Origin of the sequence: Chromobacterium sp. IRSSSOUMB001, from assembly GCF_023507765.1 — a bacterium.
Lineage (GTDB): Bacteria > Pseudomonadota > Gammaproteobacteria > Burkholderiales > Chromobacteriaceae > Chromobacterium > Chromobacterium haemolyticum.
In genome coordinates this window covers 1-57,671 of record NZ_JALCYU010000014.1, presented here as the reverse complement: position 1 = coordinate 57,671, position 57,671 = coordinate 1, and the positions used below count along the sequence as shown (strand labels likewise).

General features: G+C 62.3%; 43 protein-coding genes and 1 pseudogene (1 of these 44 running past the window's edge). 15 read left to right on the top strand and 29 right to left on the bottom strand.

Annotated elements, in window-relative coordinates; all coding sequences use genetic code 11:
- On the top strand, nt 1-477 hold the final stretch of the coding sequence (locus MOV80_RS17940) for an alkene reductase (protein WP_118268539.1). The gene continues 639 nt to the left of window position 1, outside the view; the window shows 477 of its 1,116 coding nt (coding positions 640-1,116); the start codon falls outside the window, past its left edge; the stop codon is at nt 475-477.
- 56 nt (nt 478-533) lie between these two features.
- Here MOV80_RS17940 and MOV80_RS17935 read toward each other — a convergent pair whose 3' ends face one another.
- From MOV80_RS17935 to MOV80_RS17910, 6 genes are all read right to left on the bottom strand, one after another.
- Nucleotides 534-1,652, bottom strand: coding sequence for a fimbrial protein (locus MOV80_RS17935; protein WP_249605351.1), 1,119 nt, complete (start codon nt 1,650-1,652; stop codon nt 534-536).
- 108 nt (nt 1,653-1,760) lie between these two features.
- Entirely contained in the window at nt 1,761-4,823 is a 3,063-nt protein-coding gene (locus tag MOV80_RS17930) for a GLUG motif-containing protein (RefSeq protein ID WP_118268541.1), read from the bottom strand.
- 71 nt (nt 4,824-4,894) lie between these two features.
- Nucleotides 4,895-6,592, bottom strand: coding sequence for a ShlB/FhaC/HecB family hemolysin secretion/activation protein (locus MOV80_RS17925; protein ID WP_118268542.1), 1,698 nt, complete (start codon nt 6,590-6,592; stop codon nt 4,895-4,897).
- 10 nt (nt 6,593-6,602) lie between these two features.
- Nucleotides 6,603-9,323 (bottom strand): fimbria/pilus outer membrane usher protein, encoded by a 2,721-nt coding sequence (locus tag MOV80_RS17920; protein WP_118268543.1) that lies wholly within the window; start codon nt 9,321-9,323, stop codon nt 6,603-6,605.
- A 91-nt stretch (nt 9,324-9,414) separates the two neighbouring features.
- Nucleotides 9,415-10,125 carry a fimbria/pilus periplasmic chaperone gene (locus MOV80_RS17915; protein WP_039755824.1) on the bottom strand — a complete coding sequence of 237 codons (711 nt, stop codon included), beginning with the start codon at nt 10,123-10,125 and terminating at the stop codon, nt 9,415-9,417.
- A gap of 70 nt (nt 10,126-10,195) precedes the next feature.
- Nucleotides 10,196-10,780 (bottom strand): fimbrial protein, encoded by a 585-nt coding sequence (locus MOV80_RS17910; RefSeq protein WP_019103038.1) that lies wholly within the window; start codon nt 10,778-10,780, stop codon nt 10,196-10,198.
- Between the two features lie 336 nt (nt 10,781-11,116).
- On the opposite strand from MOV80_RS17910, the pseudogene MOV80_RS17905 reads away from it, so the two are divergent.
- The 6 genes and pseudogenes from MOV80_RS17905 to MOV80_RS17880 all read left to right on the top strand — a co-directional run.
- Nucleotides 11,117-11,697 (top strand): annotated as a pseudogene (locus MOV80_RS17905) (IS5 family transposase); the annotation flags it as partial.
- 656 nt (nt 11,698-12,353) lie between these two features.
- Nucleotides 12,354-13,082, top strand: a complete 729-nt coding sequence (locus MOV80_RS17900) for a DUF1120 domain-containing protein (protein ID WP_162897162.1) — start codon at nt 12,354-12,356, stop codon at nt 13,080-13,082.
- Between the two features lie 135 nt (nt 13,083-13,217).
- Nucleotides 13,218-13,946 carry a fimbria/pilus chaperone family protein gene (locus tag MOV80_RS17895; RefSeq protein WP_205422969.1) on the top strand — a complete coding sequence of 243 codons (729 nt, stop codon included), beginning with the start codon at nt 13,218-13,220 and terminating at the stop codon, nt 13,944-13,946.
- 16 nt (nt 13,947-13,962) lie between these two features.
- Nucleotides 13,963-14,655 carry a DUF1120 domain-containing protein gene (locus MOV80_RS17890; protein ID WP_118268546.1) on the top strand — a complete coding sequence of 231 codons (693 nt, stop codon included), beginning with the start codon at nt 13,963-13,965 and terminating at the stop codon, nt 14,653-14,655.
- Nucleotides 14,656-14,690: 35 nt separating this feature from the next.
- Nucleotides 14,691-17,159, top strand: a complete 2,469-nt coding sequence (locus tag MOV80_RS17885; RefSeq protein ID WP_118268547.1) for a fimbria/pilus outer membrane usher protein — start codon at nt 14,691-14,693, stop codon at nt 17,157-17,159.
- 170 nt (nt 17,160-17,329) lie between these two features.
- Nucleotides 17,330-17,884 (top strand): hypothetical protein, encoded by a 555-nt coding sequence (locus tag MOV80_RS17880; RefSeq protein WP_043593347.1) that lies wholly within the window; start codon nt 17,330-17,332, stop codon nt 17,882-17,884.
- 142 nt (nt 17,885-18,026) lie between these two features.
- Here the strand turns inward: MOV80_RS17880 and MOV80_RS17875 are convergent, their stop codons facing one another.
- The 4 genes from MOV80_RS17875 to MOV80_RS17860 form a co-directional block, all read right to left on the bottom strand.
- Complete coding sequence (locus MOV80_RS17875; RefSeq protein ID WP_043593345.1) at nt 18,027-18,680, bottom strand: response regulator; 654 nt, start codon at nt 18,678-18,680, stop codon at nt 18,027-18,029.
- Nucleotides 18,681-18,754: 74 nt separating this feature from the next.
- Nucleotides 18,755-21,982, bottom strand: coding sequence for a hybrid sensor histidine kinase/response regulator (locus tag MOV80_RS17870; protein WP_249605350.1), 3,228 nt, complete (start codon nt 21,980-21,982; stop codon nt 18,755-18,757).
- 133 nt (nt 21,983-22,115) lie between these two features.
- On the bottom strand, nt 22,116-24,926 hold the full coding sequence (locus tag MOV80_RS17865; RefSeq protein WP_081576100.1) for an ATP-binding protein: 2,811 nt from the start codon (nt 24,924-24,926) through the stop codon (nt 22,116-22,118).
- 670 nt (nt 24,927-25,596) lie between these two features.
- Nucleotides 25,597-26,388, bottom strand: a complete 792-nt coding sequence (locus tag MOV80_RS17860; protein ID WP_232060460.1) for a helix-turn-helix transcriptional regulator — start codon at nt 26,386-26,388, stop codon at nt 25,597-25,599.
- A gap of 169 nt (nt 26,389-26,557) precedes the next feature.
- Between MOV80_RS17860 and MOV80_RS17855 the strand changes: the two genes are divergently transcribed.
- Entirely contained in the window at nt 26,558-27,760 is a 1,203-nt protein-coding gene (locus MOV80_RS17855; RefSeq protein ID WP_043593340.1) for an NAD(P)/FAD-dependent oxidoreductase, read from the top strand.
- 36 nt (nt 27,761-27,796) lie between these two features.
- Here the strand turns inward: MOV80_RS17855 and MOV80_RS17850 are convergent, their stop codons facing one another.
- From MOV80_RS17850 to MOV80_RS17835, 4 genes are all read right to left on the bottom strand, one after another.
- Complete coding sequence (locus MOV80_RS17850) at nt 27,797-29,470, bottom strand: GMC oxidoreductase (protein WP_249605349.1); 1,674 nt, start codon at nt 29,468-29,470, stop codon at nt 27,797-27,799.
- A gap of 351 nt (nt 29,471-29,821) precedes the next feature.
- Entirely contained in the window at nt 29,822-30,328 is a 507-nt protein-coding gene (locus MOV80_RS17845; protein WP_039753119.1) for an N-acetyltransferase, read from the bottom strand.
- Between the two features lie 68 nt (nt 30,329-30,396).
- The gene (locus MOV80_RS17840) at nt 30,397-30,654 is read right to left on the bottom strand and encodes a YjhX family toxin (RefSeq protein ID WP_019099904.1); all 258 of its coding nucleotides are present in this window, start codon (nt 30,652-30,654) and stop codon (nt 30,397-30,399) included.
- A 203-nt stretch (nt 30,655-30,857) separates the two neighbouring features.
- Nucleotides 30,858-31,427 (bottom strand): GNAT family N-acetyltransferase, encoded by a 570-nt coding sequence (locus tag MOV80_RS17835; protein ID WP_043593337.1) that lies wholly within the window; start codon nt 31,425-31,427, stop codon nt 30,858-30,860.
- 632 nt (nt 31,428-32,059) lie between these two features.
- On the opposite strand from MOV80_RS17835, the gene MOV80_RS17830 reads away from it, so the two are divergent.
- Both MOV80_RS17830 and MOV80_RS17825 read left to right on the top strand, forming a co-directional pair.
- A complete protein-coding gene (locus MOV80_RS17830; RefSeq protein WP_019103120.1) occupies nt 32,060-33,676 on the top strand; it encodes a YadA family autotransporter adhesin in 1,617 nt (538 codons plus the stop codon).
- A gap of 43 nt (nt 33,677-33,719) precedes the next feature.
- Nucleotides 33,720-34,154: an outer membrane protein assembly factor BamE gene (locus MOV80_RS17825; RefSeq protein ID WP_019103121.1), complete on the top strand. Its 435-nt coding sequence runs from the start codon at nt 33,720-33,722 to the stop codon at nt 34,152-34,154.
- 146 nt (nt 34,155-34,300) lie between these two features.
- Here MOV80_RS17825 and katG read toward each other — a convergent pair whose 3' ends face one another.
- The 5 genes from katG to MOV80_RS17800 form a co-directional block, all read right to left on the bottom strand.
- Nucleotides 34,301-36,511 carry a catalase/peroxidase HPI gene (gene katG, locus MOV80_RS17820; protein ID WP_019103122.1) on the bottom strand — a complete coding sequence of 737 codons (2,211 nt, stop codon included), beginning with the start codon at nt 36,509-36,511 and terminating at the stop codon, nt 34,301-34,303.
- Between the two features lie 222 nt (nt 36,512-36,733).
- A complete protein-coding gene (locus MOV80_RS17815) occupies nt 36,734-37,315 on the bottom strand; it encodes a methylated-DNA--[protein]-cysteine S-methyltransferase (RefSeq protein WP_249605348.1) in 582 nt (193 codons plus the stop codon).
- A gap of 12 nt (nt 37,316-37,327) precedes the next feature.
- Nucleotides 37,328-37,561, bottom strand: coding sequence for a helix-turn-helix transcriptional regulator (locus MOV80_RS17810; protein ID WP_019100941.1), 234 nt, complete (start codon nt 37,559-37,561; stop codon nt 37,328-37,330).
- 9 nt (nt 37,562-37,570) lie between these two features.
- Entirely contained in the window at nt 37,571-38,131 is a 561-nt protein-coding gene (locus MOV80_RS17805) for a DUF2975 domain-containing protein (RefSeq protein WP_043593326.1), read from the bottom strand.
- Nucleotides 38,132-38,730: 599 nt separating this feature from the next.
- On the bottom strand, nt 38,731-39,156 hold the full coding sequence (locus tag MOV80_RS17800; protein ID WP_019103998.1) for an Lrp/AsnC family transcriptional regulator: 426 nt from the start codon (nt 39,154-39,156) through the stop codon (nt 38,731-38,733).
- Between the two features lie 149 nt (nt 39,157-39,305).
- On the opposite strand from MOV80_RS17800, the gene MOV80_RS17795 reads away from it, so the two are divergent.
- A complete protein-coding gene (locus MOV80_RS17795; RefSeq protein WP_019103999.1) occupies nt 39,306-40,907 on the top strand; it encodes an NAD(P)/FAD-dependent oxidoreductase in 1,602 nt (533 codons plus the stop codon).
- An 84-nt stretch (nt 40,908-40,991) separates the two neighbouring features.
- Here the strand turns inward: MOV80_RS17795 and MOV80_RS17790 are convergent, their stop codons facing one another.
- Nucleotides 40,992-41,237: a hypothetical protein gene (locus tag MOV80_RS17790; protein WP_161524515.1), complete on the bottom strand. Its 246-nt coding sequence runs from the start codon at nt 41,235-41,237 to the stop codon at nt 40,992-40,994.
- Between the two features lie 133 nt (nt 41,238-41,370).
- On the opposite strand from MOV80_RS17790, the gene entS reads away from it, so the two are divergent.
- Together entS and MOV80_RS17780 are read left to right on the top strand one after the other, a co-directional pair.
- A complete protein-coding gene (entS, locus tag MOV80_RS17785) occupies nt 41,371-42,651 on the top strand; it encodes an enterobactin transporter EntS (RefSeq protein WP_019104001.1) in 1,281 nt (426 codons plus the stop codon).
- A 1,037-nt stretch (nt 42,652-43,688) separates the two neighbouring features.
- Entirely contained in the window at nt 43,689-44,138 is a 450-nt protein-coding gene (locus MOV80_RS17780) for a hypothetical protein (protein ID WP_081576107.1), read from the top strand.
- A 132-nt stretch (nt 44,139-44,270) separates the two neighbouring features.
- On the opposite strand, the gene MOV80_RS23480 is transcribed toward MOV80_RS17780, so the two are convergent.
- From MOV80_RS23480 to MOV80_RS17740, 8 genes are all read right to left on the bottom strand, one after another.
- Entirely contained in the window at nt 44,271-45,707 is a 1,437-nt protein-coding gene (locus MOV80_RS23480; RefSeq protein ID WP_019102316.1) for a methyl-accepting chemotaxis protein, read from the bottom strand.
- Nucleotides 45,704-46,261 (bottom strand): PAS domain-containing protein, encoded by a 558-nt coding sequence (locus MOV80_RS17770; protein ID WP_019102317.1) that lies wholly within the window; start codon nt 46,259-46,261, stop codon nt 45,704-45,706. Before MOV80_RS17770 ends, MOV80_RS23480 begins: the two co-directional genes overlap by 4 nt.
- A gap of 210 nt (nt 46,262-46,471) precedes the next feature.
- Nucleotides 46,472-48,313: a DUF3857 domain-containing transglutaminase family protein gene (locus tag MOV80_RS17765; RefSeq protein ID WP_162897164.1), complete on the bottom strand. Its 1,842-nt coding sequence runs from the start codon at nt 48,311-48,313 to the stop codon at nt 46,472-46,474.
- A gap of 212 nt (nt 48,314-48,525) precedes the next feature.
- Nucleotides 48,526-49,206, bottom strand: coding sequence for a Fe2+-dependent dioxygenase (locus MOV80_RS17760; protein WP_043593317.1), 681 nt, complete (start codon nt 49,204-49,206; stop codon nt 48,526-48,528).
- A 201-nt stretch (nt 49,207-49,407) separates the two neighbouring features.
- Nucleotides 49,408-51,663 (bottom strand): TonB-dependent siderophore receptor, encoded by a 2,256-nt coding sequence (locus MOV80_RS17755; RefSeq protein WP_107731415.1) that lies wholly within the window; start codon nt 51,661-51,663, stop codon nt 49,408-49,410.
- Nucleotides 51,664-52,004: 341 nt separating this feature from the next.
- Nucleotides 52,005-52,415 (bottom strand): biopolymer transporter ExbD, encoded by a 411-nt coding sequence (locus MOV80_RS17750; RefSeq protein ID WP_107731416.1) that lies wholly within the window; start codon nt 52,413-52,415, stop codon nt 52,005-52,007.
- Nucleotides 52,402-53,079, bottom strand: a complete 678-nt coding sequence (locus MOV80_RS17745; protein WP_039755192.1) for a MotA/TolQ/ExbB proton channel family protein — start codon at nt 53,077-53,079, stop codon at nt 52,402-52,404. Before MOV80_RS17745 ends, MOV80_RS17750 begins: the two co-directional genes overlap by 14 nt.
- Nucleotides 53,076-53,783 carry an energy transducer TonB gene (locus MOV80_RS17740; protein ID WP_019101954.1) on the bottom strand — a complete coding sequence of 236 codons (708 nt, stop codon included), beginning with the start codon at nt 53,781-53,783 and terminating at the stop codon, nt 53,076-53,078. Before MOV80_RS17740 ends, MOV80_RS17745 begins: the two co-directional genes overlap by 4 nt.
- A 225-nt stretch (nt 53,784-54,008) precedes the next feature.
- Between MOV80_RS17740 and hslV the strand changes: the two genes are divergently transcribed.
- Both hslV and hslU read left to right on the top strand, forming a co-directional pair.
- On the top strand, nt 54,009-54,584 hold the full coding sequence (gene hslV / locus MOV80_RS17735) for an ATP-dependent protease subunit HslV (protein WP_019101953.1): 576 nt from the start codon (nt 54,009-54,011) through the stop codon (nt 54,582-54,584).
- Between the two features lie 53 nt (nt 54,585-54,637).
- Nucleotides 54,638-55,981, top strand: coding sequence for an ATP-dependent protease ATPase subunit HslU (gene hslU / locus MOV80_RS17730; protein ID WP_043593309.1), 1,344 nt, complete (start codon nt 54,638-54,640; stop codon nt 55,979-55,981).
- Between the two features lie 60 nt (nt 55,982-56,041).
- On the opposite strand, the gene MOV80_RS17725 is transcribed toward hslU, so the two are convergent.
- On the bottom strand, nt 56,042-57,364 hold the full coding sequence (locus tag MOV80_RS17725) for an MFS transporter (RefSeq protein WP_043593307.1): 1,323 nt from the start codon (nt 57,362-57,364) through the stop codon (nt 56,042-56,044).
- Nucleotides 57,365-57,671 lie beyond the last annotated feature (307 nt).

Here is a 57,671-nt window from a genome sequence, read left to right as displayed (position 1 = left end):
CGTTTTCTCGGTGAAGTCGCTCGGGCCTTGATAGACGGCTGCGGCGACGCGTCGCGCGTCGGCGTCCGCCTGGCGCCGCTGACCACCTTGAACGGCTGCGTCGACGACGATCCGGAAACCACCTACTTGGCCGCGGCCAAGCTGCTGGGCGAGTTGGGCGTCGGCTATCTGCATATCGCGGAAGCGGACTGGGACGACGCGCCGCTGATGCCGCTGGCTTTCAAGCAAGAGCTGCGCGCGGCTTTTCCCGGCGTGCTGATCTACGCGGGCAAGTACACCGCGGAGCGGGCGCGCGAGGCGATTGCCGCCGGCTGGGCCGATCTGATCGCCTTCGGCCGGCCCTTCGTCGCCAACCCGGATCTGCCTGAGCGCTTGCGCACCGGCGCGCCGTTGGCGACGCATGATCGCGCAACCTTGTTTGGCGGCGGCGCGCATGGGCTGACAGACTACCCGGCGCTGGCCGAGTCGTTGGCTTGAGCCCGCCGTCCGCGAGGACGGCGCTGACTGGCTGTTCCGTGCTCCATGGGGCGGGCTCAGGGGTAGGTGATGATGAAGACGGCTTTGGCATTGGCGTGGCCGGCGGTGACATTGCCGGTGCGCACATAGTGGGCGAACAGCGGCATGCTGACCATTCCGTCCAGGGGTGAATCCATGTCGAAGCTGGGCGTGCCGGCATCGTTTTCCGGCCCAAACGTGATGATGTCGCTTTCCGCGCCGGCCAGACTCCGGCTCAGTTGCAGCCCCAGGCCTTGGGCCGCGGCGACGCCTCCTTCGGGGTTGGCGTTGATGCTGAGTAGCCGGCTGATATTGCCGGGCTGGTTGGCGTCGCTGAATTGAATCTTGGGCCGGGCTTGCGCCGCGCATTTGCTGAGCTGCAGCGAGAATTGCTGGGGCGCTTGGGTGGATGGCTGGCCCAAGGCGGGGAAGTCCGCCGGGGTGTACTGGCCCATTGGGACGGTGATGTTGGCGGTCTGCAGTTCGCAGGTGTTGGCTACGGACACGTTGATGTCCAACAGCTCGCCAAAAGAGGCCTGCTGGTGACAGTCTCTTGTTACATTGCCGTTGCGGGTGGCGTCAATGTAGAAGGAGGCGCCGGCGCCGGGCACGTTCCCCACGGTGCCGCCGGGCGTGGGACCGGTCAAGATCAGTTCCTGATACAGCTGCAAGATTAGGGTGTCGGATGCTCCGCCATTCGTGCGTTCGGCGGGCTTCGAGGTCAACACGCGTTCTATAGTGGGGTCGTACGGCAGAGAGGGCTTCCCGTTCCCTGCCTGGTAGCTCCAGCGCAAACCGATGCCGGCGATATTGGTGGGAATGGTTTCATGTGGCCCAAGCTGGCCGCCGTTGCCGTGGGTCCAGGCGCCGTGGATGCGCACGATGTCCGGGCCGCCAACCTGACCTTGATATTCGCCGCGCACGGCAATGCCGCGCTTGACCAGCACGGTGCCGGGCTTGGTGTTGGCGGTAATGGTGATGGTGTTGCTGCTCAGGTCAACCCAGGGGCCGGGCTTGGTGTTGGCGAGAGTGCAGTTGCGCGCCGCCGCCGCCGCGTGGGCTGTGACGCCATGGCTAAGCAAAAGGGCGGTCAGGCAGGCCGCGCATGCGCGCCGGATAAGCCGCGCTTGTGGAGTGGAGCGGATTGCGTGGGCCATTTTTCCTTCCTTGGGAACCGATGACGGTCCGCGCCGCTCCAGCGGAGGCGGCGCGAACCGGATTACAGCCTGGTCAGGCCGCCGGATAGACGGACGGCCGGGCGGGGCTTAGAAGTAGTAGTAAGACGAGATGGTGCCCTGGTTGACGCCGTACAGCGGCACCAGCAGCGCATTGCCCATCACTTCATTGGCGCGCATCAGGCCGTAGTTCCAACCCACCAGGCCGCCATAGGTCTGGCGCCAGCCATTGACGAAGTTGACCTTGCTGCTGGCGGTGGAGTAGTCGACGGTGCCGCCATCTTCGTTCATGCCCACCAGGCCGCCCAGGATGCTTTCCACGCCGCCGCTGACCGTGCCGCTGGCCACGGAGCTCTGGATTTCGCTTTGGTTGAGGCCTACCAGGCCGCCGACGATGCTGCGGTATTCCCCGCGCACATTGCCGGTGGCTTGGGCGGTGGTGATGCGGCCGGCGTTTTCGCTATTGCTGTTGACGCCCACCAGGCCGCCGACGCGGCTGGTGTTGCCGCCGTAAACATCGCCGGAGGCATCCACGGATTCCAGGTTGCCGCCGTTATAGCCCACTAGGCCGCCCACTTGGCTATTGGTCCAGCCGCTGACTTTGCCGCTGGCGCGCGCATAGCTGACATTGCCGCTGTTGTTGCTGCCTATCAGGCCGCCCACGCGGCTGTTATGGCCGCCGGTCACCGCGCCGTGCGCTGCCGCCGTATGGATATTGCCGCCGTTGTTGGTGCCGATCAGGCCGCCCAGGCTGGCGCCGGAGGTATCGTATACCGCGCCGGTGGCGCTGACTTTTTTCAATTCTCCGCGCTGGTTGAGGCCCACCAGGCCGCCAATGGCGGAGCTGCCCACGCCGGTGATCTTGCCGCTGGCGCTGGACTCTTCGATCTGGCCGCCTTCGTTGTGGCCCACCAGGCCGCCGATGCGGCTGTCGTAGGTGGCGTATACGCTGTTGCTGGCTTGGGAGCCGCTAATCAGGCCGCCTTTGGCGTAGCCCACCAGGCCGCCGACATTGACACCGGCACGGGCGTCGATAGCCCCGGCGGCGCTGGAGCCGGTGATTGTGCCGCCGTTGTTGAGGCCCACCAGGCCGCCCACGCCGCCGCTGCCGATTTCATTGCGCGGCATGTAGTAGGCGTACACGCGGGCATTGGTTTGGGAGGCGTTAATGAGGCCGCGGTTTTCGCCCACCAGGCCGCCCAGCACTTGGGTGTAGCCGTTGCCGTAGACGTTGCCGGTATAGGCGGAGTTGAACACGTCGCCGGTATTGGCGCCGATCAGGCCGCCGACGATGTTCATCGGGCTGCCGTAGGCGTTGACGGTGGCGTTGCTGGTGGCGTTGTGGACGGTGCCGGTGTTGCGGCCCACCAGGCTGCCGATTTCGACGCGGCCGGTGTAGTTGGCGTAGCCGGTTACGGAGCTGTTGATCAGGTTGACGTTGCCGATGACGCCGGCGTTGTTGGCGAACAAGCCCAGCGCCGGGCCGGCGTTCTGGATGTTCAGGCGGGTGATGTTGTTGCCCAGGCCGTCGAACACGCCGGAGAACGCCGCGCCGCCGTTGCCGCCTATGGAGTTGAACACGCGCCCGTAGCCGTCGATGGCGTTGCCCAGCACATAGAGGCCGTTCAGATTGGTGTTGACGGCTTGTAGTTGGGCCACGTCCTGGATCACGGTGTAACGCTTGCCGTTGGATTCGAAGCCGGCGCCCTTGCCGGACAGGGTGACGCGCTTGCCTGCGGCGACCACGCGGCCTTGGCCAGTGGTGTCTTCGTGGTTGAGCGCCAGCGAGGCGCCGGCTCCGCTCAGGCTGAGGTTGGCGTTGAGCATGACCTGCTTTTGGGCGGTCAACTCCGCCGCGGCGCCTGCGCCGCTGGCGTTGAGATCGGCATTCAGGTTGACGTTTTGCCGGTCTGCGCGCAGCGTCAGTTTGTTGCCGCTGGACCAATTGATCTTGCCGTTGGCGTTGAGGTCGCCCTGAGTGCTGACCAGCTCGATATTGGTGTTGGCCAGGTTGCGCGAGACGGTGTCGCTGTAGAGGCCGCTGGACACCGGAGTAGAGGCGGAGGGGCTGAGGTCCAGTTGCTCGGCGCTGACTTTCCATGTGCCGGTGCGGCCGTTGCTGGCCGCGGTGGTCACGTTGGTGGCCAGCGCAACGGTCACGGCCTTGCCTTTGACTTCGATCTGGCCGCCGTCGCCCAGGAAGCTGCCTTGAGCGCTGGCGTTAAGCGTGCCGGCCACGTTGACGCGCTGATTGTCGCCGGCGTCCAGCACGATCTTGCCGGCGCGGTTTTGCAGGGTGCGGGCTTCGATCACGCCGGTATTGTTGACGACGTCGCGCAGAAGGTTGTTGCTGGCGCGGGCGGTCATCAGCACCTCTCCGCCGTCGGCGCGCAACAGGTTGCCGTTGCGCACTTCGGCGTTGATCGCCGCTTCATCCACTTGCAGGTTCACGAGGCCGGAGCCGTCGAAGTTCAAGGTGAAGGCCTTGCCGCCGGCCAGGGCCACTTTGCCCAGGTTGGCCTGGATCACGCCGGTATTGCTGACGCGCGCCCCTAGCAGCGCCACGGCGCCGCCATTTTGGGCTATGAGGGTGCCCTGGTTGGAGACTTCCGCCGCGGAGTTGCCTTCAAAACGGTAGTTGCCGGCCATGAAGCGTTCAACAGAGAGGTCCTGAGTGGAGGCGACCAGGCCGCCCACGTTGACTTGCGCGGTTTTGCCGAACAGCACGCCGTTGGGGTTGACCAGGAATACGCGGCCGTTGGCGTTCAACTGCCCCATGATGTTGCTGCCATCCACGCCCACCACGCGGTTGAGGGCGATGGAGGCGCTGTTGGGCTGGTTGAAGGTGACTTTATGGCCGTTGCCGATATTGAAGCTGTTCCAGTCGATCGCCAGTTTGTCGCTGGATTGATTGATGGACATTTGCTTGCCGTTGTCGAACACCTGGATGTCGCCGCTGCCGGCCTTGATGCTGCCGCCCTCCGGCAAGTTGGCCGCCTGGACGTGAGCGGTCAGCAGCAGGGCCAGGGCCGGCAGACTGCGCGCCAGCAGGCGGCTGCCGCTGCCCGGCTTGCCGCGAGCGCGGCTGAGTTCGCTGCCAACGCTCCAGCACTGGCGCAGGGAATTCCAAATCAGAGCGTAATTCTTATTCATGACAACTCCATCTTGTTGATAAGCGAAATGCAGGCTCCCGTGTGAGGGAGGCGGTATCCAGCGCGGCGACGTCACAGTTGCCAGGTCGCCTGCGCCCAGATAGCGGGGTTGCGCGTGTTCTGGCCGCCGTCGTTGCCGACGCGCCAGGCCGCGCTCACATTCAGTCTCAGGCTGTCGCGCAGCCAGTTCAGGCCCAGCCCCGCCGCGGCGCGGCTCAGGACGGGGTTGCTACCGCCCCAATCGCGCTTGTTGGCGCGGGTTAGGCCATAGTCGTAAAACAAGCTGGTTTCCACGCCGGGCCAGGCGGCGTAGCGCAGCTCCAGGTTGCCTATCCAGCCTTGGTCGCCGCTGGCGTCGCCAGCCGGATAAGCGCGCACCGCGTACGGGCCGCCCAAGCTGATTTTTTCCGAGGAATCCAGATTGCGGTCCGTCCACTGGCCGTTGAATTGGGTGTAGAGGCTGAAGCGTTGGCTGAGCCGTTGCAGGCGGACGGCGCTGAGGCTGAGCTTGCTGAAATGGCCTTGGGTATCGGCGGTCCGCCGGTCGGCCCTCCGCGCTATCGGGTCGTCGATGCCGAGCTGGCCGTAACCGTAGGCCAGCGAAGCCTGGCTGATGCCGCCGCCGCCCCAGCCGTCCTGACCGTTGGCGCTGAGCATGGCGGTCCATAGGCGCACGCGTTTGACGCCGCGGCTGTCAATCACGTCGATATCGTCTTTGAGCCGCTTGTCGTCATACATCAGTTGGGCGTAGACGCTGGCGTTCCGGCCGCGCCACAGCGGCTGGGAGAGAAATCCGCTTTGGATGCGGGCGTTGCCGTGGGCTTCCAGATCGGTGAAGTCCCGTCCCAGCCGGTATTCCATATTGGAGTAAGCGGCGCCCACCCGCGTCAGCCAGGGGCCGACCGGCAGTTGATAGGACAGGCGCTGGTATTGCTGGCGGCCGTCGCTGCCCATTGCCCGCAGGCTGAGCTGATCGCCTAGCGCCAGAGGGTTGTTGAAGTTGAGGTTGCCGCCCAGCCGGTATTCGCCGGTGTATTTGCTGCCGTAGTTGTCGAGTTCGACACCGCCGCTCAACCGGTCTCCAGGCAGGGCCTGCACCAGCAGATCGGAGCTGCCGGCCTGGCTGCCGGGCCGCAGAGTGGAGCGCACTTTGACGCCGGGCAGGTCGTTCAAGCGCAACAGGGCGCTGTCCAGCGCGTCGCGCTCCACCAGCTGGCCCGCCAAAGGGCGCAGCGGCGCCTGCAACACCTCGTTGCGCACGGCGGAGGCGTTGTCCAGCGTCACCTGGTCGTAACGGCCTTCCTGGATGTCGATGCGCACCCAGCCGTCTTCGATGTCCTGAGGCGGCAGATAGGCTTGGGCCAGCAGATAACCATGTTGCTGATAGAAGCGCGTGATGCCGTTGGCCGCTGCGTGTAGTTCGGCCAGGCTGAGTTCCTGACCGGCCAAGGCTTGCAGTTGCCGGGCCAGCGTGTCTTGAGCGAATACGCTGTTGCCGCTGAAGCCGAAACCGGTCACCAGCAGGCGCGGGCCGGCGTCCTCGGCGGCTGGGGATTCGGCGGCCGGCGGCGTCAGCTCCAGCTGCGGCGCCGGGGTAGGCAGCAACTGCGGCCGCGCCGACTCAATGTCTCGCAAGGACTGGCCGGCGTCCGGCCGTTGCGCCAGGCCGGGCGCGCTCCAAACCAGGGCCAGGCCGGCCGCTAACAGCAGGCTATGGGCGCGGCGGTTCAAGATGGGCGCGCGGGACGGGAGGTGGGATCGGTTCTTCATCGGTTTATCGTTATGGCGAAGGCTGAGGTGTGGGCGCCGCCGCCTGCGCCTGCGGCAGGCAGGGGGCGACGAGCATGTCGTAGCGTTGTTGGCGACCGGCGCGTTTTTCCGGCAATTGATAGTCGATGCGGCATTGCTGCTCCGGCGCGCCGCCCCATTCGACGATGAGCCAGCCGTTGGGCTCCAAGCCTTTGGCGAAGAGACGGCCGCCTTGTCCGACCACGCCGACGTTGTCGCCCCGGGCGTTGCGCGCGGCGGCGCCGAAGGGCAGCGGCTTGTCGTCCGGCATCCGGCTGTCGATCAGGGTGGCGCGCGCCACTTCGGTGGCGTAGGACAGCATCACCACGGAACCCGCGCGCGGGGCCAGGCCTTTGCCGGCGGACTGTTTCAGCTCCACGTCCAGCGGCATGCCCTTGGGATTCACTTCTATGGTGTTGAGGTGATAAGGCGTCAGGCTGGGCACCACGGCGTAGCCGCGGGCGTCCACCCGGGCCCGGGTGGCTCCGACCAAGGCGCCTTCCGCGTCCGGCACTCGCACCACGGCCAGGGTTTCCCCCAGTGTCTGCGCCAGGGTCACGCCGCCGGGGTGCGCCACCAGGGCGCCGGCGGCGCTGGCGGAATACTGGTTGTAGCCTCGGCCCGCGCTGACGCTGGCGTTCAACTGCGTGTAAGGCAGCTGATACCCCAGGCCGGCGCTGCCGCCTCCGCCGCCGCGTTCGGAATGGCTGGCGGAGACGGAGTAACTGCCGCGGTTGTCGTCGCCCAGCGTGCCGGCCAGGCTGGTGGTGGTTTGCAAGCCGCTTTCGGAGTCATGGGAAAGGAATCCGCTGAGCGTGGGCAAACGCCGGCTGTCGCCCAGGGGAAGGCTCAAATTGAGCGCATAGGTGGTCCGGTTGCGTTCCTGGGTGGTCGGGCCTTGAGCCAGATTGCGCGAACGTTGGGCGGAGAGGGTGTAGCTGACGGAGCCCACGCTGCCGCCGTAACCCACCGAGAAGTTGACCTCCTTGCTGTCGCTGCCCCAAAACTGTTGCATGGAGCCATTGGCGTACAAGGAGCCGCCGCCCAGTTGCTGGCTGATGTTGACGTCGAAGCGGTGACGCTGGCGCACGATCGCGTCCAGCGTCCGCCGGCGCTGGTATTGATCTTCCGCGACGATGCGCTCGATCAGGCTCAGATAGCCGGAGGTGGAGTAGCGATAGGCCAGCAGAGAGAAGTTGGTGCCGGTGCGGCTCAGCTTCTTGCTGTACGACAACCGCAGGCTGTTGCCCTGGATGCGGCGGTCGCCGGACAAGCGGCTTTCGGCTCGGGTCAGGTCAGCGGCGAAAGCGCCGACGCTGGTATTGGCCGCCACGCCAAACAGCCCCGAGGCGTACCCCTGGGAGGCCACCGCGCCGGCGTAAGCCGTCCACATGCCGTCCAGGCCGCGTTGGTAAATGGCTTGGGCGAACAGCGGGTCGTCTGTCAGGCCTGGCTGTTTGACCTGGCCGGCGATCAGGCTGTAACGCTGGACTCCGCCGCGCAAGAGCTGCGGCGTCGCCGCATAAGGCACCACGCTGGTGTATTCCTGGCCGTCGGCCTCGGTGACTTTGACTAGCAGGTCGCCGCCTTCGCCGCTGGCCTGCAGGTCGCTGATGGTGAAGGCGCCGGGCGCCACGGTGGTTTCATAGATCAGATAGCCGCGCTGGCTTACGCTGACTTTGGCGTTGGTCCGGGCCGTGCCGTGAATCGCCGGCGCGTAATTGCGCTGGGTGTCCGGCATCATGCGTTCGTCGCTGCTGAGCTGGACGCCGCGGAAGGACAGGCTGTCGAACAGCTCGCCGTTGCTGGCGGTTTCGCCCAGCACCAGCTGCGAACGCCAAGCCGGCACATCGGTTTGCAGATAGACCGAGCCGCTTTGATAGCGGGCGGCGCGCCCTGTCCCCCAAGACAAGGCACCGTTGTGACGCAGCCGCCACGCGCCCAGGTTCAGGCCGCCGTTGAGGCCCAGGTAGCCGCTGTTGGAGCGCTTGCCCAGGCTTTCGCTGCTGTACAGGTTGGCGTTGTAGTTGAGCAGGCCGGCGGTGACGCCGCTTTCCCATTTTTCCGGACCAACATAGGTGCTGGCGGAGGCGAAATGCACGAAGATGGCCGGCACTTGCAAGGACAGTTTTTGCTCGGCCATGTCGGCATTGACGCTGGCGCCTGGAACGTACTGCCCCAGATCGCCGCAGAACAAGGCATCCGGCATGGGGTTGAGCTCGTCTGACCCGCTTTGGCCTCGCGCGGCCTTGTCCATATCGATGCCCAGCCGCTCCAACTGCTCCCTGCGGAAGCAGGGGCGCGCCCCCGTCCCGGATGTCGTTTCAGCGAAGTCGATGTCTTCCATGCCCTGCCAGCGGCCATTGACGCTGATTTCCAGACGGTAGGTCCCCGGCGGGGTTTTTCCTTCCTGTTCAAAACGGCTGAGGTCCAGCGGCGGCCCGCCCGCCCCGGTAAACAGATAGGCGGAGTCGAACACCAGGCCTCGCGCATTGCCCGAGGCGGGGGTTGCGGGCGGCCGGATAGCGGTCAGCGCGGCGCCGTGGGCTTCCGCGGAGTCGGGCAAATCGGCCGTACCCGTATTGCCGGACGCGCCAACGGCGGGCGCCGCGCCGGCCAGCACGCCGCCAAACACACCCACTGCCCACCAAGCCAGAGGCTTGGTTTTGGGCGCACGCGCCCGGGCTTTGTCGCTTACGCTCAAGCCGATCATGAATTGCCTCGTATTGCGCTGTGCCGCCGCGGCAGGGGCAAGCCCTTGTCGGCGGTTGGGGATGGAAATCTTGGGAACGGGCGCGTCGGACTTATTGCAGCCGTGCCTCCGCGTCTATGGTTCCGCCAAAGTCGCTGACGGCCTGAAATTGCAACAAGGCCCCGGTCTTGAAGGCCTGAGCTTGCCGCTTGATCAAAAACCGCTCGGAGGAGAAAGGCTTCACCATGTCAACCGCCACCTCGACCGGTTTGGCGCCGTCAGCGGCCAGCTTGGCCTGGAACAGAGAGACGAAGAACGGCGTGGGATTCCGGGCCTCCAGATAACGCTGCCCGTTTTCCGTCACCACTCGCCATTGCATTTTTTTCGGCGCCAGCGCGGGCTCGCCCGTCAAGGCCTGGGGCCGGAAAAACACTTTCAGCCGAGTGCGGTAGGTAAATTGCAGGTAGTTGTCCCCCGCCGCCTTGGGCGGAACTTCCAGAAAGTTGATCCAGAACACCGATTCGCGGTCTGGCGGCAAAACGTCCCCGCTGTACACCATGCGCACCACTTGTCGTTTGTCGCCGTCCAGGCGGACAATCGGCGGCGATAGGGTGAAGGGCACTTGAATATCGCTGGGCGCGACGGTAGCGTCGCCCAAATCCAGCCAGGACTGAACCAGGATCGGGTCCTTGCCCTTGTTCTCAAGCTGGATGCTCACTTCCCGTTCCTGCGCGGGATAAATAATCCGCGTCCCCCGGATCACGAGCGCCGCTTCCGCGACGCTCGTCCAGCAAAAAGCCGCCACAGCACACACAGCCGCCATTCCCGCATACTTGCGCGCCATCCATGCCATGGCCGCTCCTCCCTAGCTGACAGTCAGATAAATGCGCCGATTATTGGTAAGCCAGCACATAGTCGATCTGGCTGAATACCGCGCCGCTGCCCGGCACGGTGCCGGAGTTGACGCGCTGGAGCTTGGCCGACAGCGGGATGTTGGCGGAGCGCGGCACGGCGGGACCCGTTGTCGGAACATCGGGCGACAAGGCAGCACTCGGCATGTCCGCGCTATTGGTGGAGCCCAGCGGAATCTTGACCGCGCTGCCGCCGGAGCCTTTGTACAGTTCGATTTCCAGGTTGGACGCTGCGCTCGGTCCGCTCAGCTTCAGGCGGCCGGTTTCTTTGTTCACGTTCTGGTTATTGGGGTTGAAGGCGATCTGCACGCGGGAGGCGTTGCACACATCGGATTGGCCGGAAACGGTCAGGCTGAACGGGACTTCAGCGCTGCCGGCGGTAGGGATTTGATCAGGCGTCAGGTTGTTGAAGTCTACCACTTTGTAGCCGTCTTCCTGACCATCGATCAGGCAAGTGCTGGTGGCTACGCTACCCTTGAATACGATCTCGCCGCGGTTGGCGGCAAACGTCTGGGAGGCCATGCCCACGCCCAAGGCCAGCGAAACAATGATTGCCAGTTTATTCATAAAACACTCCACACTTAATTAAGTTGAACCGCAGCCGTGACCATGTTTCCCGACCACCGCCCGCTAGGCAGGCTGTCGCCTGAAATTGCCACAGTCTGCCGCCAATGACCGACATAGTCGTCAATCGGCAGGCACATTATCAGTAGCTGTTCTTAATAATTGAATAAGGCATTTCTTAAAACCCGGTCTTGGGCCGCAGATTAAGGAATTACTTAATGGAATAAATAATTGCGTGATTAAGCGAGGTCGTCACTGTGGATGCTGTGTAATACCCCGCACTCTTACTGAGGCGTGCTGCAGGTGCGCATCCTGATACGGAAAAAGCAGGGCTGTCAGCATCTTCTGGTGGATAGCACCGGCATCAAGATGATGGGCGAAGGTGAGTGGAAGGTGAAAAAGCATGGTGCTGACTACCTCCGGCAATGGCGCAAGCTGCATCTGGGAATGGATGCACACACGCTGGAAATCCGGGTAATGAAAGTGATCGACAATCTCACCGGCGAGGCCACGACGCTACCTGAGCTGCTATCGCAAATTCGGGCGGCACAGGGACTGGTGACGGTGACAACGGATGAGGTGTACGACACTCGTCTATGTCACGCAGTAATTGCGGAGCGCGGAGCTGCCATTACTCCCCCGCGACGAAATGGCCAATTCTGGAAAGGGAATTCACAAAGTAACCAGGCGCGCAATGAGTTGCTGCGCTCAGTGAAGTATCTGGGGCGAATGCTCTGTAAAAAGTGGAGTGGCTACCATCGCCGCAACTTGGTTGAAACGAGGATGCACTGCTTCAAATTACTGGCAGACCGGGTCAAGTCGGGGGACTTTGACCGGCAGGTGGCGAGCTTCAAATTTGTGCAGCGATTCTGAATCGCTTCACAGTGCTAGGTACGCCGCAAACGGTACGTGCGGGATAAGTCCGTTTGTTGATAGCCCAACCTTTAACTGATTTGTGCAACAAAGCCTGTCAAATCGCCACGCTTCACCACCAATGGCAGAAAAATATGTCAACCCGAGCCGATATTATCGAAGGGCATTTCGGTTGCTTGAATAAGTGGCTTCTTAAAATAAGATGTTTAATCTTAAGGCGATATATTTCACAATAAATAAAATGGCGATTGTGGTGCATTAATTGTTCTGTTTTTTGACTTAGCTGCTGGTGGCAATAGGTATCAGCGTTCTACTCGTTGAGTATGGCCGGTAAGAAGAGGCTGTAGTTTGCCTCTGACGTTGATTCTAGTGATCAATAGAAGTCTCATGGAAATATTATGTCAATTGTTTTTTTGATGCCTAATGTAAGTCGTTTGTATTATATTTCAGTGATTGGAATAAGTAGACTACTTAACTTGCACGGGACAGATAGGTAATAGCGAGTGGAGAGTGTTATTTGGGCAATAAAGTTATCGATTTAAGGAAATCCTTATAGGCCTGGTTGTTGTTAGATATGTATTCTCTGCACTGCTTGCTGCAGTAGTGATGTGGGTTTTGCTGCTGGTGACAGCAAGCTTTTGCAATAACAAAGCATCACCTGAGGTGGGCTGAATATTGCCAATTTTTTATATGGAGGTTTTCTGTGAAAAAGAAAAGCTTGCTTTTAGCATTGGGAATTATGTTTTCTGGGGCGTCGCAATTGGCGGCGGCAAACAGTGCAGACCTTTTTATTAAAGGAAGATTAGTTCCACCGGCGTGCACACCGGCTTTGGATGGCGGTGCGACTATCGATTATGGCGATATCCCGGTATCCAATCTGAAAAATAACGCCGCGTACACGCTGGAAGATCACAACGTCAGTCTGACGGTGACCTGCGAGAAAGATACCGCCCTTGGTATCCGCATCACTGATGCCCGCTCGGAGAGCAAACCCACCTTACTTACTGAAATTCCTATGCCGGCCATACATTCCAGTGGCCATGCGGTTGCTACCGCTGATACTCAAACCATGGGTTTGGGTAGCGATGGGGCGAAAGGTAAGCTTGGCGTATGGTGGATGAGTATGGAGTTCGACAAGCTGAATGCTACCAATAGCGAGGGCATTAAAGTGAATGATAAGGCTTTATTGTTCTCGGCGGATAATGGCCAAAATTGGGCTAACACGACTACTACCCCGATGGCTCCGCATTTTGGTGGTGCCAATTTGACCACCTTCGCAATCAAAGCAACATCGGGTTTCACCCCTGCGGTAGCCACCGTACATACCTTCCCGTTGGTAGTGGGGGCGGCATTGAATACCAAAGGAGGGTTGAGCGTGAAGGACGACACCAAATTGGACGGCAAGGGTACTTTCACTATTTATTACCAGTGATTCGGTTAACTGAATCGGCGCTGAATAAGTCTTGAGTCAGCGAGCTTGAATACGGGCCGGCGGCATGCTTGCCGGCCCGGTTGATACGGTTTGGCGCGGTGAATAAACGCCGTCCTTGATGGAAAAGAGTTTCATATGATGCATGCGCAGAATGTGTTCGCCGTCGCGGTCCGCGGCGGCGCTATGGCCGGCGCCTTGGTGCTGGCCCTGCTGCCCGCGGCGGCCTGGTCCGCCGGCGTGGTGCCGGAAACCTCGCTGGTGGTGGTGGAGGAAGGCGACGGCGAGGGCGTGATCAACGTCAAGAATACCGACGCCCACGTTAGCCTGATGTATGTCCGGCTGGAAAACCTGCCCGAGGACCCAGAGCAGCTATTACTGGCGACGCCGCCAATTTCCAGGGTGGAAGGCGGGGAGAAACAACTGGTTCGCTTTTTGTTGAAATCGCCGCAGCCGCTGCGGACGGAACGGCTGATGCGGGCGTCTTTCGAGGGGATTCCCGCAGTGTCCGCCGATAAGGGACATCGCATTCAGATGACCTTCAATCAGAACCTGCCCGTGCTGATCCGCCCCAAGGGGCTGCCACGTGAAAGAGAGCCATGGACCAAGTTGCGATGGAGCCTGGCGGAAGATGGTCGGGTGGAAGTCAAAAACGACAGTCCTTACGTGGTGCGCCTGTCCACACACAAGGTGGAGTTACAGCCTGGCAAGCAAGCGCTGGAGCTGCCCAAAGCCTATATCTTGCCCGGCGAGCGCTTGCAGCTGGCGTCGGCCGGCCAGACGCCCTTGGACGGCACTCACGTCAAGCTGTGGCCGGCGACCAGTTACGGCTATGCGGTGGACTCATTCACGGCGTCCTTGAACTGAACGGTGAAGCCCGGTCATGAACATTAGCCAAGTGATTGCCGCTGCGATTCGCGTTTCCATGCTGGCCGGGCTGCCGTGCGCACCGGCCCTGGCGGTGAGCGCGCCGTTCGCGGTGACGGCCGAAGTGGTGCCACCCAGCTGCACGCCCAGTTTTTCTAATAACGGTGTAGTCGATTACGGCCTCATCCCCTGGTCGGCCTTGAATCCAGGCGCGACGCTGCTGGGCGAGCGAGAGATCAGCTTGCATGTGCAGTGCGATCAGCCGGCGCTGGTGGGTTTGAGCATACGGGACAACCGCGGCGACAGCCGCGCCGGCATCGCCGTCATGGCCGGGCTTCAGACGACGGGGGCCGCATCGCCGTCGCTGCCGGCGGAGGAGGAACAGACTCTGGGCCTGGGCCGGGACAGCCGCAAGCAAGCGCTGGGCTATTGGTGGCTGAGTCCGATCGAGGTCCGAACAGACGAGCGTCCAGCAACGCTGATGCGCAGTGCCGACCGGCAGGAAGGCTGGTCGCCGGCCGGCGCCGAACCGCTAAATCTGCGTTACGGCTATGCATTGGGCTCGCCGCAGCGTCAGGCGCTGCAGCCGGCCAGCACCCATGCGTTCAAGCTGCGCGTCGGCGCGGCGCTCAGGGGGCGGCAGGCGCTCAGCGCGCGCGAACCGGTACACTTCGACGGCCACGCCACCGTCACGGTCTTCTATCCCTGATTTCCCTATCCATCCAAATTCTTTGGTCCTGCTAGATGACGTGTTCAATTGAATGGCTGCTCCGGCCCATTCCGCTATTGCTGTGGTTGGTCGGGCTGGCTCCGGTGTTTTCCGTTGAAGCGGCGGCGCGCGACGCGTCCGGCGAGGGCGTGCAGTTTGACCTGGGCGTGTTGAAGGCGAGCGGCATCGATCCCGGCGTGGCGGATTACTTCAGCCTGGGCGCGCGCTTTGCGCCGGGCAGGAATCGGGTGTCTTTATTCGTCAACGGCGTCGGTCGCGGCGGCGCCGAGGTGAGCATAGACGAGGGTGGCCGCCTGTGCGTCGACGACGGATTCTGGACGGCGGCCGGCTTGCTGCCCACGGACGGCCAACCGCCGGCAGAGGCCGGCTGCCGGGAGTTGACGGCCTTTTATCCGCAGGCGGTGGTCAAGCTGCGGCCAGAGCTGGCACGGGTGGACATCCTTGTGCCCAGCGGCGCCTTGCGGCGCAAGCAGGAGCAACTGGGCGCTCACGATAGCGGCGGCACGGCCGGCCTGTTCAATTATGAGGTGTTGGCCATGCGCAGCAGCGGAGGCGGGCGGAGCCAGCAGTATCTGCAAGGTTTTACCGAAATCGGCTTCAACTGGCGGGACTGGATGGTGCGCAGCCGGCAAAGCTTCGCGCGCAACGGGGCGAGCAATCGTTTCCAGTATCTCTACAGCTATGCGCAGAAGACCCTAGTGAATAGCAAGGCTATCCTGCAAGTGGGCGAGTTATCGCTGAACAACCCCTTGTTTGCCGGCGTGAACTTCTCCGGCGCGCAGTGGCTGCCGCAAGGGGCCTTGCTGCCGCGCGGCAATCTGCCGCAGGTCAGGGGCATCGCCCAGAGCGAGGCCCGGGTGGAGGTGAGGCAGGCCGGTGCTTTGGTGTACAGCACGCTGGTACCGCCCGGCGCTTTCGAACTGAATGATGTGCCCATCCTGTCGGCGGGCTTCGACCTGAATGTCACCGTTACCGAAAGTGATGGCGGCCAGCACGCCTTCACTGTGCCGGCGGCGGCGTTTTTTGCCAGCCCGGGCGGCGATGTCGAGGGCTTCAATATGGCGGCGGGCAAAATGCGTCAGTTCAGCGGCCAGGGTGGAGATACGCCCTGGTTGTTCTCCGGCAGCCGCAGCTGGCGACTGGGCCGGGAACTGGATCTCAGTTTGGGGGGCATGTGGTCCGAACGCTTTCATTCCGTCGGCGGAGCCTTGTCTTATTTGTTGAGCCCCGGGCTTGTGGCCGGCATGCGCGCGGTGGCTTCCCACGACGGCGAGGCGGGGCGGAGCGGCGCGCAATACAGCGCGTCCTTGAGCGCGAGCTGGGGCGAGCGCCTGTCCGGCGCGCTGAACCTGAGCCGGCAGAGTGTCCACTTTCGCACGCTGTCGGATTACGCGGCTCGTCAACAAGAGGCGTCGACCGCGCTGACGCAGTACGGCCTGTCCCTGTCCTACCACCATGAACTCATGGGCGCGTTCAGCCTGGGCGCGACCCGCTCGCATAACGGCGGCGACGCCTCGCAGCGCTTGAACGGCGGCTGGTCGCGGCGGATGTGGGGCGCCAATGTCTCTTTGAACGTGGGCCGAGATCTGAGTCGGGGCGCGGGCGCGCATCGCAATCAGTTTTACTTGAACGTGGATCTGCCGCTGGAGCGCGCCAGCTTGAGCGCGTATCTGCAACGCTATGGCCAAAGCCAAACCTTGGGGACTAGCTACCGCGAAATCGTCAGCGACAGCTTGAATTACGGCGTGGCGGTGGATCGCGACGCCGACCAGAACAGCACCGGCTTCAGCGGCAATTTGCACTGGATTCCGCGTTACGCCCAGTTGGGCCTGGGCGTGAGCCAGCGCGGGGGCGCCCAGTCGTACAACGCCAGCCTGCGTGGCGGCGCGCTGCTGCATGAGCGCGGACTGACCTTCTCGCCCTATCCGCTGCGCGACAGCGTCGGGGTGCTGTCGGTGGGCGGCTTGCCCGGTGTGAAGTTCAGCACACCCAGCGGCCCGGTATGGAGCGATGGCGATGGCCACGCGGTATTGGCCAATCTGAACGCTTACGCCGATACCCGAGTGGAGTTGCAGACGCCTAGCCTGCCGCGCAATGCGGACGTGGCGAATGGCTTGAAAGTGGTGCGCGCCGGGCATGGCTCGGTCAGCCGGGTGGACTTCTCGGTGCTCAAGACCCAGCGTTTACTGATCCAGATCGTGACAGAGGACGGCGAGGCCTTGGCATCCGGCCTGAGCGTGGTGGATGAGGCCGGGCGCTTCATCACGATAACCGGGAATGGGGGCGAGGTGTTCCTGGATCAGGCGATGGCGCAGGGTGGATTGTATGTCGAGTATCTGCCAAGGCAGCGCTGCCGCTTGGACTACGTCTTGCCGGACGAGGATGCCGCCGCTTTGTACCAGACGGTCAAGGCGAGCTGCACGCAGGGGTTCCCGGGCGCTCAGTTGAAAGCGGATGCGTCGGAGCGCCGGCCCGCCGTCTGAGCCGCTGTTCAGTGTTTGCGATACGTTGCTGGTCTCGACACGGCGGGCACGCATTTCCGAATGCTCATGTAGCGCATGAGCGTTCTGTTTTTCCGCGGTTCCCGGCTGGCCCCGCCTTTGCGCGCGAGATTTTGAGCCGACTCAGGGCGATGAGGAGTGAGGAAATGAGAATGAGCAAGTGGAGTGTGATTGCGCTGGCGTTGCTGAGCGCCGGCGCCGCGGCCGAGGAGGCACCGTGCTCCTTGACCTTGAGCGCGTCGAATCTGGATTACGGCGTGGTGCCGCTGGCCGCCTTGCGCGAAGATGTCAACAGGAGCGTGTCGGGGGCTGGCCTGGAAGCGCGGGTATTGCGTTTGCAGGCCATGTGCGAGCAGCCCCGAGCGCTGGCCCTGCGTTTCAACGGCCCGGTGGCGGATGCGGCAGCGTTCCGTTTCGGGCCCCTGGGCCTGGTGCGGCTGGTATTGCGTTCGGCCACGCTGGATGGTCGCGACGCCTACTTCCGCGTGGAGGGGGAGAACGACGGCGAGCGGCGACGCTCGACCCCGCTGCGTCCTGGCCAGTTGGTATGGGTGTACCTGGACGGCGGCGTCGGGGCGGGCCAGGCATTGCAGGTGGAATTGGAGGTCCAGCCGGCATTGCCGGCCGGTGCCGCACATTCCCGGGAGCGGGAGCGCTGGCGGATGGACGGGGTCTTCGAGTTGCAGGCCACTGTCCCCGGCGTTTGACGCGTCAGATTTCGTCCTCCGTTTGGCGGCCGGAACCGTAGGTGCATGACGGCATGCTTGGCGGCGCCCATTGGGCAGAGTCCGGCTCAAAGGCTCGCGAGATGGTGCGAGACTTTGAACCGGTGCGCGGACCATAGCGATTTCAGCGGAATAATCCAGTCTCCAGGCAGAGAGTTATCAACTCCTGATCACTGCGTGCCCCCAGTTTGCGCATGCCGGAAACTTTTTGAGCGCTGATGGTTTTTTCGCTTCGGCTTAGCATTTTTGCTATTTGGTTTAGCGTCATGCCTGCCACGAAGTGACGTAAAACCTCAAACTCCCTGGCGGATAATTTTTCCACCTTGTTGCCTATTGTATCCTCGGCGATATTTCCCCTATTGGGAGGGGGAATAGCCGACCCTCTATTCACCACTTGCTCCAGCGTGCGTCGTAGCTCAGACAGGGGTTGGCTTTTCAGAACCACCGCCGTCACGCCCAGATTCTGCAGACTTGAAACGATCAAGTGGTTGGAAACCATTGTATAAATGATAAGCCGTACATTGGAGAAATGGCGCAGTAGATATTCTATCAGCTTCATGCCGTCCCCATAGTTGGTGTCGCCGGGCATGCTGTAATCGGCGATGACGATATGAGGCAGTTCATTTTGTTGCCGCAAGTTAATCAGTGTTTCAACTAATTCAGTGGAGTTGTGCGCCTCTCCCACCACTTCCAACAGTGTATTGCGCTCCACTTCTTCACGAATGCCCATCAGAACGATAGGATGATCATCGGCTATCAATACTTTTATTTTGCTCATGGTGTTTCCAGTGAATTTGATTCCAATGCCTATCTCTTAATCAATAAGCTGGGCCTTCAAATCATCTCTGTTGTTTAAGAGGCCGCAAGTCGTTGCAAAGCAGCCTCCAAACGGTTTTGAAACTGCTCCAGATTAGCGATGTTCTCGTCATTTAATTCATACAACTCCGTGAGTTGTGCTTCCAATGCTTGGCCTGCGCTCATTAGCGTTTGCGCGTTGACTACCGCCAGAGCGCCATTAATACGATGCAAAATGGAGGCTACTTTATGTGGTTTTCTGGCCATCGAAACCGTGTATAGCACGTCTAGGTCCGTGCGCATGGTGCGCAAAAATAGCTCGCGCATGGCCATTGGCACTATCAAACCATCTGGGATGGGGATGGCTTGCGCAGAGTGGGTGGCTGACTTGTCTAAAGCTTTTTGGCTTAGCCGCGTTAATGCGGTGCGCAAGCCGTGCAAATTGATGGGCTTAACCAACCAGGCATCCATGCCCGCGCGCAGACAGGCTTCCTCCTCAACCCGCATGGCATTCGCGGTGACGCCGACTATGGGAATGTCCACGCCTTGGCCCCGGAGGGCTATGGCTAGCTCGTACCCATTCATCAGCGGCATGTTGACATCGGTCATCACTAGATCATACGGACGCATATTCCAGTGTTTCAAGGCTTCCTGGCCATTGCCTACTACATCGGCGCGGCAACCCAGCAACTCCAGCTGTTCTTTCAAGATGTGTTGATTGATTGGGTTGTCCTCGGCGACCAAGACGTTCAATCCTAGAGCGGCAGTATCGCTGACCGATTCCGGCAGGGCCTCGCCGGGCAGGCCGTGTTTTGCCAGCCATACCGCTTGTAGGATGCCTTTGAGGTGATGAATGTTCACCAACCAACTATCACTTTGCAGTTGCGCCTGAAGCGGTCCTTCCGGAGTGGCGATGACGCGCGTGCTCAGTGGGTTGCGAGGCCATTCATCCGCGGGGTCCAGATCCAATAAAATCAATCCGGAATCTTCCGGCACAGGCTCCATCGGATCCAACCAGCGAGTGTTGGCGCCCTGCCGGGTCAGCCAGCGTATCAGGCTTTCTCCCTGCTCTTTCAGATGAGCGCGCAGCAACACGGTTGTTTGGCTCAGGGGGTAGTCCGTTAGCGTGGGGGCCGCCGCTTGTTGCTCCAGCTCCAAGGACAGGGTGAAGCTACTGCCCAGCCCAAGATCGCTGACGACTCGAAGAGAGCCTCCCATCAATTGACTGAGTTGTCGGCAGATCGATAAGCCTAGTCCTGTTCCCGCAATCAAACCAGGCAGGGCTTGAGCCTGATAGAAGGGTTCAAACAGCCGGGTTTGCTGTTCCTGAGTGATGCCTATGCCGGTGTCGGTCACTTGCCAGGCTAAATTGACGCGGCCGCTTGGCAAGGCGGTGGCTTTCAGGCGCAATACAATCCAGCCGGATTCGGTGAACTTGATGCTGTTGCTGAGCAGGTTATTTAAAATCTGGCGAATGCGTGTGGCGTCTCCCAATACTAGCTCCGGGGCATTCTCATCAAGATTGGCGTACAAGCGTAGTCTTTTGTTTTTAGCCATGGCGGAAAAAGCGCGCACAACTTCCTCGGAAAGGCTAAGCGGGGAGAATGATTGCGACTCCAGCGCCATTTGCCCGGACTCAATCTTGGAAACATCCAATACATTGCTGATCAATTGCAACAACAGAGAAGACGAGTCTTGCATGGTGCTCAAATAAGCGCGCTGACGCGGGCTTAGCGGGGTCATGTCAAGGATTTCTATCGTGCCCAGCAGGCCGTAAAGCGGGGTGCGAATTTCATGACTGATGGTAGTCAGAAAATGGGTTTTGGCTTCATTCGCACTATCCGACGCCCGCTTTGCCGCCTCTAGCGCCATTGAGCTTGCTTTGTAATGAGAAATATCGCTAAAGGAGCATAATATGGCGTTCTTGCCGCGGTGACGGGCTGGAGCAAAGCTGGCCTGCAGATAGCGTTCTCCAATGCGCAGACAAGCTGTGCGGTTGGAGATATCTTTCCCGTCTATTATTTCGCCCCAGAATGCTATTAGCTGCGGGTAGTCTCGTTCTCGGTCGAACCACTCCAACGCTAGTGGATTGACCACCAAGGGTTGGAGGAGAGGCAATTCCAGAACAAACAAGGCGGTTGGCGCGGTTTGCGTTATCACGCGATTGAAGGCTTCGCTTTCCAGCACGGCTTGGTGCGAGGCTTGTGCCGGCGCCAATACTCGAAGCCGATACCAGCGTACCGCCAGAACGCCGCTCAAAGCCAGCAATAGCACGCTGATCATAAAGACTTGGGCATGCCAGTTTGCCAGAGCGAGCAAACGGTTGTATTGCACTCGATAGACCGCGGCCCAATTCGTCTTGGCTTTGGCGGGCAAATAAAGCAGCAGGCCATCTTGGCTAAAATTCAGTCCCGCTTTTAACGTCGACAATGAGTAGGTTTCGCCCAGTAGTACCCGTCCATCCGGCGTTATCAGACTGATGTCGTCAAAAACCCGGCGCTTGCTGGTGCCGGCCCAGCAAACATTTCGGATCTCCAGCATTGAAACCGCCATAATTTGGGAGCGGCTGTCTTTTTTCCAAAACTTTTCGCTGATATAGGCCGGGATATAGGCAAGAAGAGTATTTGGATCAAGGCCTTGGGCGCTTTTCCCGCTTGCCCACTTGACCTTGGTGGTGTCATGCCGCTGTTGCAGTAAAAACTGGCGGATGGCGGAGGTGATTGTTGGAAAATTGGTGTGCGTCAGCTCCATTTCGGTTGCGGTATTGTCCACCGTCGGCACCGCCAGGCTGGTTGCTTCATCCAAGGCCAATAGAAAGCTTTGGGGAGCGTCGGTTTTGGCCAGAGACCAGTAAGTGCTGTAGTAATCCGCGCTTAAGGCTCCTAAGGCGTACAGGCCCTCTGGAGGCTCTGGCCACTGATCTACACGGTAGCCCAGAGTAAACGGCATTGAATACGGGGAGCTGCGCCCCTCCACCATCAGGTAATCGCCAGCCTGCGCAATAGGAGTGCGTGTTGTATCCAGCAGTTTACCCAGCCGTTTGCCCATGATGTCGGAGTTGCGCCGCGCGCCGCGGCTAAGAAAGGCTTCATGCTCTCGAATGCCGTTGGCAACGCATGCGAAGTGCACCTGGGCCATATTCTGTTTTTCATCTAGCAGTAAGGTGGCGGCCCAGTAGCTGGCGGTTAAAGCGAGTAGAACCAAGGATAGGACCAAAATCAGGCTCACATTGAGCCGTAAGGATGTTCTGATCAACTTACCGATGGATTGCGTATTATTTTCCATGACTCCGTTTCATTGACACATCTTGCGCGGGTCTATGCTTGAATTGGCTTGCAAGTGCTGGCGGCGTCGTTTCGTAAAACAGCCTATGGCCGCTTTATGGTTTGAAGCGTTATCGCGCTGGTGGAGCCGGTGCTCAGACAACGCCATTGGAAGAGAGATAGCCTGGGGAGGAAAGTTCGCGGTACTCCCTTCTTTGCTTCAATGAGTTTAAGCATCGAAACAGATTGGACAGACTGACTGGCTTGATGATCACCGCGGCCATCCCAGCCTCGCGCGCAAGTTGGGCCTCTTCTTTTAAGATGCTGGCCGTCGTTCCCACGACCAAAAAGCCCGGAGCTTGCAGGTGGATTCTGCGCGCCAACTCCCGGCCGTCCATCCGCGGCATGCTGATGTCCGTCAGTACCAGGTCAAATTCGTGGACATTCCATCGCTGTAGCGCTTCCTGGCCATTGGCGGCCAACTGCACGCGACAGCCCAAGGTTTCCAGTTGTTCCTTTAAAACCATGCGATTAATGTCGTTGTCTTCCACCGCCAATACTCTGAGATTCAAGTTGCCCGGTGTTGAGGCGCCTGCCCCTGCCGCAGTGACGGGGGCGAGGCCCTGCGTGGAAAGCATGGTGTCCAGGATCACCGTCGGAGCGTATAAGGAGACCCATTCGGCGCTAGAGCGTGCCGATTCGTCGCCATGCCATATACGCACGCCGGGCCAGTTGGCTCGCCGGTGCGGATCGATGTCCAAGCGCACTTCCAAGCACAGTTTGTCACGCGGCAAGTTTTCCCTGGCGCAGGCCAGCGCTCTGCCGCCGAGGAAGTTCAGCCAGTCGCACAGGCTATCGGCGAGTTCTCGCACCGGCGCGCTGACGTAGATGGCTTGCTGAGTCAGAGGCCGTTGTCGTGGAGGGCTGTCCGCTAGCGCTTTCAGCGGCAGCCACAGAGTGAAACTGCTGCCCAGGCCCGGTTCGCTCACTACGGTGATGTCCCCTCCCATCAGGGTGGCGAGTTGCTGGCAGATCGGCAGGCCCAGACCGGTGCCGCTTGCCCTGCGGCGACCCTCGCCTACCTGGAAAAACAGCTTGAACAAAGAAGCCTGATCCTCGGCGGCAATGCCGATGCCGGTATCCGCGATCTGGATGGAGGCCCGGATACTGCCGTTGTTTCCATTGACCAAGCCGCAGCGCATGACGATACGGCCATTGTCGGTGAACTTCACCGCATTGCTGAGGAGATTGCTCAGAATCTGTCGTACTTTGCCCGGGTCGCCCCGCAGGGGCAGGCTCAAGCGCGGGTCGATGCAAGCGTAGATCAATACGCCCTTGTTCAGGGCGGAGGCGGCGTAGCCGTGCACCACCTCATGCGCCAGCTCAAACAGATTGAATGTTTCCATCTCCAGCCGCAATTGACCCGCTTCTATCCTGGAAAGGTCCAGAACGTCATTGATGAGTCCCAGCAGCATGGTGGAGGAGCTTTGGATCGCCTGCACATAGCCTTGCTGTTGCGGATCCAGGCGGGTGTGTTTGAAGAGCTCCAGGTTGCCGAACACGCCGTATAGAGGGGTGCGGATTTCGTGACTCATGGTGGCGATGAACGCGGTCTTGGCTGCATTGGCGGCATCGGCTAATTGCTTGGCGTGCTCTAGCGCCAGTTCGGCCTGCTTGCGCAAGCTGATATCGCTCAGCGCGCACAGCAGCACTTCTTCTCCTCGGTAGCGAGTGGGCACGAGGCTGGCGAACAAATGGCGGCCATCGAGAGTGGCCAGCTCTTCGCTGACAACGCCGACTTGCTGCAAGCGAGCCCGCAGAAAGACGCGCTCCACCCACTCCGTCGACCTCCAATCCGGATCAATCGCGGGCAGCCAGTCGCGAGCTAACTGGTTTTCCAGGACGGCCTGACCATTGCGCCTTCTCAGCGCGCAAAGCGCCACAGGAGCCGCGTTGAATACCGAACGCAGAAAAGCCTCCGCTTCCGCATGCTGTTGCAGCCGCTGCAACGCGGGCCGCACAAACCTGTTCAGCACGCATAGGCTGCCCAGGGCAAGCCCGGCGATAACGCAGCTTAAGATGGCCAGGCACTTTAAGAAGGCATGGCGCATATCGTTGAGGAGAGCCGATTCCGGATAGCGATAGGCCAACATCCAGTCAGGCCCAAGCGGGAAACGGGTTTGAACGCTGGGCACAATAGGCAATGCGTTGGACAGCCGTTGCCACATGTCCTGCGTCCGCCCTGAAGAGGCGGCGGCCGTAGCGGCCACCTCATGTTCATTGGCATCCAGCAAGGCGAACTCATAGCCAGCAAAGGGCTGCTGGCTGGCTAGCACGTCTCGTCCCAGGAACTCCAAAACAAGCCAGGCTTGCTCTCCGCCGTCCAGCGAAGAGGGAGAGATGAAAGGCCGCGCCATGTAAATGCGGCGCTGAGGATCTTTGGGATCGAACAGCCACACCGTCGCGCTTTGGTACAGCGGCGTTGGATTATCGCTCAACTGTCGAAGCACGTTGTCCGGCGTTTCTTCCGCGATCGGAAAGCCGCTTTCCAGCCTGCGCACGGTCAATTGATCCTTGCCTTGCAATAACAATAAGAGGTTGACGCCCAAGTTGGCCGCTTGGAGCTGATCGTTTAAGGGCAAGGTCAAGCCGGTTGGAGGCAGTGGTTCGCCTATCCGGTTGAGGTGACTCAATGAACCTGAACGCCGGTCTGAGCCAGCTGCGACGGGTTTGTCCAGGTTTTTTAGGAACTCCACGCGGCGATTGAAAAAAGCCTTTGCGGCGTAAGCCGCTTCATTCATGGATAGACGTTGGACCGCGACATGGCTATTCAGTTGTATATTCAAGTAAATAACCAAAATGCATACAGCGCATAAAAGCAGCGCCCCAGCCAATAGCCACACAATACTGGCGGCCGCAGATAGCCGCAATGGCCAGGGTTTAAGCACTAAGCACTTGATATCCATCGGAATATCGTAATTGCGTATGCTGCCGGGGAATATAAGTCATTTCTGAAAGCAATAATGTTTTTCAAGCACGAAACTTCAATAGTCTGGCCTACAAGGCGGATGTCATTTTTTGCATGGTTTCATAATGAAATTTATATTGCCTTGCCAGTGAGCTCATTTGTCGGCCCCCTAGTGGAAAATTGTTGTCCAGTTGGGTTGGCCTGATTGTTACGCCCCGACTTTCCTATATAAGCTAGGTTTTGATTGCTTCTGGATTTCGCCTGTTGACTTAGAGAGCTTGTTTTAAGCGATTAGCGCGCGATATCGGGGTGAAAATAGATAGGGAGTTTCGATAGAAGCGGGTCAAGGCTGGCCGAGTATGTGCTCTTGCTTAATCAAAAAGGACTTAGAGCTTGTTCAAAGTCTGCTGCGCTTCGGCGATACGGCGTTAAAAACAAGCTCAAAATGCTCATGTACCACTCGACCATTCCGTTTTTCGCTCGTTTTCGCCTTGTCTCGCCCTTGCTCGCGAGACTTTGAACAGGCTCTTAACGCCAGCGCGTCTGGATAAATTTAAACTATAAAGCAATGTGGCAAGCGGCGACAGGATCGCCATGGCGCAAAAGCGGGCGAGAGATTGAATGGGTTCTCACCGGCCCTCGGCCCGCTAATCTTCGCCGACACTCCGTCAGGCTGGCTCTTGCCGCGCGAAAAAGCGCGCCGGTGAATCGCCCAAGGCGCGCCGGAACATCGCGATGAAGTTGCTGGGGGAGGCGTAACCCAACTCGTCCGACACCGCTGCCACGGCAACGCCGCGCGCCAACATTTCCATGCCGCGGATCAGCAGCGCTTGTTGCCGCCACTGTCCAAAGCTCATGCCGGTATGCGCCAGGATGTGGCGGCGCAGGGTGCGCGGCGACATCGCCGCCGCGTCCGCGCAGTCGGCCAGCGCGTGTTTGCCGGGCGGCTCGGTTAGCAGACGGAGGGCCAGCTCCGCGATGCGCGGATGCTCCGGTATCGGCAGGCAGAGCGCCTGCTGTGGCGCTTGCCGCAATTCGTCCAGCAGCACCGCGGCGATGCGCTCCTGCTCCGGCCGCCATGACGAATAATCCGTCCACGTCACCGCGCGGCGCACCGCGGCGCGCATCAGTTCGGTGATCGCCAGCACCTGTGGCTGCGGGCTCAGCGTCCGGCTCCAGTCCGGGCTTAGCAGCAGGCTCCAGCCGGTCAGCGCGCCGCTGACGCGCACCTGGTGCGGCACGCCGGGCGGAATCCAGCCGGCGCGGTGCGGCGGCAGGACCCAGGCGCCGCGTGGGGTCCGGATCTGGATCAGGCCGGTTTCCACGCATAGCAGTTGCCCGCGCGCATGGCTGTGCCATGCGTATTCGCGGCTGCCCAGCCGGTAGTCGCTGCCTTCTCTATCGTTGCCGGGCACGGCGATCAGCGGGGGACCGCCTATCCATTCGCTAAGGTCCGGCATGTCCGTTCGTGGGCTGGTGTCGATATTGGCCATTTTTCACCATTTATTGGCAAAAAAGCGTTATAGCAGCTTTGGCGGCGGCGCGCACAATCGTCGGCAAGGGCTTGGGCGACCGCCATTGCGGTGGCGCCACAGGCCGGATTTCCCCATGACGAACCAAGGACAAGTTATGCCATCTCTACGCATTGGCATCGTCGGCGCTGGCCTGGGCGGGTTGTGCCTGGCCCAGGGCCTGGCGCGCGCCGGCATCGCCGCCACACTGTTTGAACGCGACCATGCGGCCGACAGCCGCTGGCAGGGTTATCGGCTGCGCATCGACGGCGACGGCCAGCAGGCACTGCGGCAGGCCTTGACGCCGCGGCAGTTCGAGCTGTTCCGGCAAAGCTGCTCGCTGGGCGGCGACGATTGTTTCGTCGATCCGCAGCTGCGCGCCTGGTCGGAACGCAAACCGGCGCATTGGCGGCCATCGGCGCAGGACGGCGACGCGGCGGAGCGCGACCTCAGCGCCAACCGCCAGACGTTGCGGGAAATCCTGGCCAGCGGTTTGAAAGACCAGATCCGCTGGGGCCACGCGCTGCGCGGCGTCAGGGAAACGCCCAGCGGTGTGTTGCTGGACTTCGAGGGTCAGCCCGAGTTCGAGGTGGATGTGCTGATCGCCGCGGACGGGGTGGCCTCCACGGTGCGCCGGCAATTGGTTCCGGGTGGGGAGCCGGAGGACGAGGGCGCCGTGGTGCTCTACGGCGTCACGCCTCGGGACGCCTTGCCGGCCGAGGCGTCGACGCCGGAGCTGGGCCAGGGCGTTTGCGTGGTGTTCGGCGACGGACTGACGGCGGTGATCGAGGCGATGCGCTTCCGCGCGCCCTTGCCGGAACTGGCTCGGCGGATGGCGCCGGAAGTGAAGCTGAGCGCGATGCCGGATTACTGGTATTGGGCCTGCGTGGCGAGGGCCGAGGACTTGGGCGGGGTCTTGCCGGATGAGCGCCTGAGCGGCGCGGCGTTGCGGGCGCGGATCCAACAGGCGACGCGCGGCTGGCATCCACGTTTGCAGGCTGTTTTCGCGCATGGCGATCCACAGTGTCTGGGCGCGCGTCCGATCCGGATGGCCGCTGAGGTGCCGGCCTGGCGCTGCGAGCGGGTAGCCCTGTTGGGTGACGCGGCGCATGCGATGAGCCCGGCGGGCGGGCTGGGCGCCAATACCGCGCTCTGGGACGGCGCGGAACTGGCGCGGGTTTTGGCGCCGGCGGGCACAACGGCCGAGGCGGTGGCGGCGCTGCGCGTCTGGGAACGGGACATGCGGCGGCGCGCCGAGCACGCCTTGCGGCTATCGCGCGCGGGCAGCGCCCGCTTGCTGCAACGGTCTGGCTTAGCGTGAGGCTCGGCCGCCGCCATGGCTTGGCGGCGGCGGGCCTTACTTTCCGTTTTTGATGATGTGCTCGATGTTGCGCTCGGCTAGCGCGGTGATGGTCAACGAGGGGTTGGCCGCGCCGGCGCTGCCGGGAAGCAAGGCGCCGTCCATCACGTACAGGCCGGGATGGCCGATGACGCGGCCCCAGGCATCGGTGGCCTTGCCTATCACCGCGCCGCCCAGCGGATGCGCGGTCCAGTTCAGTCCGGTGACGCCGGCTATGATCCCCGGGAAACCCGGGACGGTGCCTGTGGCCGCGGCTATTTTGTCGTTCACCGTCTTGGCGGCGGCAACGCTGTCGCGGTTGCCGTTCTGCGGCCAGTTCAGCACCACGCGGTCCGTGGCCGGGTTATAGCTGAAATGCCCGCGATTGCTTTGATCGAAGGCCATGCCCAGCGAACCGATCACCGTGCTCAGGTCCAGCGGCAGGCCCGGTACGTACCAGTTTTCCAGGGTGAGCGGCTGCCCGCTGTTTGGATCGTGGATGCGGGAGGCGCTGGGGGTGCCCTGGGTGGCCAGCGACAGCGTGCTGAAGCTGCGCGTGACGATGGTGTCGCCGTTGCTGCCCCAGCCTTGGCCGATGTGCTCGTTGAGATTGCGCAACGTACCTTGCGCCCGAGCCTTGACCAGCAGTTCCGAGCTGCCGATGGAGCCGGCGGCGAGAAAGAGCCGGTCGCAGTTGAGGCGGTAGCGGTCCAGTTGCCGGCCGTCGGGCGCGCGTTTGACGACGTCAACCTCGTAGCGGCTGCCGTCCCAGGCGATGCTGAGCACCTCATGACCGGGGTAGATGGCGGCGCGGCCTGTGGCTTGCGCCTGGGCCAGGTAGTTCTGGTTGAGGTCGAACTTGGCGCCGTTGGAGTTGCCGTGGTTGGACAAGCCCGCGGTGGCGGAGGGCGTGGATTGCCAGCGCAGCTCCTGGCGAATCACGTCCCAGTTGAAAATGGAATCATTAGCTGTGGTGGCGTAGCCAGCCTTGCGCACCTGGGCGTCCCAGACGCGGGAATGGTGGAAGGGCTTGCTGTTGTAGATGTCCGTCGGCATGGTGTCCAGGCGCAGCATTTGCCGAACCCTGGGGTAGTAGGTCTTGTTCATTTCCTCATAGCCGACCCAGTTGCCGAACAGGGCTTCGAAATAGCGTTGTTCCGGCTGAATCATCACCCCGGTGAACACCACCGAGCCGCCGCCGACGCAGGCGCCGCGCCAGACATTCATATTTGGGTAGTCGGTTGAGTCCAGCACGCCGCCGAAGGAGTCGAAATGCGTGGTCACGCCTATCAGCATCTTGGCCTGGCGTCGGTGCCAGAACGCGCGTCCGTCCGGCAGGGTGTCGTTGGAGAAGATGTCGCGCCGAGGCCCATTGGGCCAGCGATGGCCGCGTTCCAGCACCGTGACCTGCTGGCCGGCCTGTGCCAGGCGCAGCGCGGAGACGGCGCCGCCAAAGCCGGAGCCTATCACCAGATTAGGGGTGTAGGCGGGCGGACGCGGCACGGCTTGGAATAGTTCGGGAGTCAGACGCTGGTACTTGGCCAGCTGGAGCGCGTCCGTACCGATGAAGGCTGATGAGGACGCCGGCAGCATCAGGCCGGCGGCGCCGGCACCCGCGCCCAGCAAGAGCTGACGGCGGTTCAGCTGCGCGGTGAGCGGAGAAGCTTGGTCATTGTCAGGGGGGTAAGCCATGGGATCGCCCTTTCATGTTTAAGAGCCCGTGCAAGGTCTGCGGCGTTGAAATCCCCCTTCGAAATGCTCATGTGGCACTTGGCCATTCCGCTTTCTCTGGGGGGCCTTGTCTCTCCCTTGCTCGCGAGGTTTTGGACAGACTCAAGGAGGCCATTGCGGCCAAAAAGTTTGCTTATTAAGTAAGCGGGTAGATTCTTGTCTGGTTGCTCGGAGGGGCGATACTGTCATTTGTGACAGATATTTAATTGACATTAAATTATTATTTGAAATGATTTGGCTGTTAATAATGTGGTGGTTGCCGTTCAAGCCAGCCCGGCCGCCGCGGCGGCGCGGGCCGGCTCGCTCAACCGCTTAGGCGGTGGCTTCGAACGCCGGGTGGTAGCTGACGCTGCCGACGGGCAGCGGCGCGCCGAAGCTTTGCGCCATGAAGTATTCAGCTGGCACGCCCGGCAAAATCAGACCCGGACGCGCTTGGAAGCCGAAGCGCGTGTAGTAGCCGGGGTCGCCCAGCACCACGCAGCCTTGCGCGCCCAGTTCACGCAGCGCGGCCAGCGCCTGGCGCATCAACAGGCTGCCTATGCCCTGGCCCTGTCGTTCCGGATGCACGGACACCGGGCCGATGCCGTGCCAGCCGGCGGCGCCGGAGGTGATCAGCACCGGCGAGGCGGCGATGTGGCCCAATAGCCGTTCGCCGTCCAGCGCCACGATGGACAGCGTGAGCTGGCCGCCGCGGCGCAGCGCGTTGACGATGAATTGCTCGGTATGGCTGGAGTGCTCTTCGGCGAGGAAAGCGGCCCGGGTTAGTTCGAAGATGGCGTCGATGTCGCGGTCTTGTTCGTTTCTCAGCATGAGTGTCATAGCGTTTTCCTTGGAATGGAACGCGCCAGCGCCGCCGCCTTGCGCGTTCGGCAGCGCGGCGGCGGTGGTCATTGGTTGTCGAGTTGGCCGCGCACGGCGCGCAGGCCGGCCTTATTGATTTGGTATGGCTGGCCGTTCTTGGAGCTGATCAGGCGCTTGGCCCTGAGCTTCTGGAACACGAGCAGGCTGCAATCGGACAGCAGATACCCTTCTCGGGTATAGCATTCAACAGTGGAGATACGGCCCGCGTCGTCGCGCAGGTGCGCGATGCGGCCGCCTTTGGCTAGGACGTGCAAAGTCCTTTGCTCCGGCTTGGAGATATTCATATTGGATGATCGTTCGGCAATCAAATGCGAAAACGGGCAGCCGCCGCGATGCGAGCGCTACCAGCTAAGGGGCATTTTGATAACGGCCAGCCGGAAAAACGGGCGGCGTTATCGGATTGCTGCAATCTCCAACATGCAAAGCCTTTTGCGAGGAAAAGAAGGACGCTCAATCAAATGAGCAAGCCCAAATTCTATGCGGATAGCTAAATAAAATCAACAGACTGCGCGAACAGAGCCAGTTCCAGCTGGCAGTCGAAAGGCTCCAGCGCCAGTTGCGGCGCGTGCAGCCAGCGGGCGGGCGCGCAGCCGCAGGCCTCGTAGAAGGCGACGGTTTCAACGGCGGAGTGCGAGGAGATGTAGAGCGTGTCCGCGCCCAGTTCGCGGCCGGCTGCGGCGCTGGCGGCCAGCAGCGCGCGCCCCAGGCCCCGGCCTCGCCAGCGGCGGTCCACTTGCAGCTCTTTCAGTTGCCGGTAGCCGCCGTCCGGGCCCAAGGCCTGCGCGTCTACGGCGGCGAAACCAGCGAGATCCCCTTCGATTTCCAGCGCCAGCACCGCGCCGTCGGCGGCGATGCGCGCCATCTCCCGCGCCAGTTCGCGCCGTTCCGCCGGCGACCAGTCGTCGATGAAGGGCTCAGCCACGCATTGCCGGCCAGCGGGGCCGGCGCGATAGACCAGGCGGACCTCCTGACGGCGCTGAAAGGCATCCAGCCAATTGGCGGGGATGTCGTGTGGGCTCAGCCGGCGAATAGACAAGGGGGATAGTTTGTGGGACATGGCGTGGATGACGGAAGCAAGAACGACATTATCTCAGAACCTGTTGACGACCTGCTACGCGGCGGCGATACGGCGTTGAAACCCACTTCGAAATGCTCATGTACCGTCTGTACATTCCGCTTTCTCAGCAGTTTTTGTCTTGTCTCGCTCTTGCTCGCGAGATCGTAAACACGTTTTCAGGAGGGAACGGCGCGCGGCCGTCGGATATTCTGTTTGAATTTTATTATTGATCAAGAAGATTGATAGCTAAAACGAATTAATTGATTCAATTATTTCAATTTTCACAGATATTAACAAAATGTTAGGATTCTTAAAAATCAAAGGCATAGCGTGATTCTGGCCGCGCCGAAGAGGGAGTTTCAAGTACTCGTCCTTCTCGAGCGCGGTTTGTTGTGAACGGAGTGCCTGGATGCAGAGACAAGTCAGCGCCGCCGGCGGAGCCGCGCCGCGCCCCTGGACCGAACCGCGGTCGGCCATGGGTTTCAGGCTGGGATGCGCGTATTGGCGCCTATCCCGCCGGAAACCTGGAGCTGGCGGCGCGCTTGCCTGCAAAGACTTGCCTTAGGTGAATTCCATCAATCTTGAAGAATGTGGTCTGTGAAATGAGTAACAAAGTATCTGCAGCAAAAAGTTTGTCCTTGCCTTCCCTGGCGTTGAGCGCGATTGGCTTGGCCGTGGCCTGTTCCTGGTCCGCCTTGGCGAGCGCCGACACGATCTCCGGCGTGGGCAGCAATAATGTCTACGGCGCGGGTTCGGTGGATCCGGGAGTGGCGACCAATAGCAATAACTCGATTTATGGCGTGGGCGCCGGCAGTAATATGACCGGCACCAACAACTCGGCGTTCGGCGCCGCCGCTGGCGTGAATGTGAACGGCGGCTACAACACCTCGATCGGCCAGAACGCGGGTACCAATGTGCAGGGCAACAATAACGCCTTCATGGGCAACGACTCCGGCTACAACGTGACCGGCGACGCCAACGTCGGCGCCGGCATCAACACCATCCGCAACGTGACCGGCACCGGCAACACCGGCAGCGGGGCCAATTCGGCTCAGGATATTCAGGGCGATTTCAACTCCGGCTTGGGCAACAACTCCAATCGCAATGTGACCGGCAGCTACAACACCAGCAGCGGCACTTTCTCCGGCTGGGATATCAAGGGCAGCAACAATACCGCCAACGGCGCGAACGCCGGCAGAAATGTCACGGGCGACAACAATACCGCGGTGGGCACCTACGCCGGCCAGAACGTGTCCGGCAGCAATAATGTGGCCATCGGCAATAATGCGGGCGCCAACATCAACGCCAGCAATGCGGTGGCGGTGGGCAACAACGCCGCGGCCACCGCCAACAATGCGTTGGCGATAGGCAGCAACGCTCAGGCCAGCAACGCCAACGACGTAGCCTTGGGCGCCAATAGCCGTACCGCGGCGGCCAACCCCACCGCCAGCGGCGTGGTGAACGGCGTGACCTACAACTATGCCGGCGCGGCCCCTTCCAGCGTGGTGAGCGTGGGCAGCGCGGGCAATGAGCGTCAAATCAGCAATGTCGCCGCCGGCAGGGTGAGCGGAACCAGCACGGACGCGGTGAACGGCAGCCAGCTGAACGCGACCAATCAGGCGGTGCAGCGCGTGAGCGACAAGGTGGACAATGTCGGCGCCGGCACCGCGGCGGCCTTGGGCGGCGGCGCGTCCTACAACGCTCAGACCGGCGCGGTGAACCGTCCGAACTACACCGTTTACGGCAATACCGTGAACAATGTCGGCGATGCGATTGACCGGCTCCAGAAAAGCGGGCCGGTGCAGTATTCCGATCCCAGCGGCCGGACGACGACGACAAACGCCGGCAACGACGTCACCCTGGTGGGTGGGGACGGCGGCAGGCCGGTGACCATCCACAATGTGGCGGCGGGCGCGCAGGGCACGGACGCGGTGAACGTGGACCAGCTGAATGCGGCCAACTTCAACAATCAGCAGCAATTCAAGCAGCTCAGGTCCGATCTGTCCGATACGCGCCGCGACGCGTTCGGCGCCGCCGCCGGCGCGATGGCCATGGCCGGTCTGCCGCAGGCTTTCCTGCCCGGCAAGAACATGTTGGCCGTGGCCACGGCAACCACCGGCGGCGAGTCCGCCATCGCGGTGGGGCTGTCCTCGCTGTCGGACAACGGCCGCTGGGTGGTGAAGTTCTCCGGTTCCACCAATACCCGTGGTCAAGGCGGCGCCAGCCTGGGCGCGGGCTTCCAGTGGTAAGCGGCAAACAAGATCAATCAGCTGATATTGAATGAGATAGATGATGAAAAAACCGGTATTCGGCGGCTCTCTCCGCTACCTGTTGCTGGCGGCCGCCGGCGCGGCCTTGATGGGCTGCGGCACTAGCCGCCTGAGCAAGATCACTGACGACGGCCATCTGGCCGAGCAGGCTAGCCCGACATGGCCCAGCATTGAACACAATGGTTGGCAGCCGGAAGGCAGCGTGCCCAATCTCGAAAATTTGGCCAAGGTTCAGCCGGGCCTAAGCAAGGAACAGGTTTACGGCCTGATTGGCCGCCCGCACTTCGCGGAGGGCATGGTTGGCGTGCGCGAGTGGGATTACGTATTGAATCTGAGCCCCAAGGGGGGTGAGCAAGCCCGGGTTTGCCAGTACAAGTTGTTGTTCGACAAGCGGATGAAGGTGGCATCGGTGATCTGGCGGCAGGAGTCCTGCGCCGAGATCGCCGCCGCGGTCTGAATCTAGCGCGACGCCCGGAGCCGAGCGAAATGAAACGAACCGCCTTGACCGGCGGTTCGTTTTTTCATGCGCGCAGCAGCGGGGCCAGGCCCCAAAAAAGCGCGGTCCAGATGGACCGCGCTTTGTTTGCCGACTGTGAACCGCGCTTATTTCAGATCGAAACGGTCCAGGTTCATCACCTTGTTCCAAGCGGCGACAAAGTCGCGGACAAACTTGGGCTGTGCGTCGTTTTGCGCATAGACCTCGGCCAGCGCCCGCAACTGCGAGTTGGAGCCGAACACCAAGTCAACGCGGCTGCCGGTCCACTTGAGCTGGCCGGTTTTGCGATCACGGCCTTCGTACAACTCGCCGGCGCTGGAGGTGGGCTGCCAGGCCACGCCCATATCCAGCAGGTTGACGAAGAAGTCGTTGCTCAATACACCCGGACGGGTAGTAAACACGCCGTGAGGCGCATTGTCGACGTTGGCGCCCAGCACGCGCAGGCCGCCCACCAGCACCGTCATTTCCGGCGCGCTCAGCGTCAGCAGCTGCGCCTTATCCACCAGCAGCGCTTCCGCCGGCAAAGAGTAGGCTTGCTTCTGGTAGTTGCGGAAACCGTCCGCCTGTGGCTCCAGCACGCTGAAGGATTCCACATCGGTCTGTTCCTGGCTGGCGTCGGTGCGGCCCGGCGCAAACGGCACGCTGATGTTGTGGCCGCCGGCCTTGGCGGCGGCTTCCACCGCTGCGCCGCCGGCCAGCACGATCAGGTCGGCCAGCGACACTTGCTTGCCGTCGCTCTGAGCGGCGTTGAAGTCCTGACGAATGGCCTCCAGCGTTTTTAGCACGCGGGCCAGTTGCGCCGGCTGGTTGACCGCCCAGTCTTTTTGCGGGGCCAGACGGATGCGGGCGCCGTTGGCGCCGCCGCGCTTGTCCGATCCACGGAAGCTGGAGGCGGAGGCCCAGGCGGTGGACACCAGTTCGCTGACGGACAGGCCGGAGGCTAGTGCTTTGGCCTTGAGCGCGGCGATGTCGGCGTCGTTGATCTGCGGTTGACAGGCCGCCGGCACCGGGTCTTGCCAGATCAGATCCTCGGCCGGCACTTCCGGGCCCAGGTAACGGGTCTTGGGGCCCATGTCGCGGTGAGTCAGCTTGAACCAGGCGCGGGCGAAGGCGTCGGCGAAAGCGGCCGGGTTTTGATGGAAGCGGCGGGCGATCGGCTCGTAGATCGGGTCGAAGCGTAGCGACAGATCGGCGGTGGTCATCATCGGCGGGTGTTTTTTCGCCGGGTTGTGAGCGTCCGGGATCAGGTGTTCCGGCTTGACGTTCTTGGCCACCCACTGGTGGGCGCCGGCCGGGCTCTTGGTCAGTTCCCAGTCGTAGCCGAACAGCATGTCGAAATAGCCGTTGTCCCATTGCGTCGGGTTGGGTTTCCACGCGCCCTCGATGCCGCTGGTGGTAGTGTATTCGCCCTTGCCGTCGCCAAAGCGGTTGATCCAGCCCAGGCCTTGCGCCTCCAGCGGCGCGGCTTCCGGTTCCGGGCCCACCAGAGCCGGATCGCCGGCGCCGTGGGCCTTGCCGAAGGTATGTCCGCCGGCCACCAGGGCCACGGTTTCTTCATCGTTCATCGCCATGCGGGCGAAGGTTTCACGCACGTCGCGGCCGGACGCCAGCGGGTCCGGGTTGCCGTCCGGGCCTTCCGGGTTTACGTAGATCAGACCCATCTGCACCGCGGCCAGCGGATTGTCCAACTGGCGGTCGCCGGAGTAGCGGCTGTTGGCTTCGGTGCTGGTGGCCAGCCATTTGGTTTCCGCGCCCCAGTAGACGTCTTCTTCCGGCTGCCAGATGTCCTGACGTCCGCCGCCGAAACCAAAGGTTTTAAAGCCCATGGACTCCAGCGCCACGTTGCCGGCCAGGATCATCAGGTCGGCCCAGGAGATCTGGTTGCCGTACTTTTGCTTGATCGGCCACAGCAGACGGCGCGCTTTATCCAGGTTGCCGTTGTCCGGCCAGCTGTTGAGCGGAGCGAAGCGCTGGTTGCCGGTGCCCGCGCCGCCGCGGCCGTCGGCGGTGCGATAGGTGCCGGCGTCATGCCAGGCCATGCGGATGAACAGGCCGCCGTAATGGCCCCAGTCCGCTGGCCACCAGTCCTGAGAGGTGGTCATCAGCGCTTTAAGGTCGCTTTTCAGCGCGGCGTAGTCCAGCTGTTGGAAGGCGGCGGGGTAATCGAAGCCAGGCTCCAGCGGATTGGAGGCCGGCGCGTGTTGATGCAGGATGTTGAGATTGAGCTGGTTGGGCCACCAGTCGCGGTTGGATTGGGCGTTCACGACAGCCGGGTTGCCGGCGGTTTGGTGGAATGGGCACTTGGACGCGCTACTCATGACAGACTCCTTAGGTCAAGGTGTTCAATGACTTGCTGGGATCAGCTTAGTGAAGCTTGCCGTTGGAAGCCATTGAGCAATTTCAATCAGTCCTATGGCTTCCGTCAATCAATCATGCTTTGGCGATAGTTAGTTCATTAGGCGCGCCGCATAGTTCCTGGCTTTGGCAATAAGACGCCGTTCAAGACTGAAGCGGCGGGGCGGATTCAGAAAGGCGGCGCTCTACAAGGCGCGGTGGATTGCGGGCGTCTCCGGCTGGGGAACGTGTTCGCGCTCATGCGCCAGGAGCCAGGCCTTGCGCTCCAGCCCGCCGCCGTAGCCGGTGAGCGCGCCGTCTTTGCCCAGCACGCGGTGGCAGGGAACGATGACGGAGAGGCGGTTGGCGCCGTTGGCGGCGGCCACGGCGCGGACGGACTGCGGACGGCCCAGTCTCGCCGCCTGTTCCTGGTCGCTGCGGGTGAGGCCGTAGGGCACGCTCAGCAGTAGTTGCCAGACCGCCTGCTGGAAGGCGGTGCCGGGCAGATGCAGCGCCACTTCGAAATGGCGGCGCGAGCCGGCGAAGTATTCGCCGATCTCGCGTTCGGCCTGGCGCAGCACCGGGCTGTCGCCCTCTGCGATTTCGGCGGACAGCTGGCGGCGCAGCGCCGCCAGTTCCGTGTTCACGATGGGCCGGTCGGTGAATTCCAGCAGGCACAGTCCCTGCTCGCTGGCGCAGGCCACCATGGCGCCGAGCGGGGTGTCGAAGCGGCGCAAGAGCAACGGCCTGGCCTGGCGGGGAGCATCGGTGTGAACTGCTTGGGACATGGTTAAGCCGGCTTACTCGCCGTCGTCGACCGCGTCCGGCTCAGCCGGCACCAGTTGCAGCAAGTCGCCCGGCTGGCAGTCCAGATACAGGCAGATCGCCTCCAGGGTGGAGAGTCGGAAGCCCTTGACCTTGCCTTGTTTCAACAGCGACAGGTTTTGTTCTGTGATGCCGATGGCCTGGGCCAGATCCTTGGATTTGACCTTGCGCTGGACGAGCAGCATGTCCAGATGGATTTTGATGGGCATGTGTCGCTTTCAGATGAATTGCTTATTCTCGCACGCCAGCGTAATGCCTTCTCGCTGAATGCGCGCAATGATCATGACCACGGCGGCGATGAACAGGCTTTCCAGGTTTTCAGTGTGGAAGCTGACGGCGATCAGCCGCTGCCCCTCCGGCCGCATCATGGTCAGCCAGGCGCTGATCAGCGGCTGGGAGACGAGGTCCGCCAACACCCAAAGCGCGACTCTGGAACCCACTTTGGACAACAGCGCGGCGGAGCGCTCCGTGAAATATTCCGCTTGAGCATAAAGCTTGAACAGGCGGCGCAGGGCGTTCAGGCCTTGGGCCAGGATCAGCAGGGAGACGCAGGAAAGGACCGCGCCGCCGGCGCGTTGCCACAGCGGCAGGTTCGGGAGATCAAATTCGCTTGAGCCGTAAAACCCTCTGACGGTGTCCACGGAGATGGTCAAGCCGGCGTCGATAATGGACTTGGGAAAGAGCCAGAACAGGATGTTGAGCAGCAGCATGGCGCCTATGCCCAAGACGGTGATGTAGGCCATGGCGGCGCAATAGCGGCTCAATCGTGTGGAGTTCATGGGAGATCCTTAGCGGTTGGTTGGAAAGGCGATGAGAAATGGCGTTGGCGAAGTATCGCTAAACAATTATTTGTTATTGTAAAACGATAATTTTTTACTGTGCAAGTTTGATTTTCTCTGCGTTGCGGCTAGCACACACCTTGGGCATGTCGCTGCGTGGGGGCTTCGTGAGCCGTCGGCCCTGGCTGGGCGCGGCTTTTAGACGGATTGGAGACGCGTTGCGCAATGACTACATGATCAACAACAATTTATTATCGTTTAACAGTAATTAATTTATGTAATACAGTCATCAACTTTCACGTGAAGGCGGGATTACCTTCGCGTGCTCTCCGCGATGCCCGGCGTGTTTGCGCGCCGGATGAACGAAAGAGGTTTGATGATGAGCGATGCAAATCAAACAAGCGGCAGGCTGGCGCCTCAGCCTGGACCGGCGGCCGAATGTCCGGCGCCGGCGCATGCTTAAGACTCTGGGTTACAGCCGGCGCGCGCGCTTGCTGTGCGTTTTGCTGGCATGGGGATTGGCGGCGTGCAGGGGAGACGGCGCTGGATTGAGAACGGCGATGTCGAGGCCGTTTCACGCCTTGACCGCGCTGGTCGGTTCAGCGGTCTATGCGCGTGGTCATCAGGATGGCGGTGCTGGTGCGCTCCACGCCGTCCAGCGCGCCGATGCGGTCTATCAAGCCGTCCAGCTCGGCCACGCCGGCGGCTTCCACACCGGCGATGAAATCGTGGACGCCGCTGACCGAATGCAAGGTGCGGACCTGGGGCAGCCGGCGCAAGGCGCTTTCTATCGACGGGCTCAACCGCGGCGCGGCGCTGATCATCACCAGCGCGCGTACTTGGGCGGCGTCGTGGGCGGCGCTGGTGCGCACGCTGTAGCCCAAAATCACGCCGCCGCGTTCCAGCCGTTCTATGCGGCTTTGCACCGTGGTGCGGGACAGGCCCAGCCGGCGCGCCAGTTCCGCTGTGGGGGCGCGGGCGTTTTCGCGCAGCAGCGCGAGCAATTGCTGATCGGTGGCGTCCATGGCGGCTCTCTGCGTGGGTGGCGGTGTGGCGCTGTGCCGGACTTTTCGTCAATACGATCAATAATATCCGACAGTTCGTCGCTCTGCGCACTGCAATTTGCCGAACTTGACCCGAGAATGAGGCTTCCCCTGAGACAAGGAGCGAAGCGATGCGGGATGCGATCATCGTGGGCGGCGGCCACAACGGCCTGGTGTGCGCCCACTACCTGGCGCGGGCCGGGCTGAAGGTGACGGTGCTGGAACGGCGCGGCGTGGTGGGCGGCGCGGCGGTGACCGAGGAGTTCCACCCCGGCTTCCGCAACTCGGTGGCCGCCTATACCGTGTCGCTGCTCAACCCCAAGGTGAGCCGCGACATGGAGCTGGCGCGTCACGGCCTGAAAGTGGTGGAGCGGCCCTTGTCCAACTTTCTGCCGCTGGACGACGGCGGCTATCTGAAAGTGGGGCCGGGCCGCACCGCCGCCGAAGTGGCGCGCTTCTCGCGCCGCGACGCCGACAGGCTGGACGATTACGCGCGGCACCTGGACGCCGCCGCCGAACTGCTGCGCGAGCTGGTGTTGCAAACGCCGCCCAACGCGGTGGCGGGCGGCTGGCTGAACGCCTTGCCGGAGCTGCTCAAGGCCGGCCGACTGGGGCGGAGGCTGGGCAAGCTGGAACTGGCGCAGCAACGCGAGTTGCTGGACCTGTTCACCAAGTCCGCCGGCGATTATCTGGACGGCTGGTTCGACAGCGATCCAATCAAGGCGGTTTACGGCTTCGACAGCGTGGTGGGCAACTACGCCAGCCCGTACGCGCCGGGCTCGGCCTATGTCTTGCTGCACCATGTGTTCGGCGAGGTCAACGGCCGCAAGGGCGCCTGGGGCCACGCGCTGGGCGGCATGGGCGCCATCACCCAGGCCATGGCGCGCTCGGCGCGCGAGCGCGGCGCGGAGATCCTCACCGACAGCGCGGTGGGCGAGGTGTTGCTGGAGAAGGGCAGGGCGGTGGGCGTGGTGACGGAGCGCGGCGAGCGGCTGGATGCGCGGGTGGTGGTGTCCAATCTCAATCCGCGGCTGCTTTACACCCAGTTGCTGGACCCGGCGGCGCTGCCGGCGGACTTTCTGCGCCGGATGCAAAGCTGGCGCTGCGGCTCCGGCACTTTCCGCATGAACGTGGCCCTATCCGAGCTACCGGATTTCAGCTGCCTGCCGGGCAAGACGCAGGCGGAACATCACGGCAGCGGCATCATTATCGCGCCCAGCCTGGCTTATATGGAGCGCGCTTATCACGACGCGCGCGAGCGCGGCTGGTCCGGCCGGCCCATAGTGGAAGTGCTGATTCCGTCGACGCTGGACCCGTCGCTGGCGCCGCCGGGCCAGCATGTGGCCAGCCTGTTTTGCCAGCACGTGGCGCCGCAATTGCCGGACGGCGCCAGCTGGGACGATCACCGCGAGGAAGTGGCGGACCTGATGATAGACACCGTCAACCGCTACGCGCCCAACTTCAAGGCCGCGGTGCTGGGGCGGCAGATCATGAGCCCGCTGGACCTGGAGCGCACCTTCGGCCTGGTGGGCGGCGACATCTTCCACGGCGCTCTGGGCTTGGATCAGCTGTTCTCGGCACGGCCGATGCTGGGCCACGCCGATTACCGCGGCCCCATTCCCGGCCTGTACACCTGCGGCGCCGGCGCACACCCCGGCGGCGGCGTCACCGGCGCGCCGGGCCACAACGCAGCGCGCGAGGTGCTGCGCGACCTGGGGCGCCGCATGGTTTGAGCCGCCCGTGCAAGATCTTGCGGGAACGGCCCCGCGCGCCAGGCGAAAAAAGCCCGCGTCGGGGCCGACGGGCGAAAAGGGCAATCAAGAGGGAATCAGTAGGCGGTAATCCACGGTCAGGCCGACGGTGCGCGGCAAACGGCCTTGCTGCACGATCACGCTGTCCGGGTCGCCGCCTTCATGCGGCAGGTTGCCCCTGACGACGGCGGCGGGAATCGATTTGGTAAGCATGACGATGAGGGCCAGCGCGGCCAGGCAGCACAGCAGCAGGGTCAGGCGACGGCCGGCCGCAGAGGGCGCGGGCTGGACCGGGGCGAGGCTGATTGACATGATCAAATGCAAATGATTCCTAATACAGACTGCTGATGTTACCATGCGGCATCCATAACGGCACACCCTCTTGCCGGCCGCGCCAGCGCATGCTGCGCGGCCTCCACCCCTGTCGAGATCAAAAAAACCTGTCATGAAAAAGTCGCCCATCTTCGTCGATTTCAGCCTGCTCAGGCTCAACCCGCATTTCCGCTCCATCTTCATCGCCCGCATGATCTCGGTGTTCGCCTTCGGCATCCTGATGGTGGCGGTGCCGGTGCAAATCCATCAACTCACCGGCTCCACTCTGCAAGTGGGCGCGGCGATGGCGCTGGACGGCGTCGGCATGTTCGCCGGCCTGATGTGCGGCGGCGTGCTGGCGGACCGCATGGACCGCCGCCGGCTGATTCTGCTGGGCCGCTCGCTGTGCGGCCTGGGCTTCCTGGCGCTGGCGCTCAACGGCTTCATGACCCATCCCTCGGTGCTGGCGCTCTACGTGGTGTCGGCCTGGGACGGTTTTTTCAGCGGCATCGGCATCACCTCGCTGATGGCGTCCATCCCGGTGCTGGTTGGCCGTGAAAACCTGCCGGCCGCCGGTGCGCTGAGCATGTTGACCATGCGCATCGGCGGCGTGCTGTCGCCCTTGCTGGGCGGCCTGATCATCGCCGCCGTCGGGGTCAACTGGAACTACCTGCTGGCCGGCGTCGGCACCCTGGCCACCCTGATCCCGCTGACGCGTTTGCCGTCCTTGAAACCGCAGGGCGGGGAGCCGGCGCATCCGCTGCGTTCCTTGCTGGAGGGCTTCGAATTCCTGTGGCAGAACAAGGTGGTGGGCGCGGTGGTGGCGGTGGGCACGCTGCAGACCCTGCTCAGCGCGGTGCGGGTGCTGTATCCCTCGCTGGCGGAGGACGGCTACGGCGGCGGCGCTTTCGAGGTGGGGCTGATGTATTCGGCGGTGCCGCTGGGCGCGATGATAGGCGCGTTCACCAGCGGTTGGGTGGGCGGTTTGAGCCGCCCCGGCGCGGTGATGTTGAGTTGCGTGCTGGCCTCGTCCCTGAGCATCGCGTCCTTGGGCCTGGTCCATCACCTGGCTTACGGCCTGTTGGCCTTGGCCTTGTTGGGTTATTTCGGTTCCATCGCGTCCTTGTTGCAGTTCACCCTGGTGCAGGGCAATACGCCGGACCATTTGTTGGGCCGGGTGAACAGCCTGTGGAACGCGCAGGACGTGGTGGGCGACGGCCTGGGCGCCCTGGGCCTGGGCGCGTTGGCACGGGCCTTGGCGCCGTTGACGGCGGTGGCTTGGTTCGGCGCTGCGGCCGCTGCGGCCAGTCTGGCGATGTGCGGAGCTTTTGGATCTTTGCGGCGTTTGGCCGGCGGCGCGGCCGCCGAGGCGGAGGCGGCCGGGGAGCCGGCGAGGCAGGGGGCGGGGTCCTAGCGCCAAGGGTTTGTTGGAACGGATGTTGTTGCAGGGCGGAAACCTCGGTTGGGGTTTTCGCCTTTTTGCATTTGTTGTGGGGGGAGGTTTAGGTGTCGCATTCTGCCCCGGATAGGAAGTGTTGTCTGGTGTGAGGGAATTTGAATCCGCTGCGCGGATGATGTTTTTGGTGCCGCTTTCCGCGCTGACCGAGCGAGGCAAGCGTAGCGTCGCGAGGGAATAAGACGGGGAGGGGGCGGGCCGCCGCCCCCTTCCATCCCCCTCGTCCCCCAGGACGCGAAACCCGGAGCGCGCCCCGAGGGGACACTTGGGTGCTATACGAGGTGGTTTGCTCTCTCTAAAAAAGATCAATGACTTGGCTGAGTGGGTCCCTTTTGGGGATAACTATCCAATTCCCCCCAATCTGTGGATATCTCCAAAGAGCCAAGAAGAAACCACGTTTGCGACGCGCCCCTAGTCCCTTCAAGCCTGCCGTCGGGTGGCAGGCCCGAGGTCTTAAGCGGCTGCCTGTTTGAGCAGCGCGACGTTAGCGCGCCATCACTGAGCGAATCAAAGATTCGCACGTAGAGAGCTCAGCCGCGCCTCGGGCCTGGCGGGAACCGGCGGGAAGCCGTAGGCCAGGCTTGCAGGGCGGCCTTTGGGGTAAAGGGGAATTTGGCCGAGCAAATTCCCCTTTCCGTTCGCCGGGCGGAACCGGCCCTAAATCATCATCCGCGCAGCGGATACAAAACCCACACACCAAGCAACACCAACCACCCCACCTTGACCCCAACCGCCCCCTCGGCAACAATCCCCCCGTTGCCGCCCACATGCGGCACACGGGATTGGCGTCCCGTTCGTGTGTACCACCAGCCTACGCAGCATACTGCGCGGGCTGTTTCACCATGGCAGTGTCGTTTGGCAGGCGCGTGGTGGGAGAGTGCCATGCACTCACCGGTCTGGTACACACCCGGTACGCCAATCCTGCCACGCGCCTGCCCAATACCTCAGCCTTACCCGGCAGGTGGTTTATCTTGTGTCACAGCAGGAGAAACACCATGCATCACGCTCAAAACTTCCCCCGTCGTCGCCGCTACAAACTGCACTCGCTGGAACAGCAGGAAGCCTTGCTCCCCTTCGTCCGCCTCTGCCCCGGCCGCACCTATCGGCATTACTGGCAAATGCCCACGCCCCGTAAGGATTATCCCGCGGACAGCGCCTACGGCCGCGAATGCGCGGCGCATTTGCTGCAATGGCTGAAGGACAACCGAGAATACGTCGGTAAGGGCCTGCTCAGCCGCGTGGCGCGGGACATCGACTTTGACGACCGCGACGGACGCGGTCAGTGGATGGGTTTCTTCAACTATCTGGAAATCATGATGCTGTTGGGCGCGGACCGGGTCCGGGTCTACCGCCATGTCGATAGCCAACACCAACTCTATCTGGCGCTGGGACAGCGCTTCAGCCTGGAAGCGCGTTTCCGCCGCATCCGGCTGCGCAATCGCTAAGCTCCGCTGACAACGGAGCACGGCGCATACGCCAAAAAGCGGGGCAGCTTTTAGCTGCCCCGCTTGATTCCTGTCCCGCCGCGCCTCAGCCGGCGTTCCAACGCCGATGCGCGGCGGGTGTCGACCCCTGGCTTACTGGCCGTGCTTCTCCTCGCCCAGCTTGTCCAGATAGCGCAGGATGCGGCCGCTGTCCTGCTCCAGCTTCTGCATCCGGTTGACGATCTCCTGCTCGTCCAGCGGCCCTTCCTGGCCAAACACCGCCAGCGCGGCGTCGATGTGCTGGCTGGCTTGCTGCTCGGTGGCCGCCAGCTCGCTCCAGGAACGGGTCTGGCCAAAGGACTGCTGGCCTTGCAGTTGCAACCAGCCTTGCAACTCGCTGCCCTGCTCCAGCGGCTTGGCCTCCTCTATCGAGTGATAGGCGGTCTGCTTGAAGATCACGTGGCCCACCTTTTGCAGGCTGAGCTGGGATTTGTCATGCACGCGGTTCACCTGCGCCATCACTTGCTGTGATTGCTCCACCTGGGAGTTGAAGCGCAGACGGAAGGTTTCCACCGATTCCTTGACCTGGCTGGCCACATTGCCGGCGGCGCTGGCCTGGGTCTGCATATTGCCGATGCGCAGCGACAAGTTTTCAAGCACGTCCTGCACATTGTTGGCGGTGCTCTTGCTGCGCTCCGCCAGTTTGCGCACTTCGTCGGCCACCACGGCGAAGCCACGGCCGGTTTCGCCGGCGCGGGCGGCTTCGATTGCGGCGTTCAGCGCCAGCAGGTTGGTTTGGTCGGCGATGGCGGAGATGTCGGCCAGCGAGGTTTCTATACCCTGCCATTCCTGGGCCAGCGCGGTGCTGGCGGTGTCCATGCTGCTGACGCTGTCGGCGATGGTGTCCAGGTGGCCGGACAACTGTTGGGCTGTCTCCAGGCTGACGCGCGCGCCGTCCGCGGTGTCTTGGGTGATGGCGGCCACGTTGGCCATGGCCTGGCTGATGTCTTCCAGATCGCTCTGGTTGCTGGCCAGATCCTTGCGCAAGTGTGGGTTGTTGAGCGCGGCCAGCTGCGAGGAGAGGCGGTTGCGGCGGATGTAGCCGTCGTTGTCGGCCATGGTCTGGATAGCGCGGTTGACGCTGCCCAGCGAGCTGGCCAGGATGCCCGGCAGGCCTTGGCTCAGCGGGCGGCGGCTGTAGTCGCCGGCGCTGATGGCCTTGAAGCAGGTGTTGATTTCTTTGAAATAGGTTTCGATCAGGTCGAGGAAGTCGTTGAGCTGCCAGGCCAGCTTGCCCACTTCGCCCAGATTGCGGGTGCCGGTGGCGCGGTGGTGCAGTTCGCCGGAGCTGGCGTAGCCCAGTTGCTCGTGCAGGGTGTTGAGCAGGCCGAAGATGCGGCCGCTGTGGCGCCACAGCAGCAGGGATAGGGCGATGGAGGCGGCCAGCAGCAAGGCGTCCACGACGTGGCCGACGATTTCCGGGAACAGATAGCTGTCCAGCAAGGAGAAGGCGACCAGCAGGTTGAAGCCTATGATGCACCAGCCCATCTGGGTGCGCAGGAAGGGCGGCTTGTGTTGGAACTGGTTCATGCGGCGACTCCCGGCGCTTGCAGCACCTGGGCGTTGAGGGAAAGAATGAAGTCTTGGTAGCTGACGCCTTTGTCCGCCAGCACTTGCTGCAGCCAGGCCACGGAGGCGTCCGGCGCGGTGGCCTTGTTGTGGCTGGCTTCGATCTGGCGCATCTGGGCGTAGACCGGTTCGATGGCGTTGATGGCTTCCTGGCTGGGCGGGCGGCGCACGGAGTAATAGCCTTGTAGCTGGCCGCGCAGGTCGTAGTCCGGGGTGACGTTGGCCAGTACCCAGTAGTAGTCGCCGTTTTTGCTGTGGTTTTTCACCACGGCGAAGAATTCCTGGCCTTGTTGCAGGGTTTTCCACATCAGACGGTAGGCGCCGCGCGGCATGTCGGGGTGGCGAATCAGGTTGTGCGGCTTGCCCAGCAGTTCGTGCTCGGCGTAGCCGGCGATGCGCATGAACACGCGGTTGGCGTAGGTGATGTGGCCGGTGGGGTCGGTCTTGGTGATGATCAGTTCATGAGGAGCGAGCCGGATTTCCTTGCTGGCCGTGCCGGCGGCGGGGTGCGTCATGGTCTGTTTCTCTCTTATTTGTCGATTGCATAACCTCAAATGTTCATTTTCGGACACTGGCCCAGCAGGGGCAAGCGTTTATTTATTTGTACTGCCCATGCTTGACAGGAGTCTGCTTAAATTACTTCTTAATAATCCAGTTCTTACAAAAACAAAAAGGATGCCTGTGGCATCCTTTCGCGTTTTGGCCGGGACTGGCGTAACTGGCTCTCAGAGTTTGACGATCTGGCGGACCTGAGACACGCAAGCGCGGGCGTCTTCTATCAGTTTGGCGAATTCCGGGCTATTGATCTCGGCGTGGCTGAGCCAGCGCACTTTGTTGCTGATCCGGTACTGGACGCGGATGCCGGCCGGGGTCTGCTGCTGCTTGGCGTTCACTTCGTACCAGGGGGAACTCACCTTGCATTCAAAGGCGGGCTGGATGGCTTTGGCGCCCTTGAGCAGCACATCGGACTGCATGGCGCTGGCATCGCCCAGGTAGACGTCGGCCAGGTTGCCGTTGCGCTTGTAGTTGTCGAAGCTGTCCCACACGCCTTTGAAGTGGGAGTCGTAGAGAAACAGGCCGGAAATCTTCTCCAGCATGCGCGGGTCGCGCACGCTCATGCGCAGCGGGTAGACCGACGGCACCATGAAGGAGGTTTTGTCGCGCTGGACCTTGCAGCCTTCCGGTTGATTGCTCAGCCGGTTGCACAGGCTTTGGTCGGTGGCGCTGATGCCTTGATAACGGTCTTGCAGAATGGTGTCGATCAGGGCGGAGTTGGCCAGTTCGATGTCGGCGCTGACATCGGCGGCGCCGTCGGCTTGCAGCGCGTTTTCGCGCTTGATGTTCAGATCGGTGCGCGCCGGCTCCATCGGCACCTGGGTTTGGCTCACCACGCCGTCCTTGCCGATGATGAAGGCCCAGCGGTCTTGCAGGTCCGACATGATGCGGCCGGGCTGGAAGAAGGGGTTGGTGGGGTCCAGCCACCAGGTCTGGCCGGCGATGTCGGCGCGGACGATCATGTGGTTGGGCGCGCCCACGCCGGGCAGGAGCAGCGGAGGGGCGAACTTGCCGCGGTAGATCAGCGCCGGTTCGGCGGCGATGCCGGCGCGGCGCAGCATGGCGGTCAGCAGAGTGGAAAGGTCTTTGCAGTCGCCGTAGCCGTGTTTTTCGATTTCCGCCAGCGTGAACGGCACCAGGCCGCGTTCCGCCAGCCGGGTGTCGTTGAGGTAGCGGTAGTTGCGGTTGATATGCTGCATGAAGGCGGCCGTCTGCTCCGCAGCCGGCTTGCCCTGATTGGCGGCCACCACGGCGGCGGCGGCCGGCGGCAGTGGCGCGGCCAGAATTTCGTTGTAGCGGCGGGCGTGGGCGCCGAAGTGGTCTTGCGGCTGGTCCGAGGTGGCGATCACCAGTTGCGGCCATTCGCGCAGCGCGCTGTTGTTCCACTCGTTGATGTAGTTGAGGTAGCGCGGCCGGCGCAGCGACACCTTGACGCGCTTGCGGTCCGCGCTGGCGTCCACCGCGTAATCGTCCAGCATCATGCCGCGCCAGATCAGCGGGCGAGTGGACCGGAGGTCGAAGCTGAAGCTGTCTTCGCGCGCTTTTTGCGGGCCCAGGTCCAATTGGTAGCGCAACTGGCGCACCAAGGGCTGCGCCACGCTGTGGGTCTTGATGCGGTAGGACACGGTGCTGCCCACCGATAGTTCCGGGAAGGCCATCCAGGTTTGCATGTCGCGGCTGACACCGGCGTCCGGATTGGGCGCGGCACGGGTTTCAATCTGGGATTTGCCCAGTTTGATCACTTTGCCGTTGGGCTGGATCACTTCGGCCCGTTCCACTTGCATGCGGTCTTCGGCCGGGTAGGTGAAGTCGATTCGGGACAGTTGTTCGCGGCCGGAGGGGTGCAGGATGGTGAATTGCTTGCTGGTGACGCAGTCCAGGCTGTTGTCTTTGTTGTGTTGGCAGCTGACGGCGGTTTTGACCGCCAGCGGCGCTTCGCTGACCGGTTGCAGCGCGGCGGCGCTGAAGCTGCTGTAGAGGCCGGTGGCCAGCCCGAGAGTGAGTGTACGCATATTGGAATCGAAAAGTGTGATCTTGCTGTGATGATTATACGGCGCGAGGGCGGTGAAAACGCGCATCCGGCGTCCGCGCCGCCGGATGGGGTCAAGCGTTCCATGTTCGCATATTAGCGCTTGCGAATGTGTGTGCTTTTTGTGTCGCTGTCGAGCCTGCCCACGATCCCGCGAATACGAGCGGGACAAGACGGGGGATGGTCAACGGGCGTTCACGGCGAGGCCCACATCCGCAGCAGGTTATGGTAGTTCGCGGTTAGCGCCACCAGGGCTTCGTTATCGCCCAACTGCAGGCGCAAGCTGGAGATCGCCGCGTCCATGTCGAATAGCAGCCGGCGCTTGCCGTCGTCGCTGATCATGCTTTGCACCCAGAAGAACGAGGCCAGCCGCGCGCCGGCGGTGACCGGTTCCACCCGGTGCAAGCTGGTGGACGGGTAGAGCACCATGTCGCCGGCGTCCAGCTTGACGCTGTGGCTGCCATAGGTGTCCTCGATCACCAGCTCGCCGCCTTCGTATTCGTCCGGGCGGCTGAAGAAAAGGGTGCAGGACACGTCGGTGCGCACCCAGCCGCCGTCGAAAGGGTGGCGGCGCACGGCGTTGTCCACATGGTTGCCAAAATCCATGCCGGCTTGGTAGCAGTTGAACAGCGGCGGGAAGATTTTGGCCGGCAGCGCGGCGGAGAAAAACAGGCCATTGCGTTGCAAGGCGCCTTCCACCATGGCCTGCAATTGTTGGGCTTCCGGCAGCTGCTGCGGCAGTTGCAGATTGCGTTTGACTTGAGCGGACTGCTTGCCGGCGGTGATGCGGCCGTCGGCCCAGTCGGCGCGGGCCAGCAGCTCGCGGCCCAGCGCCAGTTCTTCGGCGCTCAGCACCGCGGGGATGTGCAATAACATGGTGTCTCCGTATGAGGCCAAGCCCCCGGCGAACCGGGGGCCGGAACTGGCTTGGAACGTGTTTACGATCTGCGGCGCATCGGTAGGGACATTGTGCGATGAGCGCCGGCATTCGAAATGCTTCTGCCCCATCCGGGCATTCCGCTTTCTAGGCCGGTTTCGCCTTGTCTTGCCCTTGCTTGCGAGATCGTGAACAGGTGCTTAGTACTTGAAGCTGACTGTCAGTTGCGCTTCGCGCGGAGTACCCAGCGTGGCGTGGGCCGGGTAGCCGCCGTCGAAGTAAATCTTGTTGGCCAGGTTGTTTACATTCAGCTGCACCTTGTACTTGCGGGTCTCGTAAGCCAGCATCGCGTTGGCCACGGTGTAGGCCGGCAGGTAGTTGGTGTTGGCTTCATGCGCGTAACGCTTGCCCACATGGGTCAGGCCGAAACCGCCGATCACTTCTTCCGTGAACTTGTAGGTGGTCCACAGGTTGGCGGTGACCTTGGGCGTGTAGCGCGGCATATTGCCTTCGGTGCCGGCGGCGCCCAGGGCCGGCGGCGCGGCCTTGTCGATGCGGGACTTCATCAGGGTGAGGCCGGCGAAGACGTCCCAACGCTCGGTCAGCCGCCCGGCGCCTTCCACTTCCACGCCATCGGTATGGCGTTTGCCTGACAGCAGCACGGTATTGGGGTCGTTGGCATCCGTATTTCGTTCGTTGGTCTTCTCGATGCGGAACAGCGCCGCGCGCAGGCTGGCGTCGCCGTCGAACAGATCCCACTTGGCGCCCAGTTCAATGTTGCGGTTCTTTTCCGGGTCCACTTTGGCGGTGGCCTTGTCCAGCGCGTAGGCTTCTCCCGACGGGTTGAACGAGGTGCCGTAGCTCAGATAGTAGGACTGGGCGGTGCTGGGCTGCCAGATCAGGCCGCTGCGCCAGCTCCACACATTGTCGGTGCGGCTGACGTCGTAGCTGCGGCTGGGGTCCTGATTGACGGATCCGTCGCGGTTGCCGGCGCGGATTTTGTAGTCGCCGCTGAAACGGTCGAAACGGGCGCCCACCACGGCCTTCCACTGCGGGGTCAGCTCCAGCGTGTCCATCGCGTACAGGCCGATATTGCTGGCGTCGAACTGAGTGTTGCTACTGCGGTAGCGGCTGAGGTCGACGGGCACGCCAGGATCCGGCACGCCCACGGTGGTGCTAGGCGGAGTGTTGAGCAGAGCGTAGCGGCTGGTGTCGGACTTCTCCTTGCTCAGCTCCACGCCGGTCAGCAGGGTATGGCGCACGCTGCCGGTATCGAACTTGCTGACCAAGTCGGTCTGGTTGTTCCACGACCAGTCGGTGCCGTCGCGCATCGGCTTGCTGCGGCACATGGTGGAATTGGGGTCGACTACTTGGCCGGTCACCGCATCGCCGCAAACATAGCGTCCGGTCCAGGTCCCGCCCTGGTTGGCCGGTTTGTTCAGTTGTTTTGATGGATTGCGCGGCGCGGTGGGCGACACATCGCGCCAGAAGCGGTTGAAGCGCAATTGGTTGCTCAGCACCAGGTCGTCGCTGAAGCGGTGGGTGATCTTGGCGGTGACGATGTCGGTCTGGGTTTTCTCGAAGTCGCTGTTCAGGCCGTAGAAGCGGTCGCGCGGCACGTCGATGGGCTGCTGGGTGTTGGCGTTGAACGGGATGCCGTAGTCCGGAACGTTGTCTTCCTTCTGATGGAAGTAGGACAACACCACGGTGGTGGGCTCGCCCAGGCCGAAGGCCAGCGACGGAGCGATGCCGAAGCGTTGGCTTTTCGCCGGGCCGCGGTCGCTGCCGTCGTCGGTGGCCATCAGGTTGACGCGCATTGCGGCGGTGTCGCTGAAAGCCTGGTTGATGTCGAAGGTGGAACGGGTGAAGCGATTGCTGCCGACGCCAATTTCACCCGCCACCAGGGAGCCGGCGAACGGAGTTTTGCTGGCTTGGTTGACCACGCCGCCGGTGGAGCCGCGGCCAAACAGCATGGAGCTGGCGCCTTTCAACACTTCCACTTTTTCCAGGTTGAAGGTGTCGCGGTTGTACTGGCCGATGTCGCGCATGCCGTCCAGATAGGTGTCGGTGAAGGCGGAGAAGCCGCGGATCACGACTTGGTCGCCGGTGCGGCCGCCTTCGCCGGCGGCGAAAGTGATGCCGGGCACATTGCGCAGTGCGTCCTTCAAGTTGGAAACGGCCTGGTCTTCCAGCAATTGCTTGCTGACCACCGTGACCGATTGCGGAATGTCCTTCAGCTTCTGGTTCAGCTTGCCGATGGCGCTGGACTCGGTCTTCAGGCTGCCGCGTACCGGCGTTTCGGCTTCCACGCGGACGGTTTCCAGCTTGGTGGGGGCGTCTGCGGCCAGAGCCAGACCGGGGGAGAGGGCGGCGGCGAGCATGCCGGCGCCGATTTTCGCCGGCAGCTTGCGCGCGACGATGCCGCTGCCGCGGCTTGGGGTGGGTCGATGTTCCATCAGGGTTCTCATTTCGTGTCGTCGTTATAATCGCCGGCCGGCTGAGGCCGGCTCTGCTTTGCCTTACTGCGCGCCTCTCCGGCCTTGTCCGGGCAAAGAGCGGACAAAGACCCTCCCTGGTCTGCGCGGCGGCAGTCCATGGAATAGAAGAAGAGGAATGAGGGGCCGGCGCGAAATAGCGGCTGGATAAGCGGCTGCGCGCCGGCGGGTACGGGACGCGGATCTCGCGTCTACTGTGGCTCAGGGCCGGCAGAGTCCTCACGCAAACCAATGGCGTGGGCTTGCGTGACGGCTCTGCTACGAGCGGCCGGCGGGCGCCGGCCATGCTCGCACTGCTGTCGTTACGGCGCTTCGGTGGCGAAGCCTATCTTGCTGATGCCCCCTTGCTGGGCGCTGGCCAGGGTTTTGGCCACGGTTTCATAGCGCACGCTCTTGTCCGCGAACAAGTGCAGCTCCACTTGCGGGTTGTCGCGGGCGGCGGCCGCGAAACGCGCGTCCAGCTCGCCTTCCGGCACTTTGATGTCGTTCCAGAACACCGCGCCGGCGGCGTCTATGGCCAGGCGGATTTCCTTGGGCTGGCTCTGCTGCGCGGCGGCGCTGGCCTGCGGCAGATCCAGCTTGACGGTATTGGTCAGCAACGGGGTGGTGATGATGAACACCACCAGCAGCACCAGCATCACATCCACCAGCGGGGTGGTATTGATGTCGGCCATCGGGGCGGAAGCGCCTTTGTCGAAACTACCGAACGCCATCGATCTCTCCGGACTGTGTCAGCAGCTGGGCGTGCAGATCGTGGGCGAAGTAGTCCATGTCTTGCGCCATGATGCGCTGCATGCGGGTCAGGGCGTTGTAGGCCAGCACCGCGGGAATGGCGGCGGCCAGGCCGGCGGCGGTGGCCACCAGCGCTTCGCCGATCGGGCCGGCCACCGCGGCGATGGTGACTTGGCCGGCGGCGCCGATGTTCACCAGCGCGTGGTAAATGCCCCATACCGTGCCGAACAGGCCGATGAAGGGCGCGGTGGAGCCCACCGAGGCCAGCACGGTCATGCCGGTTTCCTGCTTGCCGTTTTCCTGGGCCAGGCCTTTGCGGATGGCGCGGGTCAGGAATTCGTCCAGATCGCAGCTCTGGCCCAGCGGGCGCTCAGCCTGGCTGCGGTAGTGGCGCAGCGCGGCCAGGCCCTGACGGGTGAGGTTGGCGAACGGCGCGCGGGAATCCTGCAGCTGGGTTTCCGCCTGTTTCCAGTTGGGGGCGTCCCACAGCGCGGCCTCGGCCTGCTTGTTGGCGCGGCGGATATGCCAGGTGCTGACGCCGCGAACCAGGATCAGGTACCAGGTCAGCACAGACATCAGGACCAGGATCATGAACACCGTGACCAGCACGGCGTCCCCTTGATGGAATACAGTCATTAGATTCATGATTTTGCAGACTTCAAAGAAAATTCAACGGGAACGATAAAGGTGTAGGCGATGGCTTCATTGCCGCGCTTGGCCGGGGTGAAGGTCCACTTTTTCACCGCCGCCACCGCTGCGCGGTCCAGCCGCGGGAAGCCGCTGCTGTTGGACAGCGTCACCTCCAGCGGCTGGCCTTGGGCGGACACGTGCACCCGCAACTGCACGGTGCCGGTTTCGCCTTCCTCGATGGACAGCGCCGGATAGGCCGGCTTGGGGTTGTTCAGATAGCCGCCTCGGTACATCGGCTCGGTGATCGAAGGTTTGGCGTCGGCGGATTGGCCGCGGGAACTGCCGCCCTCTGCGGAGCTGGCTGCTGGGCTGGGCTTGCTTTCCGCCGCCGGGGCGGCCGTGGGCACGCTGATGGCCTTGGCGCTGGGCGCGGCCGGAGTGGGCGTGGCCATCACCTTGGGTTTGACTGGAGTCGGTTTCGGCGTCGGAGTGGGCTTGACCTGCGGAGTCGGCTTTTTCTCAGGCTTGGGCTGCTGCTTGGGCGCAGCCGGCGCGGCGGCCTTGCTAGGCGCGGCCAGGCTGATCATTTCCATGCTGGCGACGCGGGGCAGCGTGATTGGCGCCTGCATCGCCACTGCGCCGCCCATCAGCGCGAAGGCCAGGGCATGCAGGCCCACGGTGCTGGAGAGCGCCGAGTATTGAAGAATTCGCTGGTTCATGACGGTGATGATAATACAAACTATTCTCATTATCCAAGCTGGAAAACGCGTATACCCTCATGTCATTGATATGGGTAAATAAATGACGGGAAAAGGATTTTGCCAAGCGCCGCGCCAGCCGGCGCGCCGGAGCGTTCCGACGCTTGCAATCCATGGTTTTGCCTGCATATCTTGCAGCATTGGCCACGGCGGAGTGCCGGTGGCGACATTATTGGAATACAAAACATGCAACAGTTCGACGGAACCACCATCGTGTCCATTCGCCGCGGCAATCGCGTGGCGCTGGGCGGGGATGGCCAGGTCACTCTGGGCAATATCGTGATCAAGGCCTCGGCGCGCAAAGTGCGCAAGCTGCACGGCGGCAAGGTGCTGGCGGGCTTTGCCGGCGGCACCGCCGACGCTTTCACGCTGATTGAGCGTTTTGAAGCCAAGCTGCAGAAGCATCAGGGCAACCTGCTGGTGTCGGCGGTGGAGCTGGCCAAGGATTGGCGCACAGACCGCATGCTGCGCCGGCTGGAGGCGATGCTGATCGTCGCCGACAAGAACAGCACCCTGATCATCACCGGCAACGGCGACGTGCTGGAGCCGGAACAGGGCATCGCCGCCATCGGCTCCGGCGGCGCTTACGCCCAGTCCGCGGCGCGAGCGCTGTTTGAGAACACCGATCTGCCGGCGGAAGTGGTGGTGAAGAAATCGCTGGAGATTGCCGGCGATATCTGCATCTACACCAACCACAACCATGTGATCGAGCTGTTGGACGAAGCCGACGAGCCGGAAGGCAAAGAGTCGGAAGCCAACTGAGCCGCATTCAAGAATCAAATCGCCGGGAGCGTCGCTTCCGGCTGGAGAACGTCATGACGCAAATGACCCCGCAGGAAATCGTCCACGAGCTGGACCAACACATCATCGGCCAGAACGCGGCCAAGCGCGCGGTGGCGGTGGCTCTGCGCAATCGCTGGCGCCGTCAGCAGGTGGCCGAGCCGCTGCGCAGCGAAATCACCCCCAAGAACATCTTGATGATAGGCCCCACCGGCGTGGGCAAGACCGAGATCGCTCGCCGTCTGGCTAAACTGTCCGGCGCGCCCTTCATCAAGATAGAAGCCACCAAGTTCACCGAGGTGGGCTATGTCGGCCGCGATGTGGACACCATCATTCGCGATCTGGTGGAAGTGGCGATCAAAGAGACCCGCGACGCCGCCATCAAGCGCAACCGCCCGCGCGCGGAAGACGCGGCCGAAGACCGCATCCTGGACGTGCTGTTGCCGCGTCCGCGCCAGCAAGCCGGATTCTTCGGCGGCGAACCGGAAGCGGAAGCCAAGCCGGAAGACGGCGCCACCCGTCAGAAATTCCGCAAGATGCTGCGCGAAGGCGCGTTGGACGATAAAGAGATCGAAATCGAAATCGCCGCGCCGGCAGCGCAAATGAACGTGATGGCCCCGCCGGGAATGGAGGATTTCGCCAGCCAGCTGCAAGGCATGTTCCAGGGCCTGGGTTCCGGCAAGAAGCAGGCGGCCAAGATGAAGGTGACGGAAGCGCGCAAGCAACTGATCGACGAGGAAGCCGCCAAACTGGTCAATGACGAGGAACTGCGCGCCGAGGCGCTGAAGAACGTCGAGCAGAACGGCATTGTGTTTCTGGACGAGATCGACAAGGTCACCAGCCGCAGTGAAGGCCAGGGCGGCGCGGACGTTTCGCGCGCCGGCGTGCAGCGCGACCTGCTGCCGCTGGTGGAAGGCACCACCGTGTCCACCAAGTACGGCATGGTCAAGACCGACCACATCCTGTTCATCGCCTCGGGCGCCTTCCAGCTGTCCAAACCATCGGACCTGATCCCGGAACTGCAAGGCCGTCTGCCCATCCGCGTCGAGTTGTCCTCGCTGACCGTGGACGACTTCAAAGCCATTCTCACCAGCACCAATGCCTGTCTGACTCGTCAGTACCAGGCGCTGATGGCGACCGAGGGCGTGGAGCTGGAGTTTGTCGACAGCGGCATCCAGCGCCTGGCCGAGATCGCCTGGCAGGTCAACGAGAAAACCGAGAACATCGGCGCGCGCCGCCTCTACACGGTGATGGAAAAGCTGCTGGAAGAAGTGGCCTTCGACGCCAAGGCCGGCCGTTGCGAGATCGACGCCGCCTATGTCGACAGCAAGCTGGAGCAGGTGGCCGAGCGCGAAGATCTGGCGCGTTACGTGCTCTGATCCACTCCTTATATATAGAAACGCGAACGGCGGCCGATGGCCGCCGTTTTTGCATCCGTCTCAGCGCGTCTCACAGGCCGGCTTGGCGGCGGCTGACACGGCCGCCAAATCGCGGAACGCCTCCGGGTGATGCCGCCAATACCAATCCTTCACCTCCTCGTGGTCCAGCTCCAGGAAAGCCTTCAAGCCCGGCAACAGCAGCATGGGCAGCACGGTGGCCAAATGCAGCAACGCGAAGATCAGATAAACCCGGTCCAGCGGCAGCACATGCAGCAGCGCTCCGGCCAGCGCCGGCCCCAGCATCGAGCCTATCTTCACCAGCATCACATTGATGGCGGAAAAGCGCGCGCGGTAATTCTCCGGCACCGCCAGCGTGCGGTGAGTTTGGCCTATCAGCTGGTTCAGCGCGAACATCAGCCCCATCACCGCGAAACAGGTCAGGATCACCCAAGGGTTGTCGCTGATCGCCACTACCAGCATCAATACGCCGCAGACCACCATGCCGATAGTGCGCGCCTGGTAGCGGCTGAAGCGGCGCAGCAAGACATGAGTGAACCAGAGCGAGCCCAGCAACATGCCGGCGCTGATCGCCGCCTCGCAACCGCCCAGCCAGGCGGCGGACAAGCCCAGCGCATGCAGCTTGACCGGCAGCAGAGTCGTCACCAGCGGCATGAAGGCCACCAGGGTGACGAAGACCGCCAAGGTCCAATAGCGTTCTAGCGGAATGCGCCAGCGCGCGTACAGGCCGCTGCGGATATCCTCCAGCCAAGGCTGGCGCACGGCGTCCGCGGCGCGCGGCGGCACGCGCACATATAAGGAGGCCGCTGCGGCCACCACCAGCAGACAGGCGTAGGCCAGCAGAGTCAGGGTGGGGCTGGTCGCCGCCATCAAACCGCCGCCCAGCACCGGGCCGATCAGATTGCCCGCCGACTGCGAGCTTTTCTGCAAGGACAGCGCATCGCCCAGTCTGGCCGCCGGCACCATCTCGGCGGCGATGCTCAGCATGGACGGCAGCACGATGGACCAGGCCAGCATGGCCAGCGACTCCACCGCAATCACCCAACCGATGCGATACCAGCCCATGGCCGCCATCAGCGCCAACAGCAGGGCGCTCAACATCGCCAGCAGCATGCCGCCGCCTATCAGCCGGTTCTTGGGCAGACGGTCGCCCAAGGGCGCGGTCAGCGGCAGCGACAGCAACATCACCAGCGCTGTGATCGAGCCGAACCAAGCCATATCGCGCGCGCCGCCGGATTGCACCACCCACCAGCTGATGGCGACGTAACCGGCGCCCATCGCCAGCCCGCTCAACACATCACTCAGCATCAAGGCGTAAAACGGCGTGGGCAGTCCCTCTAATCTTTGACGCAAAGTTTGCTGCATGGACGTTTCCTGAGCGAAGGGATGCGCTCAGCTTAACAATTAATGCCTAAAGCATAAAGTCTGCTTCGAATAATTTGCCGGAAAGCGGGATTTTCAGAAAAAACCGAGAAAATCCGGCCGCTTTCGCAGCTTATCATCGGGCGACAACCAGCCGGGAAGCCTTGTTTTCTTGCTTGCCTAAAAGTTCTTGTAAAATTCTATCGGTATGATTCTTATTGAAATCATTGACTTATGTTTTGATATCTTAAAAACCCAATCTTTTTCCAAAATAGGTGTTGACGGAGCAAGGCCAGTAACGTATATTTCA

What these genes read in the sequence shown, in the direction of transcription:
- MOV80_RS17935 (WP_249605351.1), bottom strand. Translation starts at nt 1,652, where the DNA reads ATGGCCCACGCAATCCGCTCCACTCCACAAGCGCGGCTTATCCGGCGC.
- MOV80_RS17930 (WP_118268541.1), bottom strand. Translation starts at nt 4,823, where the DNA reads ATGAATAAGAATTACGCTCTGATTTGGAATTCCCTGCGCCAGTGCTGG.
- MOV80_RS17925 (WP_118268542.1), bottom strand. Translation starts at nt 6,592, where the DNA reads ATGAAGAACCGATCCCACCTCCCGTCCCGCGCGCCCATCTTGAACCGC.
- MOV80_RS17920 (WP_118268543.1), bottom strand. Translation starts at nt 9,323, where the DNA reads ATGATCGGCTTGAGCGTAAGCGACAAAGCCCGGGCGCGTGCGCCCAAA.
- MOV80_RS17915 (WP_039755824.1), bottom strand. Translation starts at nt 10,125, where the DNA reads ATGGCGGCTGTGTGTGCTGTGGCGGCTTTTTGCTGGACGAGCGTCGCG.
- MOV80_RS17910 (WP_019103038.1), bottom strand. Translation starts at nt 10,780, where the DNA reads ATGAATAAACTGGCAATCATTGTTTCGCTGGCCTTGGGCGTGGGCATG.
- MOV80_RS17895 (WP_205422969.1), top strand. Translation starts at nt 13,218, where the DNA reads ATGATGCATGCGCAGAATGTGTTCGCCGTCGCGGTCCGCGGCGGCGCT.
- MOV80_RS17890 (WP_118268546.1), top strand. Translation starts at nt 13,963, where the DNA reads ATGAACATTAGCCAAGTGATTGCCGCTGCGATTCGCGTTTCCATGCTG.
- MOV80_RS17885 (WP_118268547.1), top strand. Translation starts at nt 14,691, where the DNA reads ATGACGTGTTCAATTGAATGGCTGCTCCGGCCCATTCCGCTATTGCTG.
- MOV80_RS17880 (WP_043593347.1), top strand. Translation starts at nt 17,330, where the DNA reads ATGAGCAAGTGGAGTGTGATTGCGCTGGCGTTGCTGAGCGCCGGCGCC.
- MOV80_RS17875 (WP_043593345.1), bottom strand. Translation starts at nt 18,680, where the DNA reads ATGAGCAAAATAAAAGTATTGATAGCCGATGATCATCCTATCGTTCTG.
- MOV80_RS17870 (WP_249605350.1), bottom strand. Translation starts at nt 21,982, where the DNA reads ATGGAAAATAATACGCAATCCATCGGTAAGTTGATCAGAACATCCTTA.
- MOV80_RS17865 (WP_081576100.1), bottom strand. Translation starts at nt 24,926, where the DNA reads ATGGATATCAAGTGCTTAGTGCTTAAACCCTGGCCATTGCGGCTATCT.
- MOV80_RS17860 (WP_232060460.1), bottom strand. Translation starts at nt 26,388, where the DNA reads ATGCCGGACCTTAGCGAATGGATAGGCGGTCCCCCGCTGATCGCCGTG.
- MOV80_RS17855 (WP_043593340.1), top strand. Translation starts at nt 26,558, where the DNA reads ATGCCATCTCTACGCATTGGCATCGTCGGCGCTGGCCTGGGCGGGTTG.
- MOV80_RS17850 (WP_249605349.1), bottom strand. Translation starts at nt 29,470, where the DNA reads ATGGCTTACCCCCCTGACAATGACCAAGCTTCTCCGCTCACCGCGCAG.
- MOV80_RS17845 (WP_039753119.1), bottom strand. Translation starts at nt 30,328, where the DNA reads ATGACACTCATGCTGAGAAACGAACAAGACCGCGACATCGACGCCATC.
- MOV80_RS17840 (WP_019099904.1), bottom strand. Translation starts at nt 30,654, where the DNA reads ATGAATATCTCCAAGCCGGAGCAAAGGACTTTGCACGTCCTAGCCAAA.
- MOV80_RS17835 (WP_043593337.1), bottom strand. Translation starts at nt 31,427, where the DNA reads ATGTCCCACAAACTATCCCCCTTGTCTATTCGCCGGCTGAGCCCACAC.
- MOV80_RS17825 (WP_019103121.1), top strand. Translation starts at nt 33,720, where the DNA reads ATGAAAAAACCGGTATTCGGCGGCTCTCTCCGCTACCTGTTGCTGGCG.
- katG (WP_019103122.1), bottom strand. Translation starts at nt 36,511, where the DNA reads ATGAGTAGCGCGTCCAAGTGCCCATTCCACCAAACCGCCGGCAACCCG.
- MOV80_RS17815 (WP_249605348.1), bottom strand. Translation starts at nt 37,315, where the DNA reads ATGTCCCAAGCAGTTCACACCGATGCTCCCCGCCAGGCCAGGCCGTTG.
- MOV80_RS17810 (WP_019100941.1), bottom strand. Translation starts at nt 37,561, where the DNA reads ATGCCCATCAAAATCCATCTGGACATGCTGCTCGTCCAGCGCAAGGTC.
- MOV80_RS17805 (WP_043593326.1), bottom strand. Translation starts at nt 38,131, where the DNA reads ATGAACTCCACACGATTGAGCCGCTATTGCGCCGCCATGGCCTACATC.
- MOV80_RS17800 (WP_019103998.1), bottom strand. Translation starts at nt 39,156, where the DNA reads ATGGACGCCACCGATCAGCAATTGCTCGCGCTGCTGCGCGAAAACGCC.
- MOV80_RS17795 (WP_019103999.1), top strand. Translation starts at nt 39,306, where the DNA reads ATGCGGGATGCGATCATCGTGGGCGGCGGCCACAACGGCCTGGTGTGC.
- MOV80_RS17790 (WP_161524515.1), bottom strand. Translation starts at nt 41,237, where the DNA reads ATGTCAATCAGCCTCGCCCCGGTCCAGCCCGCGCCCTCTGCGGCCGGC.
- entS (WP_019104001.1), top strand. Translation starts at nt 41,371, where the DNA reads ATGAAAAAGTCGCCCATCTTCGTCGATTTCAGCCTGCTCAGGCTCAAC.
- MOV80_RS17780 (WP_081576107.1), top strand. Translation starts at nt 43,689, where the DNA reads ATGCATCACGCTCAAAACTTCCCCCGTCGTCGCCGCTACAAACTGCAC.
- MOV80_RS23480 (WP_019102316.1), bottom strand. Translation starts at nt 45,707, where the DNA reads ATGAACCAGTTCCAACACAAGCCGCCCTTCCTGCGCACCCAGATGGGC.
- MOV80_RS17770 (WP_019102317.1), bottom strand. Translation starts at nt 46,261, where the DNA reads ATGACGCACCCCGCCGCCGGCACGGCCAGCAAGGAAATCCGGCTCGCT.
- MOV80_RS17765 (WP_162897164.1), bottom strand. Translation starts at nt 48,313, where the DNA reads ATGCGTACACTCACTCTCGGGCTGGCCACCGGCCTCTACAGCAGCTTC.
- MOV80_RS17760 (WP_043593317.1), bottom strand. Translation starts at nt 49,206, where the DNA reads ATGTTATTGCACATCCCCGCGGTGCTGAGCGCCGAAGAACTGGCGCTG.
- MOV80_RS17755 (WP_107731415.1), bottom strand. Translation starts at nt 51,663, where the DNA reads ATGGAACATCGACCCACCCCAAGCCGCGGCAGCGGCATCGTCGCGCGC.
- MOV80_RS17750 (WP_107731416.1), bottom strand. Translation starts at nt 52,415, where the DNA reads ATGGCGTTCGGTAGTTTCGACAAAGGCGCTTCCGCCCCGATGGCCGAC.
- MOV80_RS17745 (WP_039755192.1), bottom strand. Translation starts at nt 53,079, where the DNA reads ATGAATCTAATGACTGTATTCCATCAAGGGGACGCCGTGCTGGTCACG.
- MOV80_RS17740 (WP_019101954.1), bottom strand. Translation starts at nt 53,783, where the DNA reads ATGAACCAGCGAATTCTTCAATACTCGGCGCTCTCCAGCACCGTGGGC.
- hslV (WP_019101953.1), top strand. Translation starts at nt 54,009, where the DNA reads ATGCAACAGTTCGACGGAACCACCATCGTGTCCATTCGCCGCGGCAAT.
- hslU (WP_043593309.1), top strand. Translation starts at nt 54,638, where the DNA reads ATGACGCAAATGACCCCGCAGGAAATCGTCCACGAGCTGGACCAACAC.
- MOV80_RS17725 (WP_043593307.1), bottom strand. Translation starts at nt 57,364, where the DNA reads ATGCAGCAAACTTTGCGTCAAAGATTAGAGGGACTGCCCACGCCGTTT.